This is a genomic window from Actinomadura terrae, assembly GCF_022751215.1.
Taxonomy (GTDB): domain Bacteria; phylum Actinomycetota; class Actinomycetes; order Streptosporangiales; family Streptosporangiaceae; genus Spirillospora; species Spirillospora terrae.
Genome location: NZ_JAICDG010000009.1, coordinates 56,945 through 114,035, shown reverse-complemented (window position 1 = coordinate 114,035; position 57,091 = coordinate 56,945). Strand labels below are relative to the sequence as shown.

The window sequence follows — 57,091 nt, the reverse complement described above, 5'->3', positions numbered from 1 at the left end:
GGACTGTCAGAATTGTCGGGACTGTCAGAACGGGTCGGCGGCGGCGTGCGGCCAGGGGGGCGGCTCGGGGAGGGGGCCGTCCGGGCGCAGTGCCACGCCGGCGCCGTCCGAGCGTCCGCTCAGCCAGCCCAGCAGCGCCCGCCCCGATCCGGACGCCTCGGGCCCGCCGGGCGTCCAGCCGAGGTCGGCGCTCTCCCCGGAGTCGGTCGCGGTGATCCGGTACCCCGCCAAGCCCACGCGCTGCGTCTCCGGCAGCGCCGCCATGGCGGTGAGCGTGCTGGGCAGCGCCCACCGGACGTAGGGCTCGGGCCAGTCGGCGGGGCCGTAGCCGGCGGCGAGGTCCACGTGGTGCGCCTCGACCTCGTGCCAGCGGCGCATGACGCTGTACCAGGCCGGGTGGTACCAGCCCTGCATCGCCCGGACAGGAGCGTTCCACGCCTCCTCCGGCAGCGTCCGCGCCTGCTCGGCGAACCGCGCCGCCGTGGCCAGCACGTCCTCGACCAGCTCGTCCCGCTTGCGCCCGGCGCCCTCGGCCAGCGCGGCGTTGCGCGCCTCCCGGCTGGCGTACTGCGGGGTCTCCACCCCCGTCCGGGCCCATTCGAGCAGGTTCCACAGGGAGTCGGCGTTGCGGGCGATGTGCGTCGCGACGTGGCCGCGGCTCCATCCCGGCAGCGCGGACGGCCCGCGCACGTCCTCCTCGGTCAGCGCGGACAGCGACGCGACGATGCGCTCCACGCCCAGGTCCAGCTCGCCGATGACGCTCCGCCACTCCATAGGGCCCCCTCGTCCGCAAGGAGCCCCCATCCTTTCGCACCCGCCTGGGCGGTGCCAGGGCGCGGGGGTGGATCAGGGCGCCAGCGCCTCCATGATCGCCGCGCGGTCCTGGTACTCGCGCCAGTGGACGACCCGGCCGTCCCTCGCCCGCAGCACCACCACGAACGAGGCCGAGGCGCGCCTCGCGTCCCCGGGCACCGACTTCTCGGGCGCGGACTCTTCGGGCCCGGACTTCCCGGGCACGGACGCGACCATCTCGTACTCGGCGACGATCACCTCGGGGTCGGCGGTCTCGTGCACCACGACGTTCCGGAACTCCTCGAACGTGACGGGCAGCGCCGCGCGCCCCTCCCGCGTCATCGCCAGGACGTTCGCGCGCCCCTCGACCCGCCGGTGCCCGGACGGCGCGAACGGGCTCTCGACCACGATGTCCTCGGCGCACATCCCCTCGTCCAGGGCGGGCTCGCCCGCGAGGGCGTTGCGCTGGAAACGGTCGAACAGCTCGCGCGGACCCTGCTGGGACATGGCTTCTCCTTGCCGCCGCTAACATGAGTGGGAACTCACGATAGGAAAATAATGAGTCACGACTCACGTTGTCAACGGACGGCACCGTGTCAACGGGCGGTCCGGTGACGCCGGACAAGCCGCTGCGCGCCGACGCCAGGCGCAACCGGGCACGCATCCTGGCCGCCGCCGAGGAGGTCTTCGCCGAACGCGGCGCCTCCGCGTCCACCGAGGAGGTCGCCGCCCGCGCGGGCGTGGCGATCGGCACCGTCTTCCGGCACTTCCCGACCAAGCGGGACCTGCTCGCGGCGATCATGAAGGAGCTGCGCGGTCGGCTCGTCCGGAAGGCGGACGCGCTGGCCGCCGACGGCGACCCCGCCACCGCGTTCTTCGACTACTTCACCTACCTCGTCGAGAGCTCCGCGCAGATCGGCACCGTCGTCGGCCTGCTCGCCGAGGAGGGCGCGGCCATCGAGCCCGGCGCGCAGATCACCGCGCTCACCGAGGCGTTCGGCTCGCTGCTGGACGCGGCGCGCCACGCCGGGACGGTCCGCCGCGACGTCCGGCTCGACGAGGTGATGGCCCTGGTCACCGCGACCACCCACGGGGCCCTCGCGGGCGGGTGGTCCGACGACCTGCGCCGCCGCACCCTGGCCCGGATACTGGACGCACTCCGACCCGCTGGGAGGTGACGCTGGGAAGCGGGGCGGGGGCACCGCGTGGGTGAGTCGTGTGGCGGGCGGCGTTCGAACACGTGTACGGTGCGAGGGTGCCGTCCGGACCCGCGAAATGCGGCGGCGTGCATCGCTGTTAACGACTCGGGGGATTCTGTCGGACCCCTTGGCTAGCCTTGAGGCCCCCGTCACCGCGCCCCAGATCCCATCACCCGTGCCCAGAAGAGGATTCGGAAGTACGCCGTGCATGACCGTCTCATCGTGCGTGGAGCACGCGAGCACAACCTGAAGGACGTCTCGCTCGACCTGCCGCGGGACTCCATGATCGTGTTCACCGGTCTGTCGGGATCGGGGAAGTCCAGCCTGGCGTTCGACACGATCTTCGCCGAGGGCCAGCGCCGGTACGTGGAGTCGCTGTCGGCCTACGCCCGGCAGTTCCTCGGCCAGATGGACAAGCCCGACGTCGACTTCATCGAGGGCCTGTCGCCCGCGGTGTCCATCGACCAGAAGTCGACCAGCAAGAACCCGCGCTCCACGGTCGGCACGATCACCGAGGTCTACGACTACCTGCGGCTGCTGTACGCGCGGATCGGGCACCCGCACTGCCCCGAGTGCGGCCGGCCGATCAGCCGGCAGGCGCCGCAGCAGATCGTCGACCGGGTGCTGGAGCTGGAGGAGGGCACCCGCTTCCAGGTGCTCGCGCCGGTGATCCGCGGCCGCAAGGGCGAGTACGCGGAGCTGTTCCGCGAGCTCCAGTCCAAGGGCTACTCGCGCGCGCTGGTCGACGGGCGGATGGTCCGGCTCGACGAGGCGCCGAAGCTGAAGAAGCAGGAGAAGCACGACATCTCCGTGGTCGTCGACCGCCTCGCGGTGAAGGACACCGCGCGCCAGCGGCTCGCCGACTCCGTCGAGACCGCGCTCGGGCTCGCGGGCGGCACCATCGTCCTGGACTTCGTCGACCTCGACGAGGGCGACGAGAACCGCACGCGGATGTACTCCGAGCACCTCTACTGCCCCTACGACGACCTGTCGTTCGAGGAGATGGAACCCCGGTCGTTCTCGTTCAACTCGCCCTACGGCGCCTGCCCCGACTGCACCGGGCTCGGCACGCGCATGGAGGTCGACCCCGAACTCGTCGTCCCCGACGGGGAGCAGACGCTCGGCGAGGGCGCCATCCAGCCGTGGTCCGGCGGGCACGTCAGCGACTACTTCCTGCGGCTGCTGTCCGCCCTCGGCGACGCGATGGGCTTCGACCTCAACACCCCGTGGGACCGGCTGCCCGCCAAGGCCCGCAAGGCGATCCTCAACGGGCACGAGACCCAGGTCCACGTCAGCTACAAGAACCGGTACGGGCGCACCCGCTCCTACTACACCGCCTACGAGGGCGTGATCCCCTACATCCAGCGGCGGCACGCCGAGTCCGAGAGCGACTCCAGCCGGGAGAAGTTCGAGGGCTACATGCGGGAGATCCCCTGCCCGACCTGCGAGGGAGCCCGGCTCAAGCCGGTCGTCCTCGCGGTCACCATGGGCGGGATGTCGATCGCCGAGGTCGCCTCGATGCCGATCGGCGAGGCCGCCAAGTTCCTGCTCGCGATGGAGCTGAACGAGCGCGAGACCCACATCGCCGAGCGGGTGCTGAAGGAGATCAACGCCCGGCTCGGGTTCCTGCTGGACGTCGGGCTCGACTACCTCACGCTCGACCGCGCCTCGGCGACGCTCGCGGGCGGCGAGGCGCAGCGGATCCGGCTGGCCACCCAGATCGGGTCCGGCCTCGTCGGTGTCCTGTACGTGCTGGACGAGCCGTCCATCGGCCTGCACCAGCGCGACAACCACCGGCTGCTGGAGACGCTGATCCGGCTCCGCGACATGGGCAACACCCTGATCGTCGTCGAGCACGACGAGGACACGATCGCCGCCGCCGACTGGGTCGTCGACATCGGCCCGCGCGCCGGCGAGCACGGCGGCAAGATCGTCGTGTCCGGCACCGTCGACGACCTGCTCGCCTCCGAGGACTCGCTGACCGGCGCCTACCTGTCCAGGCGCCGTGAGATCGCCGTCCCGGAGATCCGCCGCCCCCGGACGCGCGGCCGCGAGGTCACCGTCAAGGGCGCCCAGCAGAACAACCTCCGCGACGTCGACGTGGCGTTCCCGCTGGGCGTGCTCACCGCCGTCACGGGCGTGTCGGGCTCGGGCAAGTCGACGCTGGTCAACGACATCCTCTACAACTCGCTCGCCAAGCACCTCAACGGCGCGCGGACGGTCCCGGGCCGGCACCGGCGGGTCAACGGCGTCGACCAGCTCGACAAGGTCGTCCACGTCGACCAGTCGCCGATCGGGCGGACGCCGCGCTCCAACCCGGCGACCTACACCGGCGTGTTCGACCACATCCGCAAGCTGTTCGCGCAGACCACCGAGGCGAAGGTGCGCGGCTACCAGCCGGGCCGGTTCTCCTTCAACGTCAAGGGCGGCCGCTGCGAGAACTGCTCCGGCGACGGCACCATCAAGATCGAGATGAACTTCCTGCCGGACGTCTACGTCCCGTGCGAGGTCTGCCACGGCGCCCGCTACAACCGGGAGACCCTGGAGGTCCACTACAAGGGCAAGACGATCTCCGAGGTGCTCGACATGCCGATCGAGCAGGCCACCGAGTTCTTCGAGCCGATCAACGCGATCCACCGGCACCTGCGCACGCTCAACGACGTCGGGCTCGGCTACGTCCGGCTCGGCCAGCCCGCGCCGACCCTGTCCGGCGGCGAGGCGCAGCGCGTCAAGCTGGCCTCCGAGCTCCAGAAGCGCTCCACCGGCCGGACGATCTACGTGCTGGACGAGCCGACCACCGGCCTGCACTTCGAGGACATCCGCAAGCTCCTCGGCGTGCTGAACGGCCTGGTCGACAAGGGCAACACGGTGATCGTCATCGAGCACAACCTGGACGTCATCAAGACCGCCGACTGGATCATCGACATGGGCCCCGAGGGCGGCTCGCGCGGCGGCACCGTCGTCGCCACCGGCACCCCCGAGGACATCGCGAAGGTCGAGGCCAGCCACACCGGCCAGTTCCTGTCCAAGATCCTCGCCTGACCCCGCCCGCCCCCGTCCCACCCGTCACTCCGTTATTTTCGCTCGGGGAACCTCTGGTCTGGTCGGCGTGTCGCGTCCGGACGGCGGGTCGGTGCGCGGTTCCGCGCCGCGTCCGAGATCATGGACCCGCTGGTCAGGTGCACGGTGGCCGAGCATGCGGTGATCATGCGCCGTCCGCACCGGGCCCGGTGATCGAGAGCACACGGTGATCATGGGCAGGGGTTCGGATTGAACCCTCGGCGGCGCGCGTCCGTGCTCCCGGTGACAGCAGGCGACCAGAGTGACGGACCGGAGGGCGAACAGGCATGGCACACGACCCCGCAACGACCACGGACACCGGGCATCCGCCGCACGGGTCACCGGCGGAGGCACCGGCGGACGCCGCGGCGACCGGGCAGGGCGCGGCGGGGAACTCCCGCCGGGGGCTGCTCCTCGGCGTGGGGCTCGCGGGCGTCGCCGGGCTGGCGGCGGCGTGCGGCGGCTCGGACGACAAGTCGGACGACGAGGGCTCCGGCGACAAGGGGTCCGGCGACGGCTCCGGCGGCTCCGGCGGGGCGGGCAAGGCCCTGGCCTCGACGTCCGAGATCCCCGTGGGCGGCGGGAAGATCTTCAAGGACGAGAAGGTCGTGGTGTGCCAGCCCACCGCGGGCCAGTTCAAGGCGTTCTCGGCGATCTGCACGCACCGCAAGTGCACGGTCGGCTCGGTGTCGGGCGGCACGATCAACTGCCCCTGCCACGGCAGCAAGTTCAAGATCGCCGACGGCTCCGTCGCGAACCCGCCCGCGGACGAGCCGCTGGAGGAGAAGAAGGTCACCGTGCAGGGCGGCAAGGTCATCCTCTCCTGACCGCCCCCTGATCACATCCTCACCGAAACAGTCTTAGCGGCAGTCCCAGCGGCATAGTCTCAGCGGCGCAGTCCCCAGCGGCGTGGCCCACCGACGCGGGCCCGCCGCTGCGGCCGGGCGCGGGCGCTGCGCAGAGGCCAGGCTGCGCGGGCCCTGGGGCGAGGGGGCGGGGGCTCCGCTGCGGCCGGGTGTGTCGGTGGTGGCCACTAGGCTTTTCAGCGTGGCAGATCCGGCGACCTACCGACCCGCTCCAGGCTCCATCCCCGAGTCGCCCGGCGTGTACCGATTCCGCGACGAGCACGGCCGGGTCATCTACGTGGGGAAGGCGAAGAGCCTGCGCTCGCGGCTGAACTCCTACTTCGCCGACTTCTCCTCGCTGCACCCCCGCACCCAGACGATGGTGCGGACGGCGGCCAAGGTCGACTGGACCGTCGTCGGCACCGAGGTCGAGGCGCTGCAACTGGAGTACTCCTGGATCAAGGAGTTCGATCCTCGGTTCAACGTCCGTTACCGCGACGACAAGTCGTATCCGTATCTCGCGGTCACCCTCAACGAGGAGTTCCCGAGGGTGATGGTGATGCGGGGAGCGAAGAAGAAGGGCGTGCGCTACTTCGGCCCGTACTCGCACGCGTGGGCCATCCGGGAGACGGTCGACCAGCTGTTGCGGGTGTTCCCCGTCCGGACGTGCAGCGCCGGGGTGTTCAAGCGGCAGCACCAGCTCGACCGGCCCTGCCTGCTCGGCTACATCGGCAAGTGCTCGGCGCCGTGCGTGGGCCGCGTCACGCCCGACGAGCACCGCATGCTCGCCGAGGACTTCGGCGACTTCATGGCGGGCCACACCACCCGCTTCACCCGGCGCCTCGAACGCGACATGCGGGAGGCGGCCGCGTCCCAGGAGTACGAGCGCGCCGCCCGGCTCCGCGACGACATCCGCGCGCTGGAGCGCGCCCTGGAGCGGCAGGCGGTCGTCCTCGCCGACTCCACCGACTGCGACATGATCGCCTTCGCCGAGGACGAGCTGGAGGCGGCCGTCCAGGTCTTCTACGTGCGCGGCGGCCGGATCCGCGGGCAGCGCGGCTGGGTCGTCGACAAGGTCGAGGACGTCACCACCGCCGACCTCGTCGAGCACTTCCTCATCCAGGTCTACAGCGAGAGCGACTCGGTGCCCCGCGAGGTCCTCGTCCCCGCGCAGCCGCCGGAGGAGGACGCCATGACCGAGCTGCTCAGCGAGCAGCGCGGCGGGCCCGTCCGGCTGCGCGTCCCGCAGCGCGGCGACAAGAAGACCCTGCTGGAGACCGTCGCCCGCAACGCGCACGAGGCGCTCAAGCAGCACAAGACGCGCCGCGCGTCCGACCTGACCACCCGCAGCCGCGCGCTCCAGGAGATTCAGGAGGCGCTGGAGCTCGACGACGCCCCGCTGCGCGTCGAGTGCTACGACGTCTCCAACCTCCAGGGCACGAACGTGGTCGCCTCGATGGTCGTGTTCGAGGACGGCCTGGCCCGCAAGAGCGAGTATCGCCGGTTCACGATCAAGGCGGTCGAGGGGCAGGACGACGTCCGCTCCATCCACGAGGTGATCACCCGCCGGTTCCGGCGCTACCTCGCCGAGAGCGAGAAGACCGGCGAGCTCGACAGCCTCGGCGACCCCGAGGACGAGGGCCCCCACCAGCCGATCGACCCCGAGACCGGCCGCCCCCGCAAGTTCGCCTATCCACCGAACCTGGTGATCGTGGACGGCGGCCCCCCGCAGGTCGCCGCCGCGCAGCGGGCCCTGGACGAGCTGGGCGTCGACGACATCGCGGTCTGCGGGATCGCCAAGCGGCTGGAGGAGCTGTGGCTGCCCGGCGAGGCCGACCCGGTGATCCTGCCGCGCAACAGCGAGGGCATGTTCCTCGTCCAGCGGATCCGCGACGAGGCGCACCGGTTCGCGATCACCTTCCACCGGCAGCGCCGCTCCAAGGCCATGACGGTGAGCGAACTCGATAACGTTCCGGGTCTGGGCCCTGCGCGGAGGGCGGCGCTGCTGAAACACTTCGGATCGCTGAAGCGGTTGAAGGAGGCCACGCCCGAGCAGGTCGCGGAGGTCCCGGGCATCGGCCCGCGCAGCGCGGAGGGCATCGTCGCCGCGCTGAACGGCCGGACCGGGGCGACCGAGCCGGGCACGGGCGACACAAGTGGAACGAGTGGCACGGGCGGCCCGAGCGGCCGGTCCGGCGGCCCGGGCGGGGCCGGCGCCGGCGGCGGTGCCGGCAGCGATGGGGAACGCGGCAACGGGGAACGCGGCGACGGGAAGCACGGCGACGCGAAGCACAGGGGGAAGCGGCATGACGAGTGAGACGAACGTCCCGGACATCGTGATCGTGACCGGGATGTCGGGGGCGGGCCGGAGCACGGCGGCGAAGTCGCTGGAGGACCTCGACTGGTTCGTGGTCGACAACCTCCCGCCGGGGCTGCTGGCCACGATGGCCGACCTCGGCGGCCGGGTGCGCGACGCGGTGCCCCGCATCGCCGTCGTCGTGGACGTGCGGAGCCGCGCGTTCACCGAGGACCTGCACTCCTCGATCGCCGAGCTGGAGGCGCGCGGCGTCCACCCGCGCGTGGTGTTCCTGGAGGCCGGCGACGCCGACCTGGTGCGCCGGTTCGAGAGCGTCCGCCGCCCGCACCCCCTCCAGGGCGACGGGCGACTGGTCGAGGGGATCGCCCGCGAGCGCGAGCTGGTCCGCGAGGTCCGCGCCGAGGCCGACCTGGTGATCGACACCAGCGGCCTCAACGTGCACGAGCTGCGCAACAAGATCATCGGGTTCTTCGGCAACGACACCGGCGAGTCGAGCCTGCGCGCGACCGTCGTGTCGTTCGGCTACAAGTACGGCCTGCCCGTCGACGCCGACCTCGTCGTCGACTGCCGCTTCCTGCCGAACCCGCACTGGGTGCCGGAGCTGCGCCCGAAGACCGGCCGCGACGCCGCCGTCCGCGACTACGTGCTGGGCCAGCGCGGCGCCAAGGAGTTCCTGGACGCCTACTCCGAGGTGCTGCGGCTGCTCGCCGACGGCTACGAACGTGAGGGCAAACACTACGTGACGCTGGCCGTGGGCTGTACCGGCGGCAAACACCGTAGTGTGGCCATGGCGGAACAGATCACCGCCCGGCTGCGGGACGAGGGCATCGAGGTCCAGGTCGCCCATCGTGACCTCGGCCGCGAGTGAGACCCCCGCCGGGGAGCCCGTCCGGGAACCGGCCCGGGTCGCGGACGGAGAGAGAAACGGCACGGTGAAGCCCCTCGGCCCGAAGGTCGTCGCGCTCGGCGGCGGCCACGGCCTGTACGCCTCGTTGTCGGCGCTGCGCCGCGTCACCGACCGGCTGACCGCGGTGGTCACGGTCGCCGACGACGGCGGCTCCAGCGGACGGCTGCGCCGCGAACTCGGCGTCCTGCCGCCCGGCGACCTGCGGATGGCGCTCGCCGCGCTGTGCGGCGACGACCAGTGGGGCCAGACCTGGCGTGACGTGGTCCAGCACCGCTTCCGCAGCGAGGGCGACCTCCAGGGCCACGCCGTCGGCAACCTGCTGATCGTCGCCCTGTGGGAACTCCTGGGCGGCGCCTCCACCGGCACCCCGCCCACCACCCCACCAGAAACTTCCCCCACCCAAACCCCAGGCGCCACGCAAGGCGGCCCACCTGAGGGCCCGCCCAACCACGCCCCCGCCAGCGCGGCGGGCGACCCGCAAGGCAGCTCGGCCGAGGGTTCATCCGGCGACGCGGTGAGCGGCTCGCGCGGCGACGAGCCCAGCGGCGCCTTGGTCGACGCGCGCGGAGGCTCGGCTGAGGCGGCGCCTAACGACGCGCCCGGCAGTGTCCCAGGCGTTCCGCCCGGCGGCCCGTCCAGCATCACATTGGAGGGTTCGGCCGGCGGCGGCCCAGGCAGCGCGCAAGGCGGCGCGGCTGAGGGTTCGTCCGGCGACGCCCCCGGCGGCTCGCGCGGCGATGAGTCCGGCGGTGTCTTGGGTGACGCGCGGGGCGGCTCGGCTGAGGCGGCTGCGGTTGTGGCGGGGCCTGGTGTGTCTGACGGGGTTGTCGCCGGCGTGGGTGGGGGTGTGCCTGGGGGGCCTGCTTGGGGGGCGCCTTCCGGGTCCACGGTCGCGGGGTTGGACTGGGTGGGACGGCTGCTCGGCGCGCACGGCCGCGTGCTGCCGATGGCGGCGGTCCCGATGGACATCGTGGCCGAGGTGCGGGGGGCCGATCCGTCCCGTCCGGACGAGGTCACGCGGGTGAAGGGGCAGGTGGCGTGCGCGAAGACGCCGGGCAGCGTGCTCGGGGTGTCGCTGGTGCCCGCCGATCCGCCCGCCTGCCCGGAGGCGCTCGCCGCCGTGGAGGACGCCGACTGGATCGTGTTCGGCCCCGGGTCGTGGTTCACCAGCGTCCTGCCGCATCTGAAGGTGCCCGCGCTCGCCCGCGCGCTCACCTCCTCCCGCGCCCGCCGCGTCGTCGCGCTGAACCTGGCGCCGCAGCCGGGGGAGACCGACGACTTCTCTCCGCAGGCCCACCTGGAGGTCCTCCAGGCGCACGCGCCCGATCTGAGCGTGGACGTCGTCATCGCCGACGCGGGCGTCGTGGACGACCCGGCCGCCCTGGAGAAGGCCGTCCGGCGGCTCGGCGGGCGGCTGGTGCTCGCCGGGGTCGCCGCCGACGACGGTTCCCCGCGTCATGATCCGGCCCGTCTGGCCCAAGCCTTCGTACAGATATTCAGTGAGTGACGTCCGGTCGGGCCGTCATCGGCGAGACTGCTGGAAGTCCGATAGGGGGAGGGTTCATCTATGGCGATGACCGGTGTGGTCAAGGACGAGCTGAGCCGGCTCACGGTGCTCAAGCCGTGCTGCCGCAAGGCCGAGGTCTCGACGCTGCTGCGGTTCGCGGGGGGTCTGCACCTGGTCAGCGGGCGCATCGTGATCGAGGCCGAGATCGACACCGGAGTGGCGGCGCGGCGGCTCATCAAGGACGTCGCCGAGGTGTTCGGGCACACCTCGGAGGTGGTGGTGCTCGCGCCGAGCGGGCTGCGCAAGGGCAACCGCTACGTGGTCCGCGTGTTCCGCGACGGTGAGTCCCTCGCGCGGCAGACCGGGCTCATCGACAACAACGGACGGCCCGTCCGGGGGCTGCCCCGGCATGTGGTCGCGGGCGCCGCGTGCGACGCCGAGTCGGCCTGGCGGGGGGCGTTCCTCGCGCACGGGTCGCTCACCGAGCCGGGCCGGTCGATGTCGCTGGAGGTGACCTGCCCCGGCCCGGAGGCGGCGCTCGCGCTGGTCGGCGCCGCCCGCCGGCTGAAGATCCACGCCAAGGCGCGCGAGGTCCGCGGCGTCGACCGGGTCGTCGTCCGCGACGGGGACGCGATCAGTGCGCTGCTCACCCGGCTCGGCGCCCACGACAGCGTCCTGGCGTGGGAGGAGCGGCGGATGCGCCGCGAGGTGCGCGCCACCGCCAACCGGCTCGCCAACTTCGACGACGCCAACCTGCGCCGCTCGGCGCGCGCCGCCGTCGCCGCCGGGGCCAGGGTCGCCCGCGCGCTGGAGATCCTCGGCGACGACGCCCCCGAGCACCTGGTGAACGCGGGACGGCTGCGGCTGGAGCACAAGCAGGCGTCGCTGGAGGAGCTCGGCCAACTCGCCGACCCGCCGCTCACCAAGGACGCCATCGCCGGGCGGATCAGGCGGCTGCTCGCGATGGCCGACAAGCGGGCCGGCGACCAGGGCATCCCCGGTACCGAGGCGAACCTCACCGCCGACATGCTCGCCCCCTGACCCCGCGCCCGCCGCCCGGCCACCCGCTCACCTGGACGACGCCCGCCCACCCGGCCGCCGCTTGGTTACCCGGCCGACGCCTGGTCACCCGCCCGCCGCCCGCCCACCTGGCCGCCGCGCGGTCGCCGGGGTCAGGGGAGGCGGCGGAGCGTCCCGTCCGGGGCGACCTCGGCGGTGAGGCGGCGGCCGGAGAACTCCGCCTCGACGCGCAGCCCGCCGCCCGGCAGTGCGCTCGTCCGCACCTGCGGCCGCTCCTCGCCGTGGCCGCCTCCTCCACGTCGTCCCTCACCACGGACGGGAGCGATCAGCGTCAGCATCCGCACCTTCGGTCCCTCGGCGGGAAACGACACCACCGGCGCGGGGAGGGGCTTGCGCGGGGCCGGGACGATCCACCCCTGCGGCGGCTTGAGGCTGCCCCGGGTGATCCGGGCGGGGAGCGGCGCCGAGCCGGGCAGCGGAATCTGAAGGAAGTGGACGCGGACCTTGCCCGCCGTCGCGATCGCGCCCGTCCCGTCCGGGACGGCGGTGAACTCGGCCGGAAGGTGCCAGAGCTGCTCCACGGGAACGGACGCGGCGGACGCGACGTCGTCCAGCACCAGCAGCGCGTCGGGGTCGGAGGCGGCGAGCACTGTCCGTGACCGGGTCGTCCCGGCGAAGGCGGTGTCGGTGAACCGGAACGTGTCGGCACCGAGTCGGAACCGGTGCGCGGTCAGCTCCGTCGGGGCCTTCGGGTCGAACTCCGCGCCCCGCACGACGACCGTGCTGTGCGCGTCGGGCGAGCGCAGCCAGGCGTTCCACTCCGGGTCGCTGTAGCCGATGTGCCCGCTCGGGACGAGGATGTCGCGGCCGAGCGCGTGGAACGTGAGCGCCATGTGGTCGTTCTGGCCGTGCGCGTACCGGCCGGGGCCAAACCGCGCGGTGTAGGACATCTCGTCGGCGAGCCTCCGGCCCCGCCTGCCCCAGCCGGAGCGTCCCATGACGTATCCCGCCTGGTAGACGCGTGCCCGGTGGCGCGGCGGGGTGCCCTTGGCGCCGCCGGTCGCGACGTACCTGAGCGGGCCGTTCCCCGGCGCGCTGATGTCGGACGCCCTGGCCGCGTAGGACTCGCCGATCTGGAGCTGGTCCCCGCCGGGCGTCGTCTGGAACGCGATGAACTCGTCCATCCTGCGGTGCCGTTCGAGGAACTCGGGCGGCGCGGGACGGCCGCAGACGCGCATCACCTCGAACGCCAGCCGCCACCGGCCCCGGTTGTAGACGGAGTAGTGCGTGGACTGCTCGCTGTTGGCGCCCTCCTCGTCGATCGCGGGCCGCGCGCCGCCGGGCGGGGCGAGCATCGAGTCCAGCAGCCGCCGGTGGCCGGCGTCGACGAGGTCGGCGCGGCCGATCCCGCAGCCCGCCGTCATCAAGATCATGGACTCGTCGGTGCCGTGGTTCCAGGGGCCCGAGTAGTGCTTCGGATCGGCGAGCCACTCCGCGTGCCGGGCGATCGCCTCGTCCAGCCAGCGCCCGCTCCGATACCGGCGCAGGCAGACGAGCGTCGCCAGCCGGAACTTCGTGCCCTCGAAGATCGACTCGCGCCGGTGCTCGTCGAACCGCTCCGGCCGGGCGTTGTCGGCGAGCCAGTCCCGGGCGATCCCGGTGGCGAGGTCGAGGGCGGACGGGTCGCGTGTCCGCTCGTACTCCTTGATCGTGCCGCCGAGCCATTCGAGGGAGTGCAGCCAGAGCTGCCACGTCCGGTCGTTGAAGGGGTCCAGGCCCCAGTCGACGTCCGTGCCGGTCGCGATCCGCGTCGCGGCCGAGCCGGGGACCCTGAACCGGCCCGCGCGGACCTCCGCCGCCGGGTTCAGCCCGTCCAGGCCGTTGAACCCGAGGCATTTCGCCTTGCTCTCACCGCCCCCCATGGCGCCTACGTCGCCGCCCTCAGGGCCACCCGGTGACACCGACCCGAACGGCGCCGACCCGGCTGACCCCTCACAGGCCGTGACCAGCGCCAACAGCGCGGCGGCGCCCGCGAGCCTGCCCGCGACCGTGCCCCTGAGCTTCCCCGCGACGGTGCCCCCGGCGCGGCGCGGCCTTCCCGAAGATCCTTTGTACACGGGTCAGAGACACATCACGTCGGGCGATGGTTGACGGTCGCGGGTGACGGGATGGTGAACGCTCGGCGACGGCACGGAACGTGTGGCGCCCGATGTCATCCATCCTCCCGCCCGGGTGTCCTATCGACGTGATGTCCGTCGAAGACCTTGGCCGCGGCGAGGCGGCGACCCTGTCCAGGTCCGCCCTGGAGGAGCTGTTCGCCGCGCACTACCCGCGGCTCGTGGGGCTCGCAGGCCTGCTGGGCGCGGACGACCCCGAGGACGTGGCGCAGGAGGCCTTCGCCCGCCTCCAGGGACGCGGCGGGGCGCTGCGGCGTCCCGAGACCGCGCCCGCCTACCTGCGCGCCACCGTCTGCAACCTGACCCGCAACCGGCGCCGCCACCTGCGCCTCGTCCGCCTCCGGCAGCCCCCGCCGCCCGAACCGGCCGCCGCCGCCGAGCTGGTGGCGCTCGACCGGGAGGGCCACCGCGAGCTGATCGTCGCCCTGGACGGCCTGTCGCGCAGGCAGCGCGAGGCCCTCGTCCTGCGCTACTGGCTCGACCTCACCGACCACGAGGTGGCCGAGGCGATGGACGTCTCGCCCGGCTCGGCCAAGACCCACATCAGGCGCGGCATCGCCGCCCTCCAGCGCGCCCTGGGAGGTGCCCCGGAATGACGGACATCGGCAAGGCGGACGAGAGCCAGACGGGTACCGGGAGCCAGACGGGTACCGAGGGCAAGGCGGGCACCGAGAGCAGGCCAGGTACCGAGGGCAAGTCGGGTACCGAGGGCAGGACAGGAACACACGGCAAGACGGGTGCCGCGGACCAGGCGGGTACGGAGAGCAGGGCGGATGTCGAGAGGGCCCTGCGGGAGGCGCTGCGCGCGCAGGGCGAGTCGTACACGGTGAGCCCCGATGCCTGGGAGCGCGTGCGGGAGCGTGCCGACCGCAGGGGCTATCGGGGTCGCGGGCGCCGCCGTCTGGCCGGGCCCGTCCTCGCCGCGTCCGCCGTCGCCTGCACCGCCGTCGCGATCACGCTGGTGCCGTCGCACCTGCCCGGCGGCGGGAGCGACCGGGAGCACCGCGCCGGCCCCCTGGCCCAGGGAAGCGGGAGCCAGCCCCCGCCCTCGGCGATCCTCACCCCACGCGAGGTCGCCAAGACGCTGGCCACGCTGTGCGCCGGCGCCACCCCTCCCCAGGGGCGGGCGCTGGCGCTGCGGCAGGTCGGCGCGCTGCGCGATCCCGGCGACCCCGGCCGGTGGTTCGTCCCGATGGAGGAGGCCTCGGGGAACATCCAGATCCAGGCCCTGAGCAAGGCCGGGCGCCGGACGATATGCCGTGCCTACACCCGGGTCGCGCCCCGGGGGTGGAACTCCTTCGTCGGCTACTCCGGCGAACGCGGCGCCGGGGAGGCGTCCTGGGTGGGGTTCGCCAAGGCGCCGGTCGCCTCCTTCGAGGCCGTCTACACCGACGGCACCCGCATGCGGTTCGCGTGCGGGGCCCGCGGGCAGGGCGGGGCCAACTGCGGGCGGGCCACGGTGGGCCGCCGCGGAGCCGTGACGATCTTCGCGACCGCGCCGCGCATGTACCGCCCACGGCGCGAGGGGGAGCGGATCACCGGCGTGCTCACCCTCCTGAACTCCGAGGGAAAGGTGGTCGGGCGCCACCCGTTCGCCCGCTGATTCATCCACCGGCCCGGTCACGGGACGAGCCCGCCCCGCCGGTGGGTGCGGGCCCACCCGTGATCGCCCACGTGAGAGCGTGCGACACCCGCCGTGACTTCCTCCTCGACCGGTGACTTCCTGCTCGACCGGTGTCGGGCTACTCGCGGGTCATTGGATAGGGTCGAGAGCACGGGGGAAAGCCCCGGTCCGACGCTGGAGGACGGCCCGGTCACACCGGGTGAGACGACGTATGAGGAGAGCCGTTCCGTGACCATCCGAGTAGGCATCAACGGGTTCGGCCGGATCGGCCGCAACTTCTACCGCGCCGTGAAGGCGAGCGGAGCCGACATCGAGATCGTGGCGGTCAACGACCTGACCGACAACGCCACCCTCGCGCAGCTGCTCAAGTACGACAGCATCCTCGGCCGCTTCCCCGAGGACGTGCACGCCACCGCGGACGAGATCGTCGTCGGCGGCAAGTCGATCAAGGCGTTCGAGGAGCGCGACCCGGCCAACCTCAAGTGGGGCGACGTCGGCGTCGACATCGTGGTGGAGTCCACCGGGTTCTTCACCGACGCCACCAAGGCCAAGGTGCACGCCGACAACGGCGCCAAGAAGGTGATCATCTCCGCGCCGGCCAAGAACGAGGACCTGACGGTCGTCCTCGGCGTCAACGAGGACCGCTACGACCCGGCCGCGCACACGGTGATCTCCAACGCGTCCTGCACCACCAACTGCCTGGCGCCGCTGGCCAAGGTGCTGCACGACAACTTCGTCATCGAGAAGGGCCTGATGACGACGATCCACGCCTACACCCAGGACCAGAACCTCCAGGACGCCCCGCACAAGGACCTGCGCCGCGCCCGCGCCGCCGCGCTGAACGTCGTGCCGACCTCCACCGGCGCCGCCAAGGCCATCGGCCTGGTGCTGCCCGAGCTGAACGGCAAGCTCGACGGCTACGCGCTGCGCGTCCCGGTGCCGACCGGCTCGGCGACCGACCTCACCGCGACCCTGTCCCGCGAGGTCACCGTGGACGAGGTCAACGCCGCGTTCAAGACCGCCGCCGAGGGCCCGCTCAAGGGCTACCTGACCTACACCGAGGACCCGATCGTCTCCAGCGACATCGTCACCGACCCGGCGTCCTGCATCTTCGACTCCGGGCTCACCAAGGTCATCGGCGACCAGGTCAAGGTCGTCGGCTGGTACGACAACGAGTGGGGTTACTCCAACCGCCTCGTCGACCTCGTCAAGCTCGTCGGCTCGCAGCTCTGACCCCGTAGTCACCGACCCAGTAGTCACCGACCGCGTAGTCACCGACCGCGTAGTCACCGACCGCGCCACCGGCCGCGCCGTGGCCCGCGCCTCCGGGCGGCAGGGCACGGCGCGGCCGTATCCGGAAGGACACTCCAACCCGATGCGCACCATTGACGATCTCGACGTCGCCGGACGGCGGGTGCTCGTCCGCTCGGACCTGAACGTCCCGCTGGAGGACGGGCGGATCACCGACGACGGGCGGATCCGGGCCAGCCTGCCGACGATCGAGGCGCTGCGGGCGAGGGGCGCCAGGGTCATCGTCTGCGCCCACCTCGGCCGTCCCAAGGGGGAGGTTAAGCCCGAACTGTCGCTCGCGCCGGTCGCGGCCAGGCTCGGCGAGCTCCTCGACCCCGGCGTCGGCACCAACGCGGGCGTCGCGTTCCCCGCCGACGTCGTCGGGGACTCCGCCCGCCTCAACGTCGACGCCCTCGACGACGGCGATGTCGCGCTGCTGGAGAACCTGCGCTTCGAGCCGGGCGAGACCAGCAAGGACGACGCCGAGCGCGGCGCGTTCGCCGACCGCCTCGCGGGCCTCGCCGACCTCTACGTCGGCGACGGGTTCGGGGCCGTGCACCGCAAGCACGCCAGCGTCTACGACGTCCCGGCGCGGCTCCCGCACGCCGCCGGCGGGCTGATCGCCACCGAGGTCGGCGTGCTGCGGCGGCTCACCGAGGACGTCGAGCGCCCCTACGCGGTCGTCCTCGGCGGCTCCAAGGTGTCCGACAAGCTCGGCGTGATCGACAACCTGCTCGGCAAGGCCGACCGCATCCTGATCGGCGGCGGCATGGTCTTCACCTTCCTCAAGGCGCAGGGCCACGAGGTCGGCAAGAGCCTGCTTGAGGAAGACCAGCTCGACACCGTCCGCGAGTACCTGCGGCGCGCCGAGGAGACCGGGGTGGAGTTCGTCCTCCCCGTCGACATCGTCGCCGCGACCGCGTTCTCCGCCGACGCCGAGTACGCGAGCGTCCCGGCCGACGCGATCCCCGCCGACCGGCTCGGCCTCGACATCGGGCCCGAGTCCGGCAAGCTGTTCGCGTCCCGCCTCGCCGACGCGCGGACCGTGTTCTGGAACGGCCCCATGGGCGTGTTCGAGATGGAGCCCTACGCGCACGGCACCCGCGCCGTCGCCCAGGGCCTCATCGACTCCCGCGCGTTCACCGTTGTCGGCGGCGGCGACTCCGCCGCGGCCGTCCGGCGCCTCGGCTTCGACGAGGGCGCCTTCTCCTACATCTCGACCGGCGGCGGCGCCAGCCTCGAATACCTCGAAGGCAGGACGCTGCCCGGCCTGCAGGCCCTGGAGGACTGACCGATGGCCCCCGTGACCCCTTCCCGCAAGCCGCTGATGGCCGGCAACTGGAAGATGAACAAGAACCACCTGGACGCGATCCTGCTCGTCCAGAAGATGGCGTTCGCGCTCAAGGAGGCCGACCACGACGCCGTCGACGTGGTCGTGCTCCCGCCGTTCACCGACCTGCGCTCGGTGCAGACGCTGATCGACGCCGACCGCCTCGCGATCCAGTACGGCGCGCAGGACGTCTCCCAGCACGCCTCCGGCGCCTACACCGGCGAGATCGCCGCGTCGATGCTGGCCAAGCTCGGCTGCTCCTACGTCGCCGTCGGGCACTCCGAGCGCCGCCAGTACCACGGCGAGGACGACGCGCTCGTCAACGCCAAGGCCAGGGCGGCCCTCGCCGCCGACATCACGCCGATCGTGTGCGTGGGGGAGGGGCTGGAGGTCCGCAAGGCCGGCGAGCACGTCCCGCACGTCCTGAAGCAGGTGGACGGCGCGCTCGACAAGCTCACCGCCGAGCAGGTGCGGCGCAGCGTGATCGCCTACGAGCCGGTCTGGGCGATCGGCACCGGCGAGGTCGCCACCCCGAAGGACGCCCAGGAGGTCTGCGGCGCCGTCAGGACGCGAATCGCCGAGCTCTACGAGGGCGGAGTGGCCGACCAGACGCGTATCCTGTACGGCGGCTCGGTGAAGGGCGGGAACATCGCCGGGATCATGGCGCAGCCCGACGTGGACGGCGCTTTGGTCGGTGGTGCCAGCCTGGACCCGGGAGAGTTCGTCAAGATCTGCCGGTACCGTGAACTCCCCGTCTGATCAAACTGATCAATTCGGTATCACATGGGGGTTCTTGCCGTACCAGGGGAGACTTCGTCGTACCCTTCGTACCGGACGGGTAAACCGTCCGGCTCGACCCTCCGCCCGCCGGCAGCGCCGCCGGGAGGCCACCCGGCCTCCAGCGGCGGACCGGACCTGCACCACCGTCAGACCCAGAAGCACCGTTCGATCCTGTAGCACCGTTCGACCCGAGCACTGTTCGACCCAGCACTGTTCGATCTTGAAGCACCGACCGATCTTGGAACGCAGGTAGCACCCGCACGACAGGCAAGGTCCTTAACGACAGACGAGCCCGCTCCCGGCGGGACCGGCCAGAGAAGGCGTTGAAGAACTGTGATCATCGCATCGTCCATCGTGCTCATCGTCACGAGCCTGCTGATGGTGGTCCTCGTCCTGATGCACAAGGGGAAGGGTGGTGGCCTGTCCGACATGTTCGGCGGCGGGATCAACTCGTCCCTGGGCGGATCGTCGGTCGTGGAGCGCAACCTCGACCGCCTGACCGTCGGTGTCGGCGTGCTCTGGTTCGCCTCGATCGTCGTGCTCGGGCTGCTGTTCAAGCACAAGGGCGTCGGCTGAGCCGCCTGAACCATATGTACGAGCGCCGCGCCGCCCTCGGAGGTCACGGGCGGCAAGGGCAAACTGAGCGAGGAGTAGTCCGTGGGTAGTGGCAACGCGATTCGGGGCAGCCGTGTCGGGGCCGGTCCGATGGGAGAGGCGGAGCGCGGCGACGCCGCCCCCCGCGTCTGGGTGACCTTCTATTGCGCCAACCGGCACGAGACCCGCCCCAGCTTCGCGACCGACGTCGCGGTCCCCGAGACCTGGGACTGCCCGCGTTGCGGGTTCCCCGCGGGCCAGGACTCGGAGAACCCGCCGGCCCCGCCGAAGACGGAGCCGTACAAGACGCACCTGGCCTACGTGAAGGAGCGGCGCAGCGACGAGGACGGCGAGGCCATCCTCGAAGAGGCGCTCGCCAAGCTCCGCCAGAAGCGCGCCGCCGTCAAGAAGGCCCTGGAGGCCGCGGGCCGCAGCTGACCTGCCGCCCCGCACCTAGGCGCATGGCCCCCACCCGGGGCCATGCGCTTTTTCCTGCTTCCTGTCTCTTCCCTGCTCCTCCTCCTACTGAGTCGGCTATGCCCCGGTAGGGCTCCCTTCGCCCGGGGCGAATAATCTTCGGAGGACGGGGTGCCGGGGCGCGTTTCCCGCGCGGGAGTTCGGCGCCCACCGAGCGGGAGGGGCATTCGATGGACGCGGTGGACCAGGCGATCCTGCGGCGGCTGCAACGCGACGGCCGCCAGACGAACCGCGAGTTGGCCGAGGCGGTCGGGATCGCCCCGTCCACCGCCCTGGAGCGCACGCGGGCGCTGCGGGCCCGGGGCGTCATCACCGGCTTCCACGCGGTGGCCGACCTGGAGCGGCTGGACCGCAGCGTCCAGGCGCTGATCTCGATCCGGATCCGGCCGCAGTCCCGGGAGGCGATCGAGTCGGCCCGCGACAGCATGGCCTCGATGCCCGAGTCGGTCGGGGTGTACGTGGTGACGGGCAACGAGGACCTGCTGGTCCACGTGGCGGTCCCGAGCACCGCGTACCTGCGCGACTTCGTCCTCGACCGGCTGGCGCGCCGCAAGGAGTTCGTGGACGTCCGCACGACGGTGGTGTTCGAGTACGTCCAGCCCGTCGAGCAGTCCGAACTTCCGCGGTCCGAGCGCCCGGACCGCCGAACGTCCTACAGTTGATCTTCGTGGACGGGCCACCGGGGCGAACGAACCACGGCTCGGGCGGGTCGAGCCGAAGGAATCGCGGGTAAAGACGCAGCACGCCGCATTTCCTCCTAGCGTCCAAGCCATGAACCGACGGAACAACTCGTCCGGGGTGCTGCTGGTGCTCGCCGCGGGCGTCCTCTGGGGAACCGTGGGTCCCGCGCAGGTGCTCGCTGAGCCGTCCGCGAGCCCCGTCGCGGTCGGGGGAGCACGGATCATCACCGGCGGGCTCGTCCTCGCCGCCGTGGTGCTCATGACGAACCCGCGGTCGTTCCTGACGCTGCGCCGCCCTGCATGGCCGCCGCTCCTCGCCGCCGCGACCGCCACCGGCACGTTCCAGGCGTCGTTCTTCGGCGCGGTCGACCGCACCGGCGCCGCCGTCGCGACCGCCGTCGTGTTCGGGCTGGCGCCCGTCTCCACCGGACTGTGCGAGCGGATCGTCCTCGGCACGGGGCTCAGCCGCCGCTGGTGCGCCGGGACCGCCTGCGCCGTCGGCGGCGTCGGCCTGCTGGCGGTCCCCGGACCGTCCGTCCACGCCGACCCGGCGGGCATCGGCCTCGGGCTGGTCGCCGGGACGTGCTTCGGCGTCTACACCGTCTCGGCCAAGAAGCTGACCGGACGGGACGTCGGCATGACGGCGGCGGTCTCAGTCACACTGCTCGTCGGCGGCGCGGCCCTGCTGCCGTGGACGCTCACCGGCCTGCCCGCCCTCGCGGCACCCCGTCCGGTGGCCCTGGTCGCCTGGCTCGGGATCGCGACCACGGCCGCCGCGTACATGTTCTTCGTCACAGGCCTCCTCCGGGTGAGCGCCGCGACCGCCGGGACGCTTAGCCTGGCCGAACCACTCGTCGCCACCGCCCTCGCCATCGCCGTGCTCGGCGAACGGATGGCGGCCCCGGTCGCGGCGGGCTCACTGCTGCTGCTCGGCGGCCTGACCGTCGTCTCCTGGCCCGCCCGGACGGCGTCGCCCACGTCCAGCGAGAAATCCGCAGGCCGCAAAGAGCCCTCCGAACGGGACGGCTGCCCTGGACACGACGAGGTCGCAGCTTGATAAGAGCGCGTCCCGCCGAAGGTGCGTCTCGCCGAAGGTGCGGCCTGCTGAAGGTGCGGCCTGCTGAAGGCGCGGGTTGATGATGGCGCAACCCGATGAAGGCCCGCTCTGCTGAAGGTGCGGCCTGCTGATGGTACGGCTTGATGAAGGTGCGGCCTGGGGACGACGCGAGCCGATGAAGGCGCGGTCCGGTGGAAGGGCGGGGCTGTGACGGCGTGGGACGGGGGCGGGTGGGTCGCTATGATGGCGGGCACGCGACTGGCGCAGTCAAGGTGGAGACGACCACCGGGGAGCGAAAGCGGTCCGCACACCGCGCGCCTGGGTGTACGGGTCCCCGTTCGTCGGGGCCGTACGACGCGTCCCGGCGTGAGCAGCGCGGAGGCTGTCATGCACGAACCCGCCATCCCACACCTGCGCGACGGCGATCCCGAGATCGCCGGACTGGTCGAGGCGGAGGCCCGCCGCCAGTTCGAGAAGATTCGGCTGATCGCGTCGGAGAACTACGTCTCGCCCGCCGTGCTGGAGGCCACCGGTACCGTCCTGACCAACAAGTACTCCGAGGGGTACGCGGGACGGCGCTACTACGAGGGCCAGCAGAACGTCGACCCGGTCGAGCTGCTGGCGATCGACCGGGCGAAGGCGCTGTTCGGTGTCGAGCACGCCAACGTCCAGCCGTACTCGGGTTCGCCCGCCAACCTCGCCGTCTACATGGCGTTCCTGGAGCCGGGCGACACGGTGATGGGGCTGTCGCTGCCGATGGGCGGCCACCTCACGCACGGCTGGACGGTGTCGGCTACCGGCAAGTGGTTCCGTCCGGTCCGCTACGAGGTCCGCGCCGACACCGGCCTGACCGACATGGACCAGGTGCGCGACCTCGCGCTCAAGGAGCGCCCGAAGCTCATCTGGTGCGGCGGCACCGCCATCCCGCGCACGATCGACTTCCCGGCGTTCGCCGAGATCGCGCGTGAGGTGGGGGCCGTCCTGGCCGCGGACGTCGCGCACATCGCGGGACTGATCGCGGGCGGCGCGCACCCGTCCCCCGTGGGCCATGCCGAGGTGATCTCCACGACCACGCACAAGACCCTGCGCGGCCCGCGCGGCGCGATGATCATGTCGACCGGCGAGCACGCCAAGGCGATCGACCGGGCCGTGTTCCCCGGGTTGCAGGGCGGCCCGCACAACCACACCACGGCCGCGATCGCCGTGGCCCTGAAGGAGGCGGCGGCACCGGAGTTCGCCGGATACGCCCGGCAGATCGTCGCGAACGCCAAGGCGCTGGCCGCCGCGCTGCTGGAACGCGGCTACGACCTGATCTCCGGAGGTACCGACAACCACCTCATCCTGATCGACCTCACGAACAAGGGCGTCCCCGGCAAGCCCGCCGCCCAGGCCCTGGACCGGGCCGGAATCGAGCTGAACTACAACGCCGTCCCGTTCGACCCCCGCACGCCGTTCGACCCGTCCGGCCTGCGCCTCGGCACCGCGGCGATCACCACGCGCGGGCTGACCGAGGAGCGGATGCCGCAGATCGCGGCCTGGATCGACGAGGTCGTCCAGGCCACCGTAAAGCAGGACGAGACGGCCGTCGAACGGGTCGCGGGTCAGGTCCGCGAGCTGCTCGCCGCGCATCCGATGCCGGGCTGGGCGCCCACTCCCTGACCAGGCCGAATCCCGATCCCGCTCCTGCCCGAGCATGACCACGCTTCTGAGTGAGAGGTATCGCGCCTTGATCGAGCAAGGCCCGCGTACCTGATCGAGCAGGGCCGCGTGCCTGGTGAGGCAGGATCGCGCTTTGGCCGAGCAGGATCGCGCCTCTGATCAAGTGGGGCGTAGGACGGTCAGCATGCGCCATGCTTCGGGGCCGGTGAGGGGGACGGCGTCCTCACCGGCCCCGAAGTCGCCGTACTGGGCCACGATGCCGAGCCCGCCCGCCAGCCGGACCGCCGCGTCCACCTCAGTGGCCGTCCAGAAGCGGTAGGGGACGACGTCGCGGATCACTCGCGGTCCCCGCCCGCCGGTTCCCTCCCCAGAACCGCCCCCGGCTCTGTCTCCGGCTCTGGTCCCGGATCGGTCGCCCTCGATCGTCATCGTGACCTGGTCGTCGGAGATCTGGGTGATCGGGTCGAGCCGGTCCGTGGGTTCGCCCCAGCGCACCGTGGCGCGGGCGCCGTCGCGTTCGACGGTCCAGCCCGTGCTCACGCTGGGCTCGTCGCCGCCGAGCCGGTCGCGCGGGTGCGACATCTCCACGACGTAGAGGCCGCCCGGGGCCAGGTGCGCGGCGACGCGGCGCAGGTGCGCGACGAACGCGTCCAGCGTCATCAGGTGGGACGTGGAGTCCAGCATCGTCACGACCAGGTCGAAGCGTCGCCCCAGGTCGAACCGGGTCATGTCGTCCTGGACGACCTCCAGCGCGACTCCGGCGCGTCCCGCCTCGGCGGCGGCGTAGGCGCACATCGCCGGGTTCAGGTCGAGCGCGGTCGCGGCCAGGCCGCGGCGGGCCATCTCGCGGGCGTGCTCGGCGGGCCCGGCGGCCAGCTCCAGCACCGTCCGGACGGGACCCGCGTCCTCGGGACGGTGCTCGGCGCACCACGCGAGCAGCACGTCCACCTCGGCGGGCACCTCGCGGAACGAGCACGCCAGCTCATACGCCCAGGGATCGTCATAGATGCCGGTCACCGGCCCATCCTGCCAGGGGACCGGTCCGCTCCGGCCGGTACCGCCGATCGGCCAGGTCGGATTCATCTGCCATTTCACCTGTCATCGGCAGCGGTGCGCTGTTACGTAACCGCCATGTCCTCGTGTGCGCGGGGTTTCACATTCCGGACGGGGGTTGAGGCGACCGCGCCGACGGCCTAGCGTGCGGTAAGTGATCGACCCCGTGAACGGTGAGCCCGTCAACGATCGACGCCCCGCCGGTCGGCGCGGGCGCGAGCCGGTCGGGACGCGCCTGCCGCTGCTGTACCCCGGCTCGCTCGGCGACGAGCAGCGGGCCGTCTACGAGGCCGTGACCGGCGGCCCCCGCGCGGACGGCCGTCCGGCGTTCCGGTTCGTCGACGACGCGGGCCGGCTCCTCGGCCCCTTCAACGCGATGCTCTACAGCCCGTCGGTGGGGCTGCCGCTCCAGGACCTCGGCGCCGCGCTGCGCTTCGGCACCGCGTTCACCGAACGGGAACGGGAGATCGCGACGCTCGTCGTCGCCGCGCACCTGCGCTCGGACTTCGAGTGGTACGCCCACGAGCGGACCGGCCGCCGCGCCGGTCTCGGCGACGACGAGATGGCCGCGCTGCGCGAGGGCCGCGCGCCGATGCTCGCCGACGTCCGCGAGCGCGTGGTGTATGAGGCGGTCCGGCAGCTCACCACCGAACGCGACCTCGGCGACGCCGTGTTCACCGAGGCGGTGGCGACACTCGGCCGCGCCGCCGTCGTCGAGCTGGTCACCCTCGTCGGCTACTACTCGACGCTGGCCCTCCACCTGCGGGTCTTCCGGGTGGGCCTGCCCGACGGCGAGCCCCAGCCAGAATGGCCACCCGATCCCGAACCCGAATGGTCGCCGGAGGGCGGGTCCGGATGGCGACCGGAGAGCGGGACCGCGTGGTCGTCGGAAGGTGGGTCCGAGCGGCGGTCGGAGGGCGGGTCCGAGCGGTCGTCGGAGGGCGGGTCCGAGCGGCGGTCGGAGGGCGGGTCCGAGCGGTCGTCGGAAGGTGGGTCTGAGCGGCGGCCGGGAGGCGGGCATGGGTGGTCGCCGGAGGGCGGGCCCCAGCGGCGGCCGGAGGATGGGCATGAGTGAGGCGCTGCGGACTGGAAGTGCGGTACTGGGTCCTGGGAACGAGACACCGCGGGCCAAGAGCGCCGTGCTGCGGACCGGGCGGCTCGTCCTGCACCCGGTCTCCATGAGCGACCACCGTGCCCTGCACACGCACTGGACGGGCCCGCTCGTCCGGCGTCACCTCTTCGGCGACCAGGTCATCTCACCCGTCCAGGTCACCGGGATCATCGCCGCCAGCCAGCGGGACTTCGCGATCGAGGGCTTCGGGCTGTGGGCGCTGCGTCCCAGCGCGCCCGGTCTGTCCGGCCTGTCCGGCCGGCACGGTCTCGGCGACCCGCACCGGCTGTCGGAGCCGCATGGCGCCCGGCTGGTCGGCGTGGCGGGCCTCCGCCGCCACGACGGTCCCGCCGACGGCGCCGTCGACGTCGAGATCCTCTACAGCCTGGAGCCGGACCGGTGGGGCCAGGGCCTCGCGGTCGAGGCGTCCCGCGCGGTGCTCGGCTACGCGTTCGAGGTCGTCGGCCTGCGCCGCATCACCGCCGAGATCGACGCGAGCAGCGCCTCCTCGGCCGCCGTCGCCGAGCAACTGGGCATGCGCCCCTGGCACGAGGGTCCGGACGGGCCGGACGGAGCGTCCTACGTCGCCGCCGAACGGACCCACTGGCTCCGATCCCGCCGAGGAATAGACGCCGTCCCCTAGCACCGTCGTCTTGGCGACGTGGACGTGGTGAGTTGGAGGACAGCGGGTGGAAACACCGCGGAATGTCGGGGGGACCTGGCATGATCCGGGCATGGTCAACACGACGTACCGGAGCCTGACGGGCCGGTTGGTGGAGCTCGGCATGGCGTCCGAGGACGAGGCCGCTGCGGCGCTTGCCACGCTCGGCGAGCCGCCGCCCGGTCCCGACGACGAGCCTGAGGAGGCGGACGTCCTCGACGTCCTCGACGGGTGCGGCCTGGTCGTGTGGGCGCACGCCGGGAGCGTCGACGACCTTGAGGACGGCTACCGCGAGATCCTGGAGAACGCCGCCGAGTGCGGTGGCGTGACGGTCGCCGACGTCGAGCTCGTCGAGGACGAGGACGGCGAGGAGAGCCTGCATTTCCTGCGCGACGGCGAGCCGGTGTGGTGGGTCGTCGAGCACGAGTCCGGGGAGCACCTCGATCTGCTGACCGTGATGGAGTGCATCGACGACCTCGAACCCGGCGGCACCGATCCCCGGATGTTCTACGCGCTGCCCGGCGAGGACCCCGACGATGACGACCTGTACGTCCTCGCGACGCCCGCGCAGGCGCGGGTCCTGCACGATGAGTTCGGTCTTGACCTGGAGGGCCTCGACCGGGTGAAACCGCCGCGCGCCGACCCGCCGACGGCCGAGCTCGGTTCCCCCGAGTGGTACATGCAGAGCGACCGCGCCCGCATGAGCGGGCCCGCTCGCGAGTACCTCGACCAGTGGACGTCCGGCATGGCCGAGGCGCTCGACCGGTGGCGCGCCGAGTTCCTCCCCGACGGCTTCCCCTTCGACTTCTCGCCCGCCTCACTGGACGCGCTGGAGCCCCTCGTCCTGGAACGCCACACCGACTGGGACTCGGTCATCGTCGCCGGAACCGACCCGTTCGTGTCGGGCGCCGTCCGCTACCTGGGCGAGTCGATGCTGCGCGAGGTGCCGAGCCGCTGGGGCTACCAGGACCTCGGCCTGTCCGACTCCTACGACCGGATTCCGATGATCCGGTCGAACACGCCGCTCGGCTTCACCCAGACGGTCGTCCCGCTCCACCGCCTCGCCGCGCTGGCCAAGGAACGCGAACGCGGCATGCTCGCGGAGTCGTCCCGCTTCCTGCAGGACGCCGTCGACTCCCACAGCAAGGCCGTCGCCGCCCGCCGGGACTGACCTCGCTTCCTACCGCTCGTGAGGCGGGGGCGATCGGGGCGATCGGCTTGGTCGTTGGACGGGTCGCGCATGGCGCAAGGTCTCGGGTGTTGCGTCACCGGCTCTCAAGGCGTTGTCGTGTTGCGGGCCGGGTTCGGGTGCTGGTCAGTGGCCTTGCTCGCGGTAGGTCGTTCGCCGGGACGGTCGTTTACGGTGCGAGAAGGTTCTGGATGTCCTGGTAGGACGGGACGGGAAACTCCGTCCCGCTCCTCCCGGCCGCCTCGCCGGAGCCGATTTCGCCCGAACCGTCCCCGCCCGAACCGGCCTCGCCGGAGCGGTTACCGCTGGAGCCGTCCTCGGCTGAATCGTTCGCGCCCGAACCGTTCGCTCCTGAATTGGGCGGGGCGGTGGGGTGCAGGAGGGACGGAGCCGAGGCGACGGTTTCCAGTGCGGCCACGACTGCGGCCTGGAGCGACCTGCGGAACAGCAGGGACCCCAGGCTCACGCGGTGCACGCCGAGTTCCGCGAGCCGCGCGTACTCCGCCTTGCCCGGGATGAACAGGACGTTGAGCGGTACGTCCACGGCGTCCAGCACGGCGCGAATGTCGGCCTCGGCGACGATGGCAGGGACGAACACGCCGTCCGCGCCCGCGTCCGCATAGGCGCGCACCCTGCGCAGCGTCTCCGGGCGGTCGGGTTCGCCGCCGCCCAGCCAGAACGTGTCGGTGCGCGCGTTGAGGAACACCTCGGGCGCAGCCTCCTTCACCGCGTGGACGATCTCGATCTGGTGGTCGAGCGGAGTCAGTGTTCCGTCCGCGCGTCCGTCCTCCAGGTTGACCCCGGCGATGCCGTACCCGGCAAGTTCGGCGACCAGCCGCGCGACGTCCTCAGGACGGGAGGAGAACCCGCCTTCGATGTCCACGGTGACCGGTACGGGAAGCCGGGCGAGCGAGCGGCCCAGTGCGAGCGTCTCGGCGCGGGTGCCGCCCGCCGCGTCGGGCTTTCCGGCCGCCGCCGCGACCCCGAGGCTCGTCGTCCCGATCGCGGGGAATCCGGCCTGGGCCAGCGCGGCGCCGGTCGCGAAGTCCCAGGCGTTGGGCAGCAGGAGCGGGTGGTCCGCGCGGTGCAGACTCCTGAATCGATCGTTCATCTGGTGCCCTTTCGTCTCCTCCGCACCGTCCCCGTGGGCGGGTGTCCGTTTTCGCATGGTGGACGCGGCGTCGGCGGCGAACGGGCGCGACCTCGCCAGCCCTGCCAAGGGGGCGCCATGTCCGGTGCCGCTGGTGCTGGTGTCCCGCCAGGTTTCCGGTGAGAGGAAGCGGCGGTGCCGGTGTTTCTGATGTGCGCGGTGGCGGTTCTGGTTGGCAGGCGCGCGCCAATGGGCCGAGGCCACGCCCGTCAACGTCTCCCCGGAGGGCCGGGAAATGCTCCCTCCGCATCCAAGGCTAGGAGCGATTCGGTTCGTTCCCGGTCGAACCGTCGTCCGCACGGGTCAGGATGCCCGTGAGCAGCGTGACCAGCCGATCCCGGTCGGCGGGGGAGAGCCAGCCGAACAGGCGGGCGCTCACCTCGTCCGCCGCCGTCGCCGATGTGCGCGCGTAGCGGCGGCCCTCGGTGGTCAACTCGATCGCGTAGGCGCGCCGATCATGTTCCGCGCGCTTGCGGACGGCGAGGCCCAGCCGCTCCAGTTCGTCCATGATCCGGACGACGGCGGACTTGTCCAGCCCCAGCAGCGCCCCGAGCCCGCGCTGGCTGGTCGGCCCCGCCCGGTCGAGGGTGACCAGGATGCCGAAGTGCCGGGTCTCGATCCCGAGCGGGCGCAGTTCGGCGTTCAACGAGGACCGCGCGGCTTCGTGCGCGGAGGCGAGCAGCAGTCCCAGTGCCTTGTCGTCGGATCGGGGATCGCCGAGCGCCGTCGGCGCACGTCCCGGAGGTTCGGTGTCCACGCGGCCAAGTTTAGAGCGGGATGGTATAGTCTCATCTGAGACAGTCTCGTATACTCCCTTTTGGGCGGCTCCAACCGACATCTGGGAGAGACATGCGCGCCGAAGAGAACGAGCAGGCGGCCACCGGGCCGAGCCGTCGCGGTGTGATCCGGACGGCCGCCCTGGCCTCCGCGACCGCCGCCGTCGCCGGCCTGAGCCCGGGACCGTCCGCCTTCGCCGGGAACGGGCCGCACGGGGGCCGGATCGACACCCACCACCACGCGCTCCCGCCCGCGATGCGGCGATGGGCCATCGACCATGGCCTCCTGCCGCCCGAGGGCGGCCCGCGGTGGGGCAACTGGGATCTCGCGAAGACCCTCGACACGATGGACGCCGTCGGCATCCAGACGGGCGTGGCCTCGGCCCCCGCGCCGCCCACGGCGTTCCGCGACCGGGAACTCGCCGCGTCCGGCGCGCGCGTCTTCAACGAGTCGCTGGCCGAGCTGGTGCGGGACCACCCCACCCGGTTCGGGTTCTTCGCCTACCTCCCGCTGCTCCACGTCGACCTGGCGGTCAAGGAGGCCGCGTACGCGCTGGACGAGCTCGGCGCCGACGGGGTCCTGCTGATGGCCAACGCCGACGGCCGCTACCTGGGCGATCCGGTGTTCGAGCCGCTGTTCGCCGAGCTGGACAGGCGGAGCGCCGTCGTGTTCACCCATCCCGTCGGCCTCGCGGACGCGCGTCCCGTTCCGGGCATCGAGGAGTGGATCGCCGACTTCATGCTGGACACGACCCGCACGGCCCTCAGCCTCATCGGCGCGGGGACTCTCGACCGCCACAAGCGGTTGTCGGTGATCCTTTCCCACGCGGGCGGCTTCCTTCCCTACATCGGCGGACGTGTCGAGCATGCCGGACGGGTGGGCGAGGGGCCGAACCCCGAGGCGTTCCGGCGCGCCGTCCGGCGGTTCTACTACGACACGGCGATGCCCGCATCGCCGTACTCGACGCCGACGCTGCTGGCCGCCACCGGTCACAAGCAGCTGCTCTACGGCACCGACTGGCCCCAGGTCCTGGCGCCCGAGGTCGCCCGGGCGGCCAAGCTCCTCGACGACGACCCCACGCTGAACGCCAAGGCGCATGCCGCCGTCAATCGCGGCAACGCCCTCCGCCTGCTGCCGACACTGGCCAGACGCCTGGGGAACTGACCCGCGAGACGTCCGTAGAACCCTTGTTCCGGACGTTCCCGGCTTTGTTCGGCGCCGGGAACGGAAGACGACTTCAGGAGCCGACAGGACCGCCGCGCCAGGACGGCAAGGCGCGGCGGTCCGCGGCCACCTCGAACGCCGCGTGCGCCAGCAGACGTGTCGAGTCGAGCACCGGCAGCGGGGACTCGTCCGGCCTCACCAGCAGCGGGATCTCCGTGCACACGAGCGCGACCGCGTCACAACCGCTTTCCGCGAACCTCTTGATGATCCGGACGAATTCGCGTCGTGAATCCGCGCCGAACACCCCGTTCACTAGCTCGGCGAAAATGATTTCGTTGACGGTTTCGCGATCGGCGGCCTCCGGGAACTCGCATCCGATGCCGCGCGCCGCCAGTTCTCGGGGATAGACCGGGCCGTCCATGGTGTACCGCGTGCCGAGAACGCCGACGCGCGTCCGCTTGTCGCGGGCCGCCCGGTCGGCGACCACCTCGGCGATGTGCAGGCCGGGTAGGGCCAGGTCGTCACCGGGACGTTCGAGCGCCATATGTGCGGTGTTGTCCGGACAGACGAAGAAGTCCGCACCCGCCGCGGCGAGCCGCCGCACGCTCTCGCCCAGTGTCCGCCGGATCGGGTCATGGTCGCCCGCGTCCCAGTCGGGCATGCTGCGCGCCATCGCGATCACGTCGAGCGTCACGTCCGGATGCTCGTCCGGACCCAGCTCGCGGAAGCCCTCCTGGCAGAACGCCCGGAAACACAGCGCGGCACCCTCGACGCTGTGCCCGAGTATCCCGAGATGCCTCACATCACCACCTCCGCCGTCCCACCGTACGCATGATCGTGCCGCCTACGTGAGGGCGCTGCCAACGACGTCAAGGGCACTGCCGACGACGTCGTGAGGTGCCGCCGCCGAGGGCAAGGGCACAGCCGACAACGGCAAGGGTGCCGCCGCCCCGCCGCCCCGCCGCCAAGGGAGCGCCGACGGCAAGGGTGCTGCCGACGACCGCAAGGCGGCTACCCGCGATGAGAAGGCCGCTTACCGCGGTGAGTCGGATATCGCCCTCGTGGGTCAGACGGTCCGGTAGTGCGTGGTCAACCGTCGATCATCGTGCAGGACGTGCAGAGCGTAGCCCGGGGGCGCCTCAAGATCGACAATGCCCTCCTCGCCCGGCAACCGAAGGGTAGACACCACACCCGGCGCGACGAGCAGAGGCCGTCCGGCGAACGTGGTCACCGCGGACGTGTGCGCATGCCCGCACAGGACGGCCACGACCTGCGGGTGCCGAGCGAGGACATCGGCCAACCTATCCTCGCCGAACTGCCGGATCGCGTCCACATACGGAATATGCAGCGGGACGGGCGGGTGGTGGAAACAGACGAATGCCGGTGCGCCGGGCCGTTCGCCGAGCGTCGCGTCCAACCAGGCCAGCGTCTCCTCGTCCAGGAAACCGTGATCCTCCCCGGGGACCGTCGAATCGCACATCGCGAACACCACCCCGGCGACCTCATGCACACGGTTGACCGGCCCGATCTCCGAGACGCCGTTCGCCCCACGGCCCGGCCCGCCGCCCAGGTCACCGCCTCGGCCGCCGCGAGCGTCGTCGCCCTGGTCGCCCCGGTCGTCGTCCTGGTCGTCCTTTAGTGATTCTCTCAGCAGCACCTCCCGATACGGGCGCCGCCGGTCGTGGTTGCCGGGGCATGTCAGTATCGGGAGCGACGATTTCAGCACCTCGCGGGCCTGCTCGTACTCCGTCGGCTCGCCGTGGTCGGCAATGTCCCCGGTCAGCAGAATGGCGTCGAGCGGCAGAGTGTCCAAGTGCGTCATGACGCGCCGGGCACGCTCGTCCGCGCGCTCCTCGCCGTCCAGATGGATGTCGCTGAGCTGGGCGTAAACAATCATGTCGCGAACCTAGGCCGCGCCGAGGCACACCTGAAGGTCCACTCCTGGAGGAAAACCACGGGCCACTTCTGGTGTCTACAAAGCCGTCCGCCGGGGTTTGTGGGCCCTACGCCTTGGCCCGGTGCCCGGCCGAGGCGAGGATCATTCACCATGAGCCTTCTTGAGACGATGGCCGACAAGGGACTGCGGCGCGAACCGCCGACGCGTGCGGAGGCGCTGGCGGTACTGGCGACCTCCGACGATGACCTGCTCGACGTGGTGGCCGCCGCGGGCCGCGTCCGGCGCCACTGGTTCGGGCGTCGCGTCAAGCTCAACTATCTGGTCAATCTGAAGTCCGGGCTGTGCCCCGAGGACTGCACCTACTGTTCACAGCGGCTCGGCTCCAAGGCCGACATTCTCACCTACACCTGGTTGAAGCCCGAAGAGGCCGCCGACGCCGCCGCGGCCGGGATGGCGGCGGGCGCCAAGCGCGTCTGCCTCGTCGCCAGCGGACGCGGCCCGACCGACCGCGACGTCGGTCGCGTCGCCGACACCATCGCCGCCATCAAGGATCGCAAGCCGGACGTCGAGATTTGCGCATGCCTCGGCTTCCTCAGCGAAGGCCAGGGGGAGCGGCTGCGCGACGCGGGCGCCCACGCCTACAACCACAACCTGAACACCTCCGAGGGCCAGTACACCGACATCTGCACCACGCACGACTTCAGCGACCGCGCCGACACGGTCCAGCGGGCGCGGGACGCAGGTTTGTCGCCCTGCTCGGGACTCATCGCCGGCATGGGCGAGACCGACGAGGACCTGGTGGACGTCGCGTTCGCTCTCCGCGGCCTGGACGTCGACTCCGTCCCCGTCAACTTCCTCATCCCGTTCGAGGGGACCCCGCTGGCCGGACAGTGGTCGCTGACGCCGCAACGCTGCCTGCGCATCCTCGCGATGGTCCGGTTCGTCTGCCCGGACGTGGAGGTGCGGCTCTCCGGCGGCCGGGAGATCCACCTGCGCAGCCTGCAACCGCTCGCCCTGCACATCGTCAACTCGATCTTCCTCGGCGACTACCTCACCAGCGAGGGACAGGCCGGGAAGACCGACCTCGAAATGATCGCCGACGCGGGCTTCGAGGTGGAGGGCTCGGACGTCCCCACCATGCCCGGACACCGCCGCGAGACCTCCGCCGAACCGGCGTCCTCCGCCGCGTCTGGTGTCGCCGCGACGCAGTCCGACGTGCCTGGTGTGGCTGCGACGCCGTCCGACGCGTCTGGGGTCGCTGTGACGCCCTCCGATGCGTCGGTGGCGGCGGCAGTGGCTTCTGATGCAGCGTCCGAGTCCGGTGGTGGGTCGCCGGTGTCAGGCGGCGCTTCCGTGGTCGGTGCAGTGGCCGGTGCGGCACTGGCCTCCGGCGTTGGCGCGGCATCGGCCACCGGTGCCGGTGTGGGATCGGCTTCTAGCGCTGAGTCTGCATCCAGAGTTGTGCCCGGTGCTGGCGAGGAGCCGGTATCGGACGCCGAGACCGTGCGCGATGCCGAGCCGGCTCCGGTCAGCCACGCCAACCTGGTCGCCGTGCGCCGTCGCGGCGCCGGAACCGACCTACCTCCGAACGCCTAACCCTGTCTGCGAAGTCCTGAGAGCCCCGGGCCGGATGTATCTCCCGCCCGGGGCCGTCTCCTCCATATCGCCGCCATCTTCAGAACGGTCGGCTGTGCGCATCGCCGACCACGTGCGCGGTCAAGTTCGGCGACGGCACGGAAGGCTCGTTGTGTCGCTTTTAGCGAATTCCATTGGGTAGTGGTTGTCGACCTGTATCTCATGGTTGCTTGGCTGGAAGAGCATCGTCATCACTACACATGGCGTGCACCCGCTCCTTACGCTTAACTTCGCACTCGATCCAAGCCGCTCCCGTCTGGCCGAGTAGAGCATTGCTTCCCCTACGTGCTGTCGTCTGGTCGCCCTGTAATTCCCTGTAGCAGGTGATGGTGACCGCGCGCGTGAAGAGGTGGCCTCGGTGTTTGTCGCCGATGGCCGCCCAGTAGCTTCTCCGGGGTGTTTGTGAACAGCGGCGGCGCTGGCCGCGGTATTCGCCTGGCTGTGTGACGCGAGGAATGGTTCCGCGTGGATCTTGACCGGACGGCGGCAGCGACAGCGTGGCCCGAGGCGCCTCGGGCTCTGTCGCATGGCTTGATGTGGCTCCCGCTGTGCTGGGGACTCGTCGAGGTGCTTCAGCGTGCCTGCGACGTCCAATGGAATAATGCGTATTCGTCATTCTGAAGAGTGCGGTGGTGGCGGCGCTGCGTACGGGGCCGCCCCTCCAAAGTCAAGGGCGCTTCGCGTCGCTTCGCGATGGGACTTCGTCCCACCCTTGACTTTGGAGCCTCTGCGGCCCCTGGGTGCAGCTTTCGTCGGGCAGGCTCCGCCTGCCCCCTGCCCGACGCGCCCCCACCACCGCCCTGTACCGAACCGCGTTGAGCCCACCTTCACCTCATAGCTGCTCATGGGTGCCGTCCATCGCGGGGTGAATCCTTCGATTCTGTGTGCTCGGCAGGTGGCGCAAATGCAGCCAAGTCAGACTAAATCGGAAATGAGCTTACCTTGACGGCAGATGTTTGGCTCCTCGTGGTGAGGCTAATCGCCACTGGATCTCGAAAGTAGAACAGGTGGAGTTCGATAGAATCAATGTATGCGTTCGATAATGATCGACCTCGATGAGGCGTCCACCATGGAGTTGGTGGACGTCGCAGCTGCGGTCGCGGCCGAACTGGCCCACCGGACGCCACCAGAATCCCCGGCGGCATGTCTGGACCTCACCCGCACCCTGGCCGCCGCAGTCGACCAGCAGGAAAGTTGTCTGGCCGGGTTGATCGGCGTGGTCGACGCCGCCGGTGAAGTCCAGCGTTGGGGCTTGCCGTCCACCCGCGCTTGGCTGCGCTCAGAGCTGGGCCTGCGCGACCAGCGTGCCACCGAACGTCTCATCCTGGCGCGTCAGCGGCATCGGTTGCCCCAGGTCGCCAAGCGGTGGGCGGCCGGAGAGCTGTCGCAGGGATATGCCGCCACCATCGCCGCCGCTGCCACCCGCTTGGACGATGACGACTGCGCCACCGCCGAGAACCTTCTCCTCGACATGGTCGACCAAGGCTTCTCGGCCGGGACGGTGGCTGCGTTCGGCAAGCGGATCAGTGAGGTGATCGCCGAACGCGACGACACCGAGAACCCCGACGCCGATACCCGTCACGGATACACCCGCTCTTGGCTCACCTCCACACGCTCCCTGGACGGCGGCCGCTACCTCAAGGGCTGGCTCAACGCCGAGGACGCCGCGATCTTCGACGGAACCCTCGCGGCACTCGCGAAACCCGCCGGAGCCGAGGACCAGCGTGACCTGCCCGAACGCACGGCAGCGGCTCTGACTTCGGTGCTGGCAGGCGGGCACGCCGCCACCAAAGTGACGGTGATCTGCGACCTGGACACCCTCACCGGCACCGATACCCCCGCCCGCCTGACGGACGGCACCCCCATCCCCGCCGAACAGGCCCGCCGAATCGCCCTCAACGCCGGAGTTTCCCCACTACTCCTGGCGAGCGGAAACACGCCTTTGTACCTCGGACATCGGGTCCGGTTCGCCACACCGGGGCAACGCCGCGTTCTGGAGACCCTGTATCCCACCTGTGCCGTCCAGGGATGCGAAGTCCCCGGCAGCCTGTGCGAGATCGACCACGTCAACGGCTGGGCCCTGGGTCAAAGTCCCACGGACATCGACCAACTCGCCCTGTGCTGCGGCTGGCACAACCGCTACAAACACACCAACGCCGAACACATCCGCATTAGCCGCACCACCACCGGACGCTACCTCTACCACCTCCACCCACCACCCAGGAGAAGATCGACCATCACCTCCGATCCATCTCTCTGGAGCGAAGCCGCCTAGTCCGTGTATCAGGAGCGTAGGGGGCTGTGACTTGCGCAGTCTGGCGTGGGCGTGGGCTGTTTCGGCGGTCCAGTGGGTGAGGACGTTGGCGAACTGGTCGGGTTCGGTGTCCGTGCTGACCTCGTCCCGGAGGTGGGCCGGGTCGCAAACTCGACCTCGTCTCGCGCGGGCGTTGCGGGCAGTGCGGGTGTCCTTGGCGGCGCGGTCAGCGGAATCGTCGCTGAGGGCTCCAGCGGGCTCACCGGCGGCGGGGTCGCGCCCGCAGTGCCAAACCCGGCGAGGGCACCCGCACCGTCAGCGTTGGCTCCGGCCTCGGCTCCTTCACCTTCGGCTGGCACGCGAACAGCGTCCCCATCACCTCAACGTCGAGCAGGGCTACCGACGCGAACCAGGTGGGGTCGCCCTCGTCGGACTCGATGATGACGAAAGTGTTGTCCGGGTCGGTCAGCTCGACAACCAGCCCGAAACTGGCGTCCTCGGACGGCTCGCTGATGCGCTCACCGTTCTCGTTTCGGCCTTCAACAGGATGTGGGTCTGCCCATCAGCCTGTCCCTCACCGCTATCGAGCCTCCCACCATCGGAGGTCGGTCCGCACAGGTCATAGCAACTTGTTGATCACGACGATCAAGTCAGTGCCCTCGAATCTGACGGCGAGCTGGTCGTACCTGCTCGCCACGCCCCAGTGATGTCCGAGCCGGTTGATGCCGCATTCGACGGCGAGCCGTGCCTTGTGTGCCGCCTCAGCCGAGTCAGAGTCCTGCTCCACCTGATCATCTGGTCGGTTTGTTCAAGGCTGGATCACTGGTTGGCGGTGATCGCGCCCGGTTGCCACCAGGTGAAGGAGTGGATGTAACCAATGCCGTCGCGCGTGGGACGGCGTCCATAGGTGAGCGCGATGATCCCATGGCCGTCACCGTCGGACACCGCCCGGTCACCGGAGCCCGGCCGGGAGGGGGCAGCGTTGCGTACCTCGCCTAGGAGCAGCCGGGCGGACGCGCGGAGCTCCAGCCGCAACTCGACCTGCCCTCGCCCACGTACGTTCGCCCGGGCGAGGACGTCGTGGACGAGCGTCGTCAGATGGTCGGTGAGATCGCCTGCGGCCGAGCCGACGCCCCAACTTTGCAGGGCGTGGTGGATCGCCTGGCGTGTGTGCTTGGTCATCGCTCGCCCGCTCGGCAGGCGCCATCGGCCGGTGTGCAGGGCCGGTGCGGGATCGGCGTCAACGTGGTCGGGCGTGGACAGGGTCACAGCGGCCATCCGTTCAAAGCGAGGCCCGGTCCGAGACGGGCCTCTCGGCCGATCCGCGGACCGTGTGCGATGTGGTCGTGTCGCCACTGTTTTGCCCGGTGTTGGCCTGGTCATGCGGCGAACTCACCCCGGACATGCGGCGCCGGGCAACCAATGCCGCCTGCACATCGTGGGCGCGGCCCCGCGTGGGGTGCTGGCCTGCGGGCGGTGCGAAGAGTAGCCGCTTGGTTGGTGATGTGGTTCGTGGGCGGTGGTCGGCACGGCTGGTCACCGAGGGCAAGGCTTGAATTGTGCGCGGGCCGACTGCTGGCTTCGGAGGTGGGCCGAAGAGTGACGCTGAGGGGTGCTGATGCTGTCCTGGAGGTTGAGCAGCGCCGCCAGCCTGGCGTAGCCAGTGGGCAGCGTCTCTTCCGGCAGGCGAGGTGGCGGAGCGCCTCGTGAGCGAGGAGACGCGGCCTTCTGGTGATCGGCTCGACGCAGGGGCTTGGCTCGTTGGGGGCAGGGCGGGGCGTCCGGCTGTTGCTGCTGGAGGGCGATGCCGGTTGGGTTTGGTCCAAGGGAGGACGAGGCGCGGGGGGATGAAGGCGTCGAACGCGTCGGCAGTCCTTCGTTGGCGGTACGGAAGGTCTGAGCCGAGGAAGGGTGGGCGCCCTCGCAGCACTGCCACTGGTCGGGGAATGGTGCCTAGGCGGGCGGTGACCTAGAGGAGTTCACAGGATCAGCTAGTGTGACGCCTCGTCGTGTGGGCGGGATGTGGCGTCTCGGTGCCGAGTGGTTCGTTCGACGAGCCGTTCAGGGCTAGTACGCCTTGGTCTTGGTAACTGTTTCGCGGGTTTCTGGGTTCGGCTAGGACGTTCCGGGCGATGGTCGTCGGCTGATGGTCAGCCGCTTCGAGCAGGTCCGCGACGAACTCATTTCCTCACTTGCCCTGGGGAGGCGGCTGAGGGCGAGTCTGGCCCCGGTGTTGAGGTGGCTGGTCGGACGAGTCAGAGACGGTGGCGGGGTGCGCGGGGCCGTCGTCGAGGGCGGGGCCTGGGCGGGCAGCGGGAGGGAAGGCGCGGGCAGGTTGGTGTCGGTCATGTGTGCCGGGAATTGCTGCCTGGAAACGAAGCTTTGAGTGCATCGGCGGGTTCGCTTCGCTCGGCCGCTAGGGGGTCGTCCTCGGGGCAATTTCCTATGTCCCCTGCCAGAGCGCCTAGGCAACTGCTCTGCGGTGTCTGGGATGAGGGGGTAGGGGGTGGCGGCCCCTCTGTTGTTGCGGCCATTGTTGATGGCCGTGGAGTCGCGCTGGTGGGTTTTCGGCGGTAGGTCAGGATTGGTCGCCGGGCGAGCCTATCCAGGAACCGTGGAAGCCCACCGGGACGCCTCGCGGGAGGTCTACGGTGGCGACCGGTTGGACGTCCGCCGCGTCCAGGACGAGGAGTTGGGAGGCGGCGCCGTCGCGGGTGGTAGCGATGGCCATCAGCCAGCCGTCGTCCTCGCCGCTCGGGTCGTTTCTGGGGACGAACACCGCTTCGCCGATCATGGTGTCCGGGCCCAGGTCGTGGGAGGTGGTGGCGCCCGTGGCGGTGTCGTACTTGACGATCGCGCAATCGTCGCGGCTGAGGGGTTCGGTGCCGGTGACGGCGTAGAGGTGGCGGGCGGGACGGCCGGTCCGCTCGTCGTTCAGGGTGGGGAACTCCACGGCTCGGTCGTCCAGGGGGCGTTCGGTGACGGTGCCGTTGTGGGGGTCGAGCGTCCAGCGGTGGAGGTGGGCGCGTCCGACCGGGGGAGCGTCCAGGGTCGGCATCACGGTTCGGGAGAGGACGTCCCACATGGCCGTGAATTCGGCGGGGGAGTAGCGGACGGCATCGAGGACGATCCGTCCGTCCTGCTCGTGGGCGTTGCCGACGTGGAAGATGAAGCAGGGGTCGATGTCGAACCACTGGACGGGCGCGTCCGGGACGTCGTGCCGCATGACGCCGAGCCGCGCGCCGTACGCGTCGTCCCAGCCGTAGGGGATGGCGTGGCCGACCAGGGCGCGCTGGAAGGTCATCGGCAGGTCGAGCCAGACGACGTGGTGCTCGGTGACGGCGAAGTCGTGCATCAGTGTCGGGCCCGGCACCTTGACCTCGCGGCTGTGGACGAGGTGTCCGGCCGCGTCGAGCCGGTGGTAGGTGAGGAACGGCGGGCGCATCCCGTAGCCGAAGAAGTGCAGGTCGCCGGTGGCCGGGTCCTGTTTGGGATGCGCGGTCATGGCGGTGGTGAGCGCGCCGCCGAAGTCGCAGGGGCCGACGGTGGACAGGTCGGGCCGGACCTCGTACGGCAGGCCTATCTCGACCAGCGTGAGGATTCGGTCGGCGTGGTGGATCACGTGCGTGTTGGCGGACGGCGCGGTGAGGTCGAACGTGCCGTCCGGGCGGACCAGCGACCGGCCCTCGAAGGCACCCGTCCGTACCCAGCGGTTGCGGTACCACTCGGCGCGGCCGTCGCGCAGGCGTACCCCGTGCAGCATGCCGGGACCCACCTGGAAGTGCTTGCTGGTCGTCCCGGGCAGGGCGTTGGGGCCGTTGCGGATGTAGCGGCCGTCCAGTTCGGGCGGCAGCGCGCCGGTGACGGGCAGGTCGTGGGCCTCGATCTCGTCCGGGACCGACCTGAGATAGCCGGGCAAGCCGAACTTCGCAACCGTTTTCGCGTCGATCACCGCAGACCCCCGTGCTCCGGTGGGACGGCGCCCCGCACGCCGTCGAGGGCACCCAGACTCCGCCTCCGCGTCGTGATTGTCATCCGGTTTTCGCGGCGCTCAGCGTTGGGAGGACTGGGTTCGGTGTCGGTCTGTTGTGTTGTGGCTGGTGGCAGGGGCCGGGGGCTGCCCTGGCAGGGTTCGGCCAATTCGGTGATGGCTCAGGGGTAGAGGCGGTGCCCCTTGGCGCGCTGGGTCTCTGCTGATGGCTTCTGTCGAGTCTGGCTGGGCTCCTTGCGAGCTAGGGCGCTTGTGTGGGGCTTTTTGCGGTGGAGGGCTGCCCGCCTTCAGGTCTTTTCGTGCCCGGACGCAGTCATTGCTGTCCGGCTGAAGCGTCCAGTGCGGCGATGGGCGAGGGCACCAACTGCGGTCGACTAGGCGCGTGCGCAGTGGCGGCAGGCTCGGGCGGCGGAGGTCACTCCGGCGTGGGACACGGCGGTGAGTCCGCCCGCGACCGCCATCATCGGCCAGTTCGCGGCCGGGGCGGCGGCGGTGAGCAGGGCCAGGGCGCCGATTCCCATGGCGACTCCGGCGGCGGTGCCGGTCCAGGCGACGGCGAGGGGCAGCCGCCGGGGCGTCGGCAGGCGGCGGGCCAGTGGGCCGGTCGCGGTCAGGGCGACGGTGGCTAGCAGCGCGGCGGCGGTCGCAACGCAGCCGAGGTGGACCGCCAGCAGCCGTAGCGGCCAGCCGCCGTCCGGGCCGGACGTCCAGGTCAGGAACCAGCAGGTGGCCAGGAACGGGACGGTGAGCGCCGCGACCCGGCCGGTGTGCCGGGCCTGGGCCAGAGTCAGTTCCCGCTGGCAGTTGGGAGCCAGCTCGTCGGCGGTTCCGAACTCCTGTATCGCGCTGTGCACGGCGTCCGGGTAGGGGACGCCCTCGCCGGTGTACGCGGCGGCCGTGTCGGTGAGGCCGTCGCGGATCTCCTCGATCATGCGGGACTTGAGGCGGGACGGGCCGCGCAGCGTGGCCGTCAGGGTCGCCGTGTAGTCCTCGATCGGGTCGCTCGTCTCGTCCGGGTCGGCTTCGTGGGCGCCGGGGGGCTGCGTGCTGTGCGTCATGTGGCGGGGGGCGGTCATGTCGCCGGGTTCAGGACGGAGCCGATCGCGGCCGTGAACTCGTTCCACGCCGTCCGCTCGGTGGCGAGGGCGCGGCGGCCCGCGTCGGTGAGCTCGTAGCGGCGGCGACGGCGTTCGCCGACCGCGTCCCAGCTGCTGCTCAGCAGGCCGAGCCGCTCCAGCCGTTGGAGGGCGGGGTAGATCGTGCCCGTGCGCAGCTCCAGCGCGCCGCCGCTGCGCCGCTGTACGGCGGTGATGATCGCGTAGCCGTGCAGGGGGCCGGGTTCGAGCACGGCCAGCAACAGCCCGTCCAGATGTCCTCGTACGGCGTCCGCTCTCATAGGTAGGCAGCCTACACAAGGTTCGAGTAGGCGTGGTATGTATTGGCAGCCAACACATATGGGGGTTCGCTGATGACCAAACTGCTGCTGTCGGTGCACGTCCTCGCGGCGATCCTGGCGGTCGGGCCGATCGCCGTCGCCGCCTCGCTCTTCCCGCGACTCGTCCGCACGACCGCGCCCGGGGAGGGGACGGCCGCGTTCCTGCACCGGATCTGCCGCGCCTACACCGCCGTCGGGGTCGCGGTCCCGGCCTTCGGGGTCGCGACCGGCGCGCGGCTCGGCGTCCTCGCCGACGCCTGGCTGATCACGTCGATCGTGCTGACCGTGATCGCGGCGAGCGTGCTCGGGCTGGCGATCCTGCCGGGGCAGCGGCGGCTGCTGGCCCTGGACGCGCCGGACTCCGGCGCGACGGTCCGGCTCGCCGTCGTCACCGGCGTGTTCAACCTGCTGTGGGCGATCGTCGTCGTGCTGATGATCGTCCGCCCCGGCTCGACGACGGGGGCGTGACCACCGTGCGCGCACTGCGGATCGCGGCCCTCGTCGAGGCCGCCTCGCTCGTCGTCCTGCTCGTCAACCTGGTCACCGTGCACGTGCGGGTGGTCAGCTCGCTCACCGGTCCGCTGCACGGGACGGCCTACCTGGCGGTCATCGTGCTCACGCTGATGGCACCGCCGCCGGGTGGTGGGCGGTGGTGGTCTTTGGTGCCGGGTATCGGGGGGCTCCTTGTCCTGCGCCAGTTCCCGGAGACCCGGGGGGAGGGGGAGGCGCCCGAGGCGGGGGGTGAGGGTCAACCCTCGTAGGTCTGGACGAAGCGGGCCAGCAGCCGGGCGAACTCGGACCGCTCCGCCTCCGTCCAGCCGGACATGGCCTTGGCGAAGTGCTCCTGGCGGGTGCGGCGCGTGGCCTCGACGACCGAGCGGCCCGCCGCGGTGAGTTCGAGGTGGATGCGGCGGCCGTCCTCCTGGGACGCGACGCGGCGGACGTAGCCGAGCTTGACGGCCTCGGCGACGATGCGGCTGCCGCGGGAGGCGTCGACGCCGAGCCGGGAGGCGACCAGGCCGACGCTCATCTCCTGGCAGGCGTCGTCGGGGCCCTCGTCGATGACGTCGACGACATGCAGGACCTGGACGTCCACCGGGAGGTTGTGCTCCCGGATCGCGGCCCTGCCGAGCCGCTGGCGGGACATGCCCCGGCGCAGCTTCACCATGCTCCGCTCGACGGTGTCGAGCGGCTCGGCGCTCCCGGGTACCTCGACCCCCTTCTCGTTCATGGCGGCCAGTTTAGCGGGCCGCTTGCGCATCTCATGTATGTGTCTTTAGCATCTACCTGTCTTTAGCAGGTAAGTGTGAGGAGCATGTGATGCGGGTGGGCGGGATGGGGCAGCGGGACCGGGTGGTGGTGTTCTGGGGGTTGATGCTCGCCGGGCTGATGTCCTCGCTGGACGCGACCGTGCTCGGGACCGCGCTGCCGACGATCGTGGGCGACCTCGGCGGGCGGGACGGGCTCGCCTGGGTGTCGACCGCCTATGTGCTGGCCATGAGCGTGGCCGTCCCCCTGTCGGGACGGCTCGGCGACCTGTTCGGGCGCAGGGTCGTGCTGCTGACCGGGCTGCTCGCGTTCCTCGCGGGCTCGGCGGCGTGCGGCGCGGCGCCGTCCATGGGGTGGCTGATCGCGTTCCGCGTCGTCCAGGGCGCGGGCGGCGGGTGCCTGATGAGCTCGATGTTCGCGCTGACGGGCGAGCTGTTCGAGCCCCGGGAGCGGGCCCGATACCAGGGCTACTCGGCGCTGATCTTCGCGGTGTCGAGCGTCGCGGGGCCGCTGGCGGGCGGGTTCCTCACCGACCACGCGTCCTGGCGGTGGGTGTTCTACGTGAACCTGCCGCTCGGCGTGGCGGCGCTCGCGACGACGCTGCTGTTCCTGCGGCTGCCCCGACCGGAGCGGACGCCGCGGATCGACTGGCTCGGGATCGTGCTGCTCGGCGCCGCCGTCACCTGTTTCACGCTGTTCACGAGCTGGGCCGGGACGCGGTACGCGTGGGGCTCACCGGTCGTCCTCGCGCTCGGGGCCGGGGCGGTGGGGCTGTTCGCGGCCTGGGTGCTCGCGGAGCGGCGGGCGGCCGAGCCGGTCATCCCGCCGAGGCTGTTCCGCGACCGGTCGTTCGCCGTGGCGTGCGTCGTCGCCGCCGTGGGCGGCGCGACGGGGTTCGGGCTGGCCACCTACCTGCCGATGTTCTTCCAGGTCGTCGGGGGAGCGGGGGCGACCGAGTCGGGGCTGTTGCTGCTGCCGATGATGCTCGGCCTGCTCGTCTCGTCGATGGCCGCCGGACGCTACATCGCCCGGACGGGCCGCTACCACCGGCTGCCCGCGGCGAGCATGATCGTCAGCGCGGCCGGCGTGGCGCTCCTGGCCACGATGGACACCGGTACCGGGCCGGTCGCCGCCGGGGTCTACATGGCGGTACTGGGGTTCGGCGCCGGACTGTCGCAGCAGGTCGTGCTGCTCGTCGCGCAGAACGCCGCGCCGCGCGCCGACCTGGGCGCGGCGAGCGCGGGCGTGTTCGCGACGCGGATGCTCGGGACGGCGGCGGGGATGGCCGTCTTCGGCGGGGTCGTGTCCAGCCGGTTCGGCGAGGAGATCGGCCGCTGGGTTCCGGACGGGAGCGCCCCGCCGTTCGAGGACGCCGTCCGGCCCGGGGTACTGGACACGCTCCCCGGGCCGGTGCGCGACGGCGTCGCCGAGGCGTTCGCGGGCGCCTTCTCCGACCTGTTCCTCACCGGGCTACCGCTGCTCGCCGTGGGCGCCGTCGCCGCGTTGATGCTCCGGGACGTTCCGCTCGCCCCTCGCTAGGGACGGACCCTGTGGGCGACTAGTCGGGCTTGCATTCGTTCGTCGTTGGTGACCGGCCGGGGCTACTTCACTTCTCGGCGGGTCAGGCGGACCACGCCGACAACCAGGGGGATCGCCAGCCACACCGTCACGGATGTGGCGACCCGGGCCCACGCGTTTCCGCTGACGTCCGGGTCCAGCAGGGCGATGAGGGTCTTGTTGGTGTCGAGCCAGCCCGCCGGGCCCCTGAGCTTGGCGACCATCTCGCCGAGCGTCGACCAGAGGGTCGGCAGCAGGAAGAACATGACGATCGCGAGCGGCGTGTTCATCAGGAGCGTTCCGAACGCCACGCCCATCGACACCCAGATCGCCGCCAGGAGCAGTGCGGTGCCGAGCAGGGACATCGGCATCGTCCACGACCCGGACGAGCGGTCGAGGACGGCCCCGGCGGCGCGTCCGATGAAGGAGAGCAGCACGCCCGCGCAGGCGAACACCGCGCCGAGCGCGACGCCGCCGAGCAGCTTGGCCGCGAGGACCCGGCCGCGCCCGGGGACGAGGGCGAACGTGGCGAGGGCCGTCCGCTGCGACCACTCGCTGGTCACCGACAGGATTCCGAGGACGGGCAGCAGCAGCGCCACGCCCGTCTGGGACGCGATGAACATCTCCGGGACGCCCTGCTCGTCCTTCGGCGCCGCGAACATCACCACCGGGATCATCGCGAGGGCGGCGACCCCGATGAGGATCAGCAGCCAGCGGCCCGCGCGGGTGTCGACCGTCTTGCGCAATTCCACGGCGGTCAGCCGGGCGAGGGACGGGCGCGCGGGCTCCAGCAGGGCGGCGACGGCGGTCACAGTGACGCTCCTTCGAGACCGTGGGGGGAGGGGACGGGCCTGCCCGGGGACGCGGTGAGGGACAGGAACAGCTCCTCCAGGCCGCCCCCGCCCGCCTCGCGGAGCTCCAGCAGCACGACACCGGCGGCCGCGGCGGCGCGGCCCACGGCCTCCGCCGGTGCCTCCACCAGGAACGCGCCGTCCACGTCCGGTCGCGGCTGGAGGCCGGCCCCCGCCAGCGCGGCCCCCAGCGCGCCCATGTCCGCGCCCCGGACGAGCGTCCGGCCGGGTGCGGCGAGCAGTTCCTCCTTGGTGCCCCGCGCGGCGATCCGCCCGTTCGCGATGACGACGAAGCGGTCCGCGACGGCCTCGACCTCGCGCAGCAGGTGGGAGGACAACAGGACGGTCCCGCCCCGATCGGCGAAGTCGCGCAGCAGCCCGCGCATCCAGAAGATGCCCTCCGGGTCCAGGCCGTTGGCGGGCTCGTCCAGGATCAGCACGCTCGGGTCGCCGACCAGCGCCTGCGCGATGCCGAGCCGCTGCCGCATGCCGAGGGAGTAACCCGCGACGCGGCGCCGCGCGGGACGGCCCGACAGCCCGACGAGGTCGAGCATCGCCCCGGCCCGGTCCCGTCCGACGCCGGTGAGCATGGCGGTGAGAGCGAGCGTCTCGCGGCCGGTGCGTCCCGCGTGCTGGGCGGCGGCGTCCAGCAGCACCCCGACATGGCGTCCGGGGTTCGCGATCCGGCTGTACGGGACGCCCTTCACCGTCGCCGTCCCGGACGACGGCGGGGTCAGCCCGCAGATCATCCGCATGGTGGTGGACTTCCCCGCGCCGTTCGGCCCGAGGAAACCGGTGACGGTGCCCGGCGCGCAGTGGAACGAGACGTCCTCCACGGCCGGGACGTCCCCGTAGCGCTTGGTCAGGCCCTCAACACTGATCATGCGTCCAGCCTCGTGGACGGCCCGGGGACGCGGCAGCGGCCTAAGGTCCACGGCTCGGCCTACCGAAGTCGGTGCCCGCCGAGCCGTCCGGCTGGCTGCAATGGCCGCATGGCCAGCCGTGATAGCCGGTCGGACGGGCGTGGCAGGAGTTCGACCGTCTGGGGTGGCCGCGCGGACTGGGGTGGTGGCCGGTCGGCCGTCCATGGCGGCCGGGCAGCCGTGGGTGGCGGCCGGGCGGCCCTCCCAGGCAGCTAGTCGGCCGTCTGTGGTGGCCGGTCGGACGGGGGTGGTGGCTGGTTGGCTGTCCAAGGCAGCCGGGCGGCCGTTCGTGGCGGCGGCCGGGTCGGTTGGGCGGCTCAGCCGGCGGGGTTGGTGATGCCCGCGTCGTGGACGAGGAGCGCGATCTGCACCCGGTTGTTCAGCTCCAGCTTGGTCAGCAGCCGCGACACGTACGCCTTCACGGTCGCGACGCTCAGCGACAGCTCGCGGCCGATCTCGCTGTTGGTGCGGCCCTGGCCGACCAGGGCCGCGACGGCGCGTTCGCCCTCGCTGAGTCGGGCGAGCAGCTCGCGGGCCCGGTCGCGGCGCGGGTCGACGCCCGAGTCCGCGACGTAGGACATCATCTTGCGCATCACCGCCGGCGACACCATCGGCTCGCCCGCCGCCACCTGCCGGATGGCCCGGACGATCTCGGGCGGCGGGGTGTGCTTGAGCAGGAACCCGCTCGCCCCGGCGCGCATCGCCCGCAGGATGTGGTCGTCGGTGTCGAACGTCGTCAGGATGATGATCTCGGGTGGCTCGCGGCGGGAGCGCAGCAGTTCGGTGGCGGCGAGGCCGTCCAGCCGGGGCATCCGGATATCCATCAGGACGACGTCGGGCCGGTGCTCGTTCACCGCCGGCACGACCTCCGCGCCGTCGGCGACGTCCCCCACCACCTCAAGGTCGTCGGCGCTCGCCAGCATCATCGACAGCCCCGCCCGGACGAGCGCGTCGTCGTCCACGATGAGCACGCGGATGGGTGGTGAGTCCATCCCGCCACTCTACGGGGCGGCGCTCCACGGACCGACCGGATCGGCCGTTATGGCGGGGTGCCGGAACGGATGCCGGGGCGCCGCCGCCGGGTCAGGCCGGGGGGAGGTTGGCGGGGTCAGGTGGGGAGGGGGAGGTGGGCGCGGAGCCGGAAGCGGCCGTCGTCTGTGCGGCCGTGCTCCAGCGTCCCGCCGAGTGTGTGGACCCGCTCGCCCAGGCCGACCAGCCCGGCCCCGGCGCCGGGCAGCGGGTTCGGGGGCGGGCCCGGCGGCAGCGGGTTGAGGATCTCGATGGCCAGCGCCGTTCCGTCGGGGACGTCCAGCCAGACGCGCACGTGGGCGCCGGGCGCGTGCTTGCGGGCGTTGGTCAGCCCCTCCTGGACGATCCGGTAGGCGTGCCTGCCCACCCGCGCCGGGACGGCTGCCGGGTCGGGGACGCGGTCGTCCAGTGTGACGTGGGCACCGGCAAGCCGCGACTCCTCGACCAGCGCCGCGACGTCCTTCAGCGTGGGCTGCGGACGCTCGGGGCCGGGGCTGGGGTCGGCGTCGCCCGCCCCGGCCGTCCCGGCGCCGTCGCGCAGGACGCCGATCACCTCCCGCAGGTCCTCCATCGCCTCGTAGGCGCTGCGCCGGATGATCCCGGCGGCCTCGCGCTGGTCGGTGGGCGCGTCCGGGCGGAACTCCAGCGCGCCCGCGTGCACCGCCAGCAGGGAGATCCGGTGGGCGAGGACGTCGTGCATCTCGCGGGCGATCCGCTCGCGCTCCAGCAGCCGGGCCTCCTCGACGCGCAGCCGCTGCTCGGACTCGGCGACGCGGGCGCGCTCCTTCAGCGAGGCGATGAGCATCCGCCGGGACCGGACGAGCATGCCGGTGCTCACCAGCATCGCGTACATCAGCCCGAAGACGATGAGTCCCTCGCGGAAGTCCGGCCCCGACAACGGCGCGACCCAGAACTCCGCGACGATCACGGCCATGTTCAGCACGCCGAGGTACAGGCTCGTCCGCCACGGGCGGAGCATCGCGACCGAGAACAGCGCGACGGCGGCGGTGCCGAGCACGGTCGAGGCCGTGAGCTGCGCGAAGGCCATGACGAGCATGACGGCGACCGGGTACCGGCGGCGCCACAGCAGCAGGACGGTCCAGGTGGCCGCGCCGACCGTCACGTCCCAGGCGACCGAGATGTCCTCGCCCTGGGGGAGGTCCTCCCGCGACGCCTGGAGCATGAGCAGGCCGAGCAGCACCGCCGCCGCGGTGACGCCCACGTCACCGAGCCAGTCCCGCCATGATCGCCGGAGGTCCACCGTTCAACGCTACCGACATCGCGCACGTCCGGCAGCGGACGTGGGTCGCCGCCGCCTCGACTTTGGTCGCCCCCACCTCGGCCGTCCCCGCCTGGCCGCCCTCGTACAGGGGGCCAGCCCCCGTATGCCGCCTCCAGCCTGCCCCACCTCATATCTGGGTGAGCGCGGGACTGTGTCCGCGGGTCGCGGAACTTAGCGTTGGCGAACATGAAACAGGAGGATGTGAGAGAAAGCAGACCCAGGCGGCGCGGCTCCGGCAGGCGGGCCGTCGCGGTGCTCGCCACGGGCGCCGCGATCGCGGGCGCTGCCGCCATCCCGGCACCGGCGCGGGCGGACGTGCGGGCCCCGGCGGGCGTGCCAGCGCCGGCGGATGCGCGGGTGCCTGGGGCGCATTCGGGCGGAGGGCTCGCGCGCTTCTACGCGCAGGAGCTCCGCTGGAAGGCGTGCACGCTCGGCCCGGACGACCAGGTCGGCAAGGAGCTGGACAAGGCGGGCGCGCGGTGCGCGGACGTGACCGTCCCGCTCGACTACGCCGAGCCCGGCGGGCGCACGATCGAGATCGCGATCTCCCGGCTCCCCGCGACCGACCGCGCGCACCGGATCGGCACGATGATCCTCAACGGCGGCGGCCCCGGACCCGCCCTCGACATGCCGCCCTACATGCGCGGCGTCATGGGCGAGGCCGGGCCGCGCTACGACCTGGTCGGCATGGACCCCCGCGCGCTCGGACGCAGCGCGCGGGTCGACTGCGGCTGGCCCAGCGGCACCTGGATCACGTCGGCGGGGGAGAGCCGGGCCTCCTTCGACCGCACCGTCGCGTTCGCCAAGGACCTCGCCGGACGCTGCGCCCGCACCAGCGCCGACGTCCTGCCGCATATCAGCACCCGCAACATCGCCCGCGACATGGACATCGTCCGCGGCGCGCTCGGCGAGCGGAAGGTGTCCTACAACGGCGCGTCCTACGGCACCTACCTCGGCTCGGTGTACGCGACGATGTTCCCCGGACGGCTCGACCGCGCCGTCCTGGACAGCTCCGTCAACCCGGAGACCTGGGGTCCCCGCCTGCTCGGCGGCACCGAGGTCGCCAACGACCACGCCCTCGACGGCTGGGCGGACTGGACCGCGAAGCGGAACGCGACCTACGGGCTCGGCGGGACCCGCGCCGAGGTGCTCGGCACCGTCCGCGAGATCATCCGGGCGTCCGCGCGCGAGCCGCTGCACGTGGGCCGGTTCAAGGTCGACGACGGGTCGGTCCCGCTCATCCTGTTCAACAACCTCGGCACGGACGAGGAGCAGGCCCGGGCCGAGTTCGCCACGTCCGTCCAGGTGCTGAAGAAGGCGGCCGAGCAGGGGTCCGCCGAGCCCACCAAGGCGCTGGAGGAGGAGCTGACCTTCATGCTGACCGGCGCCGAGTCCGCCTACGGCAGCGGGCAGAGCGCGATCGTCTGCGGCGACGGCGCGGCGTCCCGCGACCCGGAGGCGTACTGGCGCGAGATCCAGCGGAACCGCCCCGGCAGCCCCGTGTTCGCGCCGCTCACCCACAACATCAACCCGTGCGCGTTCTGGCCGGTGCGGCCCGCCGAGCGGCCCACGGAGGTCGGCGGGCACGTCCCCCTGCTGATGGTCGCCGCGACCGGTGACACCCGCACCGACTATCCGTCCAACCTCGCCCTGCACCGCCTGCTGGACGGCTCCCGCATGATCACCCTGCCCGCCGACGTCCACGCGCCCTACCAGCGCGGCTACCCGAACACGTGCGTGAACCAGAAGGTCAACGCCTACCTGGCGACCGGGCACCTGCCCGCGCGCGACGAGACCTGCCCGCCTGAGTCCTGACGGACGAGCCCGACGTGAGGCCGGTGTGACGCCGACGTGAGGTCGGTGTGCCGCGAGGGCGGTGTCCTGTTGGGGGACGCCGCCCTCGCATGTGCGCGGGCGGCCGTCAGGTCAGGGGCTTGCCGGTGACGGGGGCGCCGAGGGCGCTGCCCTGGACCCAGGAGTCCCAGGACTTCGCCCACGGCGTCGGGCCGTTGCCGAACTGGAGCCGCCGCGTCGTCCCGGTGACCTTGATGATGTCGCCGCGGTTGGTGAAGTCGAAGAACCACTTCGCGTCGCCGGGGGCGGCGTTCACGCAGCCGTGGCTGACGTTGTCGTTGCCCTGCGAGTCGGTCGACCACGGCGCCGAGTGCACGAACGTCCCGCTGTAGGTCATCCGGACGTTCCACTTGGTCGGGATGCGGTACTCGCCGGGGTCGCCCGTCGTCGCGGAGTCCATGACCATGTGCGCCGACTTCTCCTGGGCGATCATGGTGCCGCTGTAGCTGTCGTGGCCCGGCTTGCCGAGGCTGACCTTCATCGAGCGGACGGTGGCGCCGCCGTTGGTCACGGTCGCGCGGTGCCGCTTGGCGTCGATGGTCGTGATGTGGCTCGGGCCGACGGTGAAGTTCAGCGTCCGGTCCTTCATGCCGTACATGTCGGCGCCCACCTTGAGGCCCGCGAAATGCGCGATGACCCGCACCTTCTCACCGGACGGCCAGTACTCGCGGGGCCGGAAGTCGACCTCCCGGTCGCTGATCCAGTACCAGGCGCCCTCCACCGGCCTGGACATCCGCACCTCGAGGGCCTTCTCGATCGTGGACCTGCCCTGCTTGGTCGCCACCGGCTTGGACAGCAGCACCTGCACCGGCATCCCGACGCCGACGGTCTCGCCCTCCAGCGGCGACATGCCCGTCTCCAGCTTCCTGGCCGGGGTCAACGTGGTGAAGGTGGAGGTCGCGGTGACCTGCTTGCCGTCGTCGCCGCTGCCGCGCGCCGTCACCGTGTACGTCGTGGCCGGGCGCAGGTTCGACGCCGACCGCCAGGACCGGCCGTCCGGCGCGAGCGTGCCCGCGGCCTTCCCGTTCTTGCCGTAGGTGAGGGCGACGTCGGTCAGCTTGCCCTTGTCGGCCGTGACGGTGACGGGCTGCTCCGGCTTGACCTGCCTGGTCCCGGTGACGGGCGCGATGGCGAACCGCGCGGCGGCCGGTGCGGCGCCGCCCGCCTTCCCGGCGTCCTTGCCGCCGCCGTCTCCGCCGCCGTCACCGGACGAGCATCCGGCGGTGGCGAGCGCCACCGCCGCGACGGCCGCGACGATCGCCGATCCTGCCCGGGTCTTGAGCACCTCGGAACTCCTCATCGCTCGACACGGGTTCTTCCGCCGTCAGGGTATGCACGGTTTCGCGGAAGAGATGCGCGAGTCCCGATACGGATCAGTGTCCGCGCGGCCGGTGGCACCGCGCGTCGCATGTCCCATTTGTCGGTTGACGTGGGCGGGTGCGCCGCGCGGCGCTCGCGGCGACCCGTGGGAGCGGGAAGCAGAAAGATCGGCCTCCGGGGAGGCCGATCTCACACTGCGATTCTCACGCCGCGGTCATTCGAGGGGCGAGGGGGTGACGGCGGGCTGTCACGCGTCCCCTGTGGACTTGCCGCGGGACGGCTTCTTCGCCGGGGCCTTGCGCGTCCCCGACGCCTTGGACGCCGGCTTGGTCCCCGCCTTGCCTGCGGCGGGACGGCCCGTCTCCGCCGCCTCCTTGCCCGCGGCGTCGGTCGTCGCCGCGTCCGCCGTCGCCGACACCGGCCTGGTCGCGAGGCCCTCGCCGGTCGTGCCGCCCGCCAGGTCCTTGGCGAACCGGGACGCCGCCTCCTGGTAGACCTCGTCGGGGTCGAGCCGCCGCAGCTCCTCGGCCAGCAGCTCCGACATCGGGCGCCGCATCAGCGACACCTGCCGGTCGGGCTGCTCCGGACGGCACAGCGTCGCGACCCGCCCGTCCGGGCGGTCCACGACGATGTCGCCGCCGGTCGTGGTCAGCCTCACGCCGGTGATGCCGGGGCCCTCGGACACCGTCCGGTCGACGGCGACGCCGAGCCGGATCGACAGCCACGCCGCCAGCAGCTCCGCGCTCGGGCTGTCGGGCTCGGCGACGACCTCGCCGGACACGATCTCGTCGTGGTCCTGGTCGAGCGCCGCCGCCAGCAGCGACCGCCACGAGGTGAGCCGCGTCCAGGTGAAGTCGGTGTCCCCCGGACGGTAGCCGTCGGCGAGCTGCGCGAGCGTGCCCAGCCGGTCGCGGGCCGCGTAGGAGTCGGTGACGCGGCGCTGCGCGAGCTGGCCGAGCGGGTCCTTGGCGGGCACCTTGGGCACCTTGCCGCCGGGCCACCACGTCACGACCGGGGTATCGGGCATCAGCAGCGGGACGACCACCGAGTCGGCGTGCTCGGCGAGCGGCCCGTACATGCGCAGCAGGACGGTCTCGCCGGGGCCGGTCTCGCCGATCCGGATCTCGGCGTCCAGGCGGGACGAGCTGCCGCGCGGGTCGCGGGAGATGACGGTCAGCACCCGGCACGGGTGCTCGCGCGCCGCCTCGGTGGCCGCGCGGACCGCGTCGTACTGCGCCGACTCGTCGGTCACGATGATCAGGGTGAGCACCATGCCGACGGCGGGGCCGCCCATCAGGTGCCGCGCCTGCGTCAGCGCTTCCTGTATCCGGCGCGTGGAGGTGCCGGTGAGGTCGATGTTCATCTCAGAGTCGCCTCCAGGTACGCCCGTCGCGGGCCATCAGCTCGTCGGCGCTGTCGGGGCCGTAGCCGCCGGACTTGTACTGGTCGAGGCTGCCCCGGCTCGCCCAGTACTCCTCGATCGGGTCGAGGATCTTCCAGGACAGCTCGACCTCCTCCTGGCGCGGGAACAGCGGGGGGTCGCCGATCAGCACGTCCAGCAGGAGCCGCTCGTAGGCCTCGGGGGACGCCTCGGTGAACGACTCGCCGTAGGCGAAGTCCATGTTCACGTCGCGGATCTCCATCGAGGTACCGGGCACCTTCGAGCCGAACCTGACCGTGATGCCCTCGTCCGGCTGCACCCGCATCACCAGCGCGTTCTGCCCGAGCTCCTCGGTGTCGGTGTGGGAGAACGGCAGGTGCGGCGCCTGCTGGAACACCATCGCCACCTCCGTCACCCGGCGGCTGAGCCGCTTGCCGGTGCGCAGGTAGAACGGGACGCCCGCCCAGCGGCGGTTGTCGATGTCCAGCTTGACCGCCGCGTAGGTCTCGGTGCGGGAGTCGGCGGGGATGCCGTCCTCCTCCAGGTAGCCCTTGACGCTCACGCCGCCCTGCCAGCCCGCGGCGTACTGGCCGCGCGCGGTGGACTGCGCGAGGTCGCCGGGCACCCGCACCGAGGAGAGGATCTTCGCCTTCTCCGCGCGGACGGCCTCGGCGCTGAACGACGTCGGCTCCTCCATCGCCGTCAGCGCGAGAAGCTGGAGCAGGTGGTTCTGGATGACGTCGCGCGCCGCGCCGATGCCGTCGTAGTAGCCGGCGCGCCCGCCGATGCCGATGTCCTCGGCCATCGTGATCTGCACGTGGTCGACGAACGAGCGGTTCCAGATCGGCTCGAACATCGCGTTGGCGAACCGCAGCGCGAGGATGTTCTGGACCGTCTCCTTGCCGAGGTAGTGGTCGATCCGGAAGATCGACTCCTCGGGGAACACCCGGTGGACGGTGTCGTTCAGCTCCTTGGCGCTCGCCAGGTCGTGCCCGAACGGCTTCTCGATGACGACCCGCCGCCACGAGCCGTCGTCGCGCTCGGCGAGGCCGCTGCGCTGGAGCTGCTCGACGACCTGCGGGAAGAACTTCGGCGGTATCGACAGGTAGAAGGCGTAGTTGCCGCCCGTCCCGCGGGTGCCGTCCAGCTCCTTGACCGCCATCGCGAGCGCGTCGAACGCGCCCGGGTCGCTGAACTCGCCGGGGACGAAGTGCATGCCCTCCGACAGGTGCGTCCACACGTCCTCGCGGAACGGCGTCCGCGCGTGCGCCTTCACCGACTCGTAGGCGATCTGCCGGAAGTCCTCGTTCTCCCAGTCGCGGCGGGCGAACCCGACGAGGGAGAACCCCGGCGGCAGCAGCCCCCGGTTCGACAGGTCGTAGATCGCCGGGAGGAGCTTCTTGCGCGCGAGGTCCCCGGTGACGCCGAACAGCACGAGCACGCACGGCCCGGCCACCTGCGGCAGGCGCTTGTCGCGCGGGTCCCGGAGCGGATTGGCTGTGCTGGTCACCTGGCGGCCCCCTCTGTCGCTACGTGGCCCGTTCTTGCCCACTGTCCCGTCCTCGTATCGCGGCCCGCCCCGGGGGGACGGTGCTCGCCCATAAAACCGTGTTCACTTACAAGACCGTGCCTGCTCATAAGACGGTGTTCGCCCATAAGACGGTGTTCGCTCATATGGCCCGGCATACCGCTCAGGCCGTTTGTATCGACAAGCCCGTGCATAGTGATCTGACCACGCATCCTGTGTTGACCCAGTGTCCGTGACACATGTCCATGGCGCCGTGACCCATGTCCATGGCGCCGGCGCCGTCGCGGGAGGCCGAGGGCGTCGGGCGGAGGCGGGTGGCCTCGCCGGCGGCGCGCGCTCATGCCCCTCCTCGGGCGCGGTCGAGCAACCGGGCGAATCCCGCCCAGCGGTTCTGTAGATGCAGCCGGACCACCGGACGGCCGTTCCCGCGCGCCGCGCGGGCGTCGCCGAGGGCCTGCGCGAGTTGCAGCATGCCCAGCCGGTGGTGCCGGTCCGGGACCGGAACGTCGTGTTCGACGTTGCCGGTCACCATCAGGTATACGCCCTTCTCCTGGAGATCATTCCCGAGCGCGGGGTAACGGAAGCCCCAACTGACGGTGACGGGACGCGCGCACCGCGCGGCCAGCAGCGCCGCCAGCCGCCGGACCTGCGCGCCCTGCCCGTGCTCGGCGTCCGCGTCGAGGTAGGCGACGAGGGCCAGGTGCTCGTCCGGGCCGACCCGCGCGGCCAGCGCGTCCAGCAGCGGCACCAGCCCGCCCGCCTCCGCGAGCGCGGGGTCGGCGGTGTGGGCCTCGACGGCGCGGCCCTGCTCCCCGTCGGTGAGCAGCGGCTCGCCCGTCCCGTCGTCGAGGGTCGGCGCGGCGGCGCGGACGGGCGGCGCCGTCGGGTCCAGGCCCAGCAGGTAGGCGGCGACGGCGGCGGCGTACTCCCACACGGCGAGCTGCGCGGCGAGTGGCCCGGAGACGGTCGCGTCGTCCTGGTGCGGGCGGCCGTCGAGCGTGACCAGGAACATGTCCTCGGCGGGCACCAGCGGGAGCCCGCCCTCCTGCACGACCGGCAGGAGCCGCCCCTGGACGGCCTCGTCGAGCAGCACCGCGATCCAGTCGGCGACGCCCGTGAGCGCGGTGGTGTAGCCGCCGAGTACGACCGTCCCCCGCCCGGCGCGCACCGCGCCGCCGAGGATCGCGCCGAGGATCAGCCCCGGGTTGTGCTCGGGCCGGGTGAGCGAGGGCAGGACGGACGCAGCCTCGTCCAGCAGCGCCGACGTGTCGGCCCCGGCCAGCGCGGCGGGGACCAGCGCGTAGGGCGACAGCGCCCCGAACGCGGTCGGCGCGGGGGCCTCGATCAGCGTGTGCCCGGCCTCGGCGGCGAACTTGGCGGGCGCGGTGCCCGGCGCCGCCACCGTGACGCACCGCCGCGCGATCTCGGTGGGGGACAGGCCTGCGTCCGCCAGCATCCCGAGCAGGACGCGGCGGAGCGTCTCGGTGCCCGGATCGTCGCCGGTGATCACGATCAGCGTCCGGGACAGCCGGTCGGGGTCGCCGGCGGCGCGCAGCAGCGGGCCCGGGTCCGGGCCGTCCAGGACGGTCAGCGGACCGGCGCCGGGGGAGTGCCGGACGATCACGTCCGCGGCCCGCGCCGGGGCGCCCCGGCCGAGCAGCACCACGTCGGTCAGCCCGTTCTCCAGGGCGTGCGCGCGCATCTCGCCGACGCGCACCAGCACCGCCCGCGCCGGCCCCGGCTGGCCGGGCCAGCACACCGCCCGGCCCTCCTCCGGCGCCCGCCCTCCCTCGTCGCGCTGTGTTTCCTCATCGGGCCGTGGTTCTTCGCCGGGCCGAACTCGTTCGGAATACCTCGTTTGTTCGCCGTGGCGTGTTCGGTCGTCGTAGCGCGTCGATTCGGCGGGGGCGGGCGACCACAGGCTCGCGTCCTCGGACGCGAGCCGAACGGGTACCTGGTCGATCCACAGGCGGCCGAGCGCGCGCTCGGCCACCTCCCGGAGCATTCCCCGGGCGGTGATCGCCGTCTCCCCCGAGACGACCTTCGTGAAGCCTGTCACCTGCCGCGTCCCGCTCCCGCCACCGCGCGCACGGCCTCGGTCAGCAGCCCGGCGCCCTCCACCGGGTCGCGCAGGTGCATCCGGAGGGTCGGCAGCCCGCGGGCGCGCAGCGACCGCACCTCGGCGAGGGCGCGCGCGAGCCGCAGCTTCGCCAGACCGTAGGGGCGCCCCGGGACGGGGTGCGCGGCGAGCTCGTCGCCCGGCGCGGGGTCGCCGGTGATGACGAGGAACGCGCCGTTGCCCGGCCCCTCCTTGTGGATCGGTCCGGTGGCGTGCGGATAGGAGGGCCCCTGCCCGTACACCACGGGACGTCCGGACGCGCGCGCGAACGACGGCGCCAGGTAGCGGCCGGAGAAGTCGCCCGACAGGTACGTCACCACCGACAGGTAGCCGTCCGCCGGGACCG

47 protein-coding genes, 4 pseudogenes and 1 riboswitch (1 of these 52 only partly in view) are annotated in these 57,091 nt (G+C 71.8%); of the genes and pseudogenes, 28 read left to right on the top strand and 23 right to left on the bottom strand.

What is annotated here, in order from left to right; genetic code table 11:
* Positions 1 to 24: 24 nt before the first annotated feature.
* Both K2F47_RS38440 and K2F47_RS38435 read right to left on the bottom strand, forming a co-directional pair.
* Entirely contained in the window at positions 25 to 774 is a 750-nt protein-coding gene (locus tag K2F47_RS38440; RefSeq protein ID WP_242911177.1) for a maleylpyruvate isomerase family mycothiol-dependent enzyme, read from the bottom strand.
* A 72-nt stretch (positions 775 to 846) separates the two neighbouring features.
* A complete protein-coding gene (locus K2F47_RS38435) occupies positions 847 to 1,299 on the bottom strand; it encodes a nuclear transport factor 2 family protein (protein WP_242911176.1) in 453 nt (150 codons plus the stop codon).
* A 104-nt stretch (positions 1,300 to 1,403) separates the two neighbouring features.
* On the opposite strand from K2F47_RS38435, the gene K2F47_RS38430 reads away from it, so the two are divergent.
* The 8 genes and pseudogenes from K2F47_RS38430 to whiA all read left to right on the top strand — a co-directional run bounded on the left by K2F47_RS38430 (position 1,404) and on the right by whiA (position 11,668).
* Positions 1,404 to 1,970, top strand: coding sequence for a TetR/AcrR family transcriptional regulator (locus K2F47_RS38430; protein ID WP_242911175.1), 567 nt, complete (start codon positions 1,404 to 1,406; stop codon positions 1,968 to 1,970).
* A gap of 225 nt (positions 1,971 to 2,195) precedes the next feature.
* Positions 2,196 to 5,033: an excinuclease ABC subunit UvrA gene (uvrA, locus tag K2F47_RS38425; RefSeq protein ID WP_242911174.1), complete on the top strand. Its 2,838-nt coding sequence runs from the start codon at positions 2,196 to 2,198 to the stop codon at positions 5,031 to 5,033.
* Between the two features lie 305 nt (positions 5,034 to 5,338).
* A complete protein-coding gene (locus K2F47_RS38420; protein ID WP_242911173.1) occupies positions 5,339 to 5,878 on the top strand; it encodes a Rieske (2Fe-2S) protein in 540 nt (179 codons plus the stop codon).
* 220 nt (positions 5,879 to 6,098) lie between these two features.
* Positions 6,099 to 8,213 (top strand): excinuclease ABC subunit UvrC, encoded by a 2,115-nt coding sequence (uvrC, locus tag K2F47_RS38415; protein ID WP_242911172.1) that lies wholly within the window; start codon positions 6,099 to 6,101, stop codon positions 8,211 to 8,213.
* Positions 8,203 to 9,081, top strand: a complete 879-nt coding sequence (rapZ, locus tag K2F47_RS38410; protein ID WP_156216889.1) for an RNase adapter RapZ — start codon at positions 8,203 to 8,205, stop codon at positions 9,079 to 9,081. The genes uvrC and rapZ overlap by 11 nt, the downstream gene beginning before the upstream one ends.
* A 64-nt stretch (positions 9,082 to 9,145) precedes the next feature.
* Positions 9,146 to 9,469: pseudogene (locus K2F47_RS38405) on the top strand (gluconeogenesis factor YvcK family protein); the annotation flags it as partial.
* Positions 9,470 to 10,000: 531 nt separating this feature from the next.
* Positions 10,001 to 10,627: pseudogene (locus K2F47_RS38400) on the top strand (gluconeogenesis factor YvcK family protein); the annotation flags it as partial.
* A 60-nt stretch (positions 10,628 to 10,687) separates the two neighbouring features.
* On the top strand, positions 10,688 to 11,668 hold the full coding sequence (gene whiA / locus K2F47_RS38395; protein WP_156216888.1) for a DNA-binding protein WhiA: 981 nt from the start codon (positions 10,688 to 10,690) through the stop codon (positions 11,666 to 11,668).
* Between the two features lie 131 nt (positions 11,669 to 11,799).
* On the opposite strand, the gene K2F47_RS41630 is transcribed toward whiA, so the two are convergent.
* Positions 11,800 to 13,764: a heparinase II/III domain-containing protein gene (locus K2F47_RS41630; protein ID WP_242911171.1), complete on the bottom strand. Its 1,965-nt coding sequence runs from the start codon at positions 13,762 to 13,764 to the stop codon at positions 11,800 to 11,802.
* A 131-nt stretch (positions 13,765 to 13,895) separates the two neighbouring features.
* Between K2F47_RS41630 and K2F47_RS38385 the strand changes: the two genes are divergently transcribed.
* From K2F47_RS38385 to glyA, 10 genes are all read left to right on the top strand, one after another.
* The gene (locus K2F47_RS38385; RefSeq protein WP_242911170.1) at positions 13,896 to 14,420 is read left to right on the top strand and encodes an RNA polymerase sigma factor; all 525 of its coding nucleotides are present in this window, start codon (positions 13,896 to 13,898) and stop codon (positions 14,418 to 14,420) included.
* Positions 14,417 to 15,427, top strand: coding sequence for a hypothetical protein (locus K2F47_RS38380; protein WP_242911169.1), 1,011 nt, complete (start codon positions 14,417 to 14,419; stop codon positions 15,425 to 15,427). Before K2F47_RS38385 ends, K2F47_RS38380 begins: the two co-directional genes overlap by 4 nt.
* Before the next feature lie 249 nt (positions 15,428 to 15,676).
* Positions 15,677 to 16,681 (top strand): type I glyceraldehyde-3-phosphate dehydrogenase, encoded by a 1,005-nt coding sequence (gene gap / locus K2F47_RS38375; RefSeq protein ID WP_242911168.1) that lies wholly within the window; start codon positions 15,677 to 15,679, stop codon positions 16,679 to 16,681.
* A 142-nt stretch (positions 16,682 to 16,823) separates the two neighbouring features.
* A complete protein-coding gene (locus tag K2F47_RS38370; protein WP_242911167.1) occupies positions 16,824 to 18,029 on the top strand; it encodes a phosphoglycerate kinase in 1,206 nt (401 codons plus the stop codon).
* A gap of 3 nt (positions 18,030 to 18,032) precedes the next feature.
* On the top strand, positions 18,033 to 18,827 hold the full coding sequence (gene tpiA, locus K2F47_RS38365) for a triose-phosphate isomerase (RefSeq protein WP_242911166.1): 795 nt from the start codon (positions 18,033 to 18,035) through the stop codon (positions 18,825 to 18,827).
* Positions 18,828 to 19,181: 354 nt separating this feature from the next.
* A complete protein-coding gene (gene secG / locus K2F47_RS38360) occupies positions 19,182 to 19,424 on the top strand; it encodes a preprotein translocase subunit SecG (protein ID WP_214619154.1) in 243 nt (80 codons plus the stop codon).
* 81 nt (positions 19,425 to 19,505) lie between these two features.
* Positions 19,506 to 19,880: an RNA polymerase-binding protein RbpA gene (locus K2F47_RS38355; protein WP_231333058.1), complete on the top strand. Its 375-nt coding sequence runs from the start codon at positions 19,506 to 19,508 to the stop codon at positions 19,878 to 19,880.
* A 209-nt stretch (positions 19,881 to 20,089) separates the two neighbouring features.
* Positions 20,090 to 20,581 carry an Lrp/AsnC family transcriptional regulator gene (locus K2F47_RS38350; protein WP_242911165.1) on the top strand — a complete coding sequence of 164 codons (492 nt, stop codon included), beginning with the start codon at positions 20,090 to 20,092 and terminating at the stop codon, positions 20,579 to 20,581.
* Between the two features lie 109 nt (positions 20,582 to 20,690).
* Positions 20,691 to 21,656 carry a DMT family transporter gene (locus tag K2F47_RS38345; protein ID WP_242911164.1) on the top strand — a complete coding sequence of 322 codons (966 nt, stop codon included), beginning with the start codon at positions 20,691 to 20,693 and terminating at the stop codon, positions 21,654 to 21,656.
* A gap of 244 nt (positions 21,657 to 21,900) precedes the next feature.
* Positions 21,901 to 21,987, top strand: a riboswitch (ZMP/ZTP riboswitch).
* A gap of 56 nt (positions 21,988 to 22,043) precedes the next feature.
* Positions 22,044 to 23,315: a serine hydroxymethyltransferase gene (gene glyA, locus K2F47_RS38340; protein WP_242911163.1), complete on the top strand. Its 1,272-nt coding sequence runs from the start codon at positions 22,044 to 22,046 to the stop codon at positions 23,313 to 23,315.
* Positions 23,316 to 23,474: 159 nt separating this feature from the next.
* Here the strand turns inward: glyA and K2F47_RS38335 are convergent, their stop codons facing one another.
* Positions 23,475 to 24,332: a class I SAM-dependent methyltransferase gene (locus K2F47_RS38335; RefSeq protein ID WP_242911162.1), complete on the bottom strand. Its 858-nt coding sequence runs from the start codon at positions 24,330 to 24,332 to the stop codon at positions 23,475 to 23,477.
* A gap of 190 nt (positions 24,333 to 24,522) precedes the next feature.
* Here K2F47_RS38335 and K2F47_RS38330 point away from each other — a divergent pair, with 190 nt between their 5' ends.
* The 3 genes from K2F47_RS38330 to K2F47_RS38320 all read left to right on the top strand — a co-directional run bounded on the left by K2F47_RS38330 (position 24,523) and on the right by K2F47_RS38320 (position 27,311).
* Positions 24,523 to 25,443: a carboxymuconolactone decarboxylase family protein gene (locus tag K2F47_RS38330; RefSeq protein ID WP_242911161.1), complete on the top strand. Its 921-nt coding sequence runs from the start codon at positions 24,523 to 24,525 to the stop codon at positions 25,441 to 25,443.
* Positions 25,436 to 26,122, top strand: coding sequence for a GNAT family N-acetyltransferase (locus tag K2F47_RS38325; RefSeq protein WP_242911160.1), 687 nt, complete (start codon positions 25,436 to 25,438; stop codon positions 26,120 to 26,122). The genes K2F47_RS38330 and K2F47_RS38325 overlap by 8 nt, the downstream gene beginning before the upstream one ends.
* A gap of 91 nt (positions 26,123 to 26,213) precedes the next feature.
* Positions 26,214 to 27,311, top strand: a complete 1,098-nt coding sequence (locus K2F47_RS38320; protein ID WP_242911159.1) for a hypothetical protein — start codon at positions 26,214 to 26,216, stop codon at positions 27,309 to 27,311.
* Between the two features lie 187 nt (positions 27,312 to 27,498).
* Here the strand turns inward: K2F47_RS38320 and K2F47_RS38315 are convergent, their stop codons facing one another.
* Positions 27,499 to 28,440, bottom strand: coding sequence for an isocitrate lyase/PEP mutase family protein (locus K2F47_RS38315; RefSeq protein ID WP_242911158.1), 942 nt, complete (start codon positions 28,438 to 28,440; stop codon positions 27,499 to 27,501).
* A gap of 295 nt (positions 28,441 to 28,735) precedes the next feature.
* Positions 28,736 to 29,236, bottom strand: coding sequence for a MarR family winged helix-turn-helix transcriptional regulator (locus K2F47_RS38310; RefSeq protein WP_242911157.1), 501 nt, complete (start codon positions 29,234 to 29,236; stop codon positions 28,736 to 28,738).
* Between the two features lie 92 nt (positions 29,237 to 29,328).
* Here K2F47_RS38310 and K2F47_RS38305 point away from each other — a divergent pair, with 92 nt between their 5' ends.
* A complete protein-coding gene (locus K2F47_RS38305) occupies positions 29,329 to 30,420 on the top strand; it encodes an amidohydrolase family protein (RefSeq protein WP_242911156.1) in 1,092 nt (363 codons plus the stop codon).
* Between the two features lie 73 nt (positions 30,421 to 30,493).
* Here the strand turns inward: K2F47_RS38305 and K2F47_RS38300 are convergent, their stop codons facing one another.
* On the bottom strand, positions 30,494 to 31,114 hold the full coding sequence (locus K2F47_RS38300; protein WP_242911155.1) for an aspartate/glutamate racemase family protein: 621 nt from the start codon (positions 31,112 to 31,114) through the stop codon (positions 30,494 to 30,496).
* A 372-nt stretch (positions 31,115 to 31,486) separates the two neighbouring features.
* Positions 31,487 to 32,317: a metallophosphoesterase gene (locus K2F47_RS38295; protein ID WP_242911154.1), complete on the bottom strand. Its 831-nt coding sequence runs from the start codon at positions 32,315 to 32,317 to the stop codon at positions 31,487 to 31,489.
* A 150-nt stretch (positions 32,318 to 32,467) separates the two neighbouring features.
* Between K2F47_RS38295 and bioB the strand changes: the two are divergent.
* Together bioB and K2F47_RS38285 are read left to right on the top strand one after the other, a co-directional pair.
* Positions 32,468 to 33,475 (top strand): annotated as a pseudogene (gene bioB, locus K2F47_RS38290) (biotin synthase BioB); the annotation flags it as partial.
* Between the two features lie 1,507 nt (positions 33,476 to 34,982).
* Complete coding sequence (locus tag K2F47_RS38285) at positions 34,983 to 36,227, top strand: HNH endonuclease signature motif containing protein (RefSeq protein ID WP_242911153.1); 1,245 nt, start codon at positions 34,983 to 34,985, stop codon at positions 36,225 to 36,227.
* A gap of 598 nt (positions 36,228 to 36,825) precedes the next feature.
* Here the strand turns inward: K2F47_RS38285 and K2F47_RS38280 are convergent.
* From K2F47_RS38280 to K2F47_RS38260, 5 genes are all read right to left on the bottom strand, one after another.
* Entirely contained in the window at positions 36,826 to 36,993 is a 168-nt protein-coding gene (locus tag K2F47_RS38280; protein ID WP_242911152.1) for a hypothetical protein, read from the bottom strand.
* 32 nt (positions 36,994 to 37,025) lie between these two features.
* Positions 37,026 to 37,484, bottom strand: coding sequence for a hypothetical protein (locus K2F47_RS38275; protein WP_242911151.1), 459 nt, complete (start codon positions 37,482 to 37,484; stop codon positions 37,026 to 37,028).
* 1,300 nt (positions 37,485 to 38,784) lie between these two features.
* Positions 38,785 to 40,158, bottom strand: a complete 1,374-nt coding sequence (locus tag K2F47_RS38270; RefSeq protein WP_242911150.1) for a carotenoid oxygenase family protein — start codon at positions 40,156 to 40,158, stop codon at positions 38,785 to 38,787.
* A 413-nt stretch (positions 40,159 to 40,571) separates the two neighbouring features.
* On the bottom strand, positions 40,572 to 41,273 hold the full coding sequence (locus tag K2F47_RS38265) for a permease prefix domain 1-containing protein (RefSeq protein WP_242911149.1): 702 nt from the start codon (positions 41,271 to 41,273) through the stop codon (positions 40,572 to 40,574).
* A complete protein-coding gene (locus tag K2F47_RS38260; protein WP_242911148.1) occupies positions 41,270 to 41,593 on the bottom strand; it encodes a PadR family transcriptional regulator in 324 nt (107 codons plus the stop codon). Before K2F47_RS38260 ends, K2F47_RS38265 begins: the two co-directional genes overlap by 4 nt.
* A gap of 72 nt (positions 41,594 to 41,665) precedes the next feature.
* On the opposite strand from K2F47_RS38260, the gene K2F47_RS38255 reads away from it, so the two are divergent.
* Both K2F47_RS38255 and K2F47_RS38250 read left to right on the top strand, forming a co-directional pair.
* A complete protein-coding gene (locus K2F47_RS38255) occupies positions 41,666 to 42,100 on the top strand; it encodes a hypothetical protein (RefSeq protein WP_242911147.1) in 435 nt (144 codons plus the stop codon).
* Positions 42,097 to 42,393 carry a DUF3817 domain-containing protein gene (locus K2F47_RS38250; RefSeq protein ID WP_242911146.1) on the top strand — a complete coding sequence of 99 codons (297 nt, stop codon included), beginning with the start codon at positions 42,097 to 42,099 and terminating at the stop codon, positions 42,391 to 42,393. Before K2F47_RS38255 ends, K2F47_RS38250 begins: the two co-directional genes overlap by 4 nt.
* On the opposite strand, the gene K2F47_RS38245 is transcribed toward K2F47_RS38250, so the two are convergent.
* Entirely contained in the window at positions 42,381 to 42,863 is a 483-nt protein-coding gene (locus K2F47_RS38245) for a MarR family winged helix-turn-helix transcriptional regulator (RefSeq protein WP_242911145.1), read from the bottom strand. The genes K2F47_RS38250 and K2F47_RS38245 overlap by 13 nt on opposite strands.
* 89 nt (positions 42,864 to 42,952) lie before the next feature.
* Here K2F47_RS38245 and K2F47_RS38240 point away from each other — a divergent pair, with 89 nt between their 5' ends.
* Positions 42,953 to 44,440: an MDR family MFS transporter gene (locus K2F47_RS38240; RefSeq protein WP_242911144.1), complete on the top strand. Its 1,488-nt coding sequence runs from the start codon at positions 42,953 to 42,955 to the stop codon at positions 44,438 to 44,440.
* Between the two features lie 62 nt (positions 44,441 to 44,502).
* Here K2F47_RS38240 and K2F47_RS38235 read toward each other — a convergent pair whose 3' ends face one another.
* The 4 genes from K2F47_RS38235 to K2F47_RS41625 form a co-directional block, all read right to left on the bottom strand.
* Positions 44,503 to 45,270 carry an ABC transporter permease gene (locus K2F47_RS38235; protein WP_242911143.1) on the bottom strand — a complete coding sequence of 256 codons (768 nt, stop codon included), beginning with the start codon at positions 45,268 to 45,270 and terminating at the stop codon, positions 44,503 to 44,505.
* On the bottom strand, positions 45,267 to 46,193 hold the full coding sequence (locus K2F47_RS38230; protein ID WP_242911142.1) for an ABC transporter ATP-binding protein: 927 nt from the start codon (positions 46,191 to 46,193) through the stop codon (positions 45,267 to 45,269). Before K2F47_RS38230 ends, K2F47_RS38235 begins: the two co-directional genes overlap by 4 nt.
* A gap of 356 nt (positions 46,194 to 46,549) precedes the next feature.
* Complete coding sequence (locus K2F47_RS38225) at positions 46,550 to 47,224, bottom strand: response regulator transcription factor (protein ID WP_242911141.1); 675 nt, start codon at positions 47,222 to 47,224, stop codon at positions 46,550 to 46,552.
* 116 nt (positions 47,225 to 47,340) lie between these two features.
* Positions 47,341 to 48,522 carry a sensor histidine kinase gene (locus K2F47_RS41625; protein WP_242911140.1) on the bottom strand — a complete coding sequence of 394 codons (1,182 nt, stop codon included), beginning with the start codon at positions 48,520 to 48,522 and terminating at the stop codon, positions 47,341 to 47,343.
* 207 nt (positions 48,523 to 48,729) lie between these two features.
* Here K2F47_RS41625 and K2F47_RS38215 point away from each other — a divergent pair, with 207 nt between their 5' ends.
* A complete protein-coding gene (locus K2F47_RS38215) occupies positions 48,730 to 50,358 on the top strand; it encodes an alpha/beta hydrolase (protein ID WP_242911139.1) in 1,629 nt (542 codons plus the stop codon).
* A gap of 106 nt (positions 50,359 to 50,464) precedes the next feature.
* Here the strand turns inward: K2F47_RS38215 and K2F47_RS38210 are convergent, their stop codons facing one another.
* From K2F47_RS38210 to K2F47_RS38190, 5 genes and pseudogenes are all read right to left on the bottom strand, one after another.
* Positions 50,465 to 51,682: a L,D-transpeptidase gene (locus K2F47_RS38210; RefSeq protein WP_242911138.1), complete on the bottom strand. Its 1,218-nt coding sequence runs from the start codon at positions 51,680 to 51,682 to the stop codon at positions 50,465 to 50,467.
* A 486-nt stretch (positions 51,683 to 52,168) separates the two neighbouring features.
* Positions 52,169 to 53,080 (bottom strand): annotated as a pseudogene (gene opcA, locus K2F47_RS38205) (glucose-6-phosphate dehydrogenase assembly protein OpcA); the annotation flags it as partial.
* Between the two features lies 1 nt (position 53,081).
* Positions 53,082 to 54,608, bottom strand: a complete 1,527-nt coding sequence (zwf, locus tag K2F47_RS38200) for a glucose-6-phosphate dehydrogenase (protein ID WP_242911137.1) — start codon at positions 54,606 to 54,608, stop codon at positions 53,082 to 53,084.
* Between the two features lie 355 nt (positions 54,609 to 54,963).
* Positions 54,964 to 56,685, bottom strand: coding sequence for a glucose-6-phosphate isomerase (locus K2F47_RS38195; RefSeq protein ID WP_242911136.1), 1,722 nt, complete (start codon positions 56,683 to 56,685; stop codon positions 54,964 to 54,966).
* Positions 56,682 to 57,091: the 3' end of a phosphoheptose isomerase gene (locus K2F47_RS38190; RefSeq protein ID WP_242911135.1), read on the bottom strand. 1,258 nt of this gene lie beyond the right edge of the window; 410 of the gene's 1,668 nt are visible here — the last part of the coding sequence; its start codon lies beyond the right edge, outside the window; the stop codon is at positions 56,682 to 56,684. The genes K2F47_RS38195 and K2F47_RS38190 overlap by 4 nt, the downstream gene beginning before the upstream one ends.

What these genes read in the sequence shown, in the direction of transcription:
- glyA (WP_242911163.1), top strand. Translation starts at nt 22,044, where the DNA reads ATGCACGAACCCGCCATCCCACACCTGCGCGACGGCGATCCCGAGATC.
- K2F47_RS38435 (WP_242911176.1), bottom strand. Translation starts at nt 1,299, where the DNA reads ATGTCCCAGCAGGGTCCGCGCGAGCTGTTCGACCGTTTCCAGCGCAAC.
- K2F47_RS38255 (WP_242911147.1), top strand. Translation starts at nt 41,666, where the DNA reads ATGACCAAACTGCTGCTGTCGGTGCACGTCCTCGCGGCGATCCTGGCG.
- whiA (WP_156216888.1), top strand. Translation starts at nt 10,688, where the DNA reads ATGGCGATGACCGGTGTGGTCAAGGACGAGCTGAGCCGGCTCACGGTG.
- K2F47_RS38245 (WP_242911145.1), bottom strand. Translation starts at nt 42,863, where the DNA reads ATGAACGAGAAGGGGGTCGAGGTACCCGGGAGCGCCGAGCCGCTCGAC.
- K2F47_RS38225 (WP_242911141.1), bottom strand. Translation starts at nt 47,224, where the DNA reads ATGGACTCACCACCCATCCGCGTGCTCATCGTGGACGACGACGCGCTC.
- K2F47_RS38440 (WP_242911177.1), bottom strand. Translation starts at nt 774, where the DNA reads ATGGAGTGGCGGAGCGTCATCGGCGAGCTGGACCTGGGCGTGGAGCGC.
- K2F47_RS38345 (WP_242911164.1), top strand. Translation starts at nt 20,691, where the DNA reads ATGAACCGACGGAACAACTCGTCCGGGGTGCTGCTGGTGCTCGCCGCG.
- K2F47_RS38320 (WP_242911159.1), top strand. Translation starts at nt 26,214, where the DNA reads ATGGTCAACACGACGTACCGGAGCCTGACGGGCCGGTTGGTGGAGCTC.
- tpiA (WP_242911166.1), top strand. Translation starts at nt 18,033, where the DNA reads ATGGCCCCCGTGACCCCTTCCCGCAAGCCGCTGATGGCCGGCAACTGG.
- K2F47_RS38420 (WP_242911173.1), top strand. Translation starts at nt 5,339, where the DNA reads ATGGCACACGACCCCGCAACGACCACGGACACCGGGCATCCGCCGCAC.
- rapZ (WP_156216889.1), top strand. Translation starts at nt 8,203, where the DNA reads ATGACGAGTGAGACGAACGTCCCGGACATCGTGATCGTGACCGGGATG.
- K2F47_RS38305 (WP_242911156.1), top strand. Translation starts at nt 29,329, where the DNA reads ATGCGCGCCGAAGAGAACGAGCAGGCGGCCACCGGGCCGAGCCGTCGC.
- K2F47_RS38385 (WP_242911170.1), top strand. Translation starts at nt 13,896, where the DNA reads ATGTCCGTCGAAGACCTTGGCCGCGGCGAGGCGGCGACCCTGTCCAGG.
- K2F47_RS38370 (WP_242911167.1), top strand. Translation starts at nt 16,824, where the DNA reads ATGCGCACCATTGACGATCTCGACGTCGCCGGACGGCGGGTGCTCGTC.
- K2F47_RS38285 (WP_242911153.1), top strand. Translation starts at nt 34,983, where the DNA reads ATGCGTTCGATAATGATCGACCTCGATGAGGCGTCCACCATGGAGTTG.
- K2F47_RS38230 (WP_242911142.1), bottom strand. Translation starts at nt 46,193, where the DNA reads ATGATCAGTGTTGAGGGCCTGACCAAGCGCTACGGGGACGTCCCGGCC.
- K2F47_RS38295 (WP_242911154.1), bottom strand. Translation starts at nt 32,317, where the DNA reads ATGATTGTTTACGCCCAGCTCAGCGACATCCATCTGGACGGCGAGGAG.
- K2F47_RS38350 (WP_242911165.1), top strand. Translation starts at nt 20,090, where the DNA reads ATGGACGCGGTGGACCAGGCGATCCTGCGGCGGCTGCAACGCGACGGC.
- K2F47_RS38215 (WP_242911139.1), top strand. Translation starts at nt 48,730, where the DNA reads ATGAAACAGGAGGATGTGAGAGAAAGCAGACCCAGGCGGCGCGGCTCC.
- K2F47_RS38275 (WP_242911151.1), bottom strand. Translation starts at nt 37,484, where the DNA reads ATGGCCGCTGTGACCCTGTCCACGCCCGACCACGTTGACGCCGATCCC.
- K2F47_RS38260 (WP_242911148.1), bottom strand. Translation starts at nt 41,593, where the DNA reads ATGAGAGCGGACGCCGTACGAGGACATCTGGACGGGCTGTTGCTGGCC.
- K2F47_RS38265 (WP_242911149.1), bottom strand. Translation starts at nt 41,273, where the DNA reads ATGACCGCCCCCCGCCACATGACGCACAGCACGCAGCCCCCCGGCGCC.
- K2F47_RS38325 (WP_242911160.1), top strand. Translation starts at nt 25,436, where the DNA reads ATGAGTGAGGCGCTGCGGACTGGAAGTGCGGTACTGGGTCCTGGGAAC.
- K2F47_RS38315 (WP_242911158.1), bottom strand. Translation starts at nt 28,440, where the DNA reads ATGAACGATCGATTCAGGAGTCTGCACCGCGCGGACCACCCGCTCCTG.
- K2F47_RS38380 (WP_242911169.1), top strand. Translation starts at nt 14,417, where the DNA reads ATGACGGACATCGGCAAGGCGGACGAGAGCCAGACGGGTACCGGGAGC.
- K2F47_RS38240 (WP_242911144.1), top strand. Translation starts at nt 42,953, where the DNA reads ATGCGGGTGGGCGGGATGGGGCAGCGGGACCGGGTGGTGGTGTTCTGG.